Consider the following 57,671-nt stretch of genomic DNA (forward strand, 5'->3'; position numbering starts at 1 on the left):
TGACAAACTTAAATAGTCAGGAAGGAGATGCACTCTCTCAACTTACATCTTATAAGTTTATTAATTGTAATACTAATTCTTTTGAAGAACTGTATGAAATTATAAAAACTTTTCCAAAAGAGGACATTGCAGGAGTTATCTCTTTTTTAGATAGTAAATTAGAAATTTGCACTAAATTATGCAGCGCTTTAGATATAAAGGGAATTGATCCAAAAATTGAATTACTTAAGGATAAGGCTTATGTCAATGACATTATCCCAGAATTTACGCCGCTATCACTTTCTTTCACTACAGGGGCGATTCCTTATTCAGAGATAAAAAAAATGTTATCAGCTTCACAGAATGGATTGATACTAAAACCATCCTTTGCAGCCGGTGCTAAAGGTATAAGTGTATTAGAGGATGAAAATGATATCGAGAATATAGAAAAATTATTTGATAAAACCTTACCTAAGCATCTGCACCCTGACGAATATGTCGTTCAAGAAATAATAGACGGAGAACTTGTAAGCTTAGAGGGATACGTTTTAGAAAGTAAAGTAATTCAAATTGGAGTAACTGGCAGAAGGAAGACGGAAAATGCAGAATCGGTATTCATATTCCCTTATCATTCTATAGCTCAGAAAGAATTGTGCAAGATTGTTCAAACTCTAGTGGAGAGGAGCGGGTATAGCAGAGGATTTTTCCATACTGAATTTATTGTTTCAGAAAATCAAGTTAAACTAATAGATTGTAACTTTGGAAGGCCTGGCGGAGCAAATATTACTGAGATTATAGCTTGTTCATACGGAATTGAACCGCATAGTATTTACCGACAAGCAATGGAGTTAGTCCTAAATGAAAAAGAGATCATTCCTGCGGCCTTTTGGGGAGAAGAATGTAAGGAGAGCTTAGGGATAGCTTACGGAATTCCTAATCAAGATAGAGTACTTGAAATTAAGTATGCAGAAAATATGAAATCTAAGCATACACAGGCCCAAAATTTAGGGGACATCGTTTCCGCTATGGGAAGCAGTAATTGGAGTTGGCTGGGAATGCTTTCTGGACTAAAGGAAGACGTAATTAAAGATGTAGATTCTATAAGAGTAAAAACTCTACATAACGGATGGATAAAACCTGTGTACTATAATATGGAATTAAAGGAGCCTTTAGACTATCTTGAAAAAGTCTAATAGTATCTATACATCTAAATTGATTTGGTTCCTTGGGTGCAGGTTTGTATCAACAGTATCCGAACAACTTCTGCTATTTGCTATCCCTTTATTAATTTTTCAATACACCGGAGAAGCGTCCAAATCAGGATTAGCATTCCTTATAGAGTGGTTGCCGGCAGTATTATTACTCCCCTTCATAGGAGTGCTTGTAGATACTTATAAAGAAAAGAAACTTTATATTATTGGCGATAGCCTGCGAGCATTGGTTTCCATATCAGGCTTCTTATTATTAATCTATATGCCAAGCCAAACATTTATTATACTTTCAGTTGCAGCATCTTTGTTCGCTATTTTAAACTCATTAAACTTTGTCACATTAGAAACAACTATCGGGAGGAACTTTGATAATAACGATATTCCCCGCATCCAATCGTTAATCCAAGGATTGGAGCTTAGTTCTCAAGTGATAGGACCGGCTTTGGCAAGTATATTGGTTCTATTTATAAAAGAGATGGATTTTCTTATTATTACTGGTATTGCATTTGCAGTGACAGGTTTCGGAGTACTGGGTCTTCCCAATAAGGCTAAAAATCTGGTTGTTAGGGAAACGAAGTCCATTAAACGAGTTCTAGGAACAATTGGGGATGGGTTTAAGTTTATAGCTAAAAATTTCTTTCTTCGGCTGTTGGTACTGGCAACAATGCTTATTAATCTTGTGATGGGGACTGTAATGGCTTTAAATCCAGCTGTAGCCCAAGGGGTTCTTGGTGCAACATCTAGAGAGTATTCATTTTTGGCGATGTTTGGCGGGATCACGGGATCTATAGTGGTTTTGTTAATTCCTGTATTTTTGAAAAAAAGTAAGAGTATTAATAATATAGGCATAGCATCTATTGTGTTATTAACATTATCCGGCGTCATTTTGGGAATAGCCAATCAATTTTACATTTATGTTATCGGCTACGCCCTTTTGGTTTGTGGAATAGGGATTTTTAATGTATTTCTAAGAACAGAACGAGTTAAGTTAATACCGAAACATCAATTAGGTAAGAGTATGGGAACTATTGTTTTCTTTAATCGTCTAAGCCTGCCCCTTGCTGGATTAATAACTTCTACCTTTACTAAAATTACAGGACCTCAAGAAGTAATATTAGGAGTTTCGATTTTTTGGATTGTAGTCAACTCCACAATATTTACTTATTATTTTTATAATAAACGTCATGCTGCCCAAAAAGATGTTTTAGAATTATAATATGAAAATAAAGGGGACTAGTATAATGACTAAACACATATGTATTATTAATCGCTGGTCAGTAGGATGGGATTCTGAAAAACCTGATTATGAAAAGATAATGAATCATAACGAATATAAAGTAAGTTATATTGTTGACGCTGAAGGCAATAAAGGTTTATCTCAAAATATTTTAGAAAATTCTATCATAGAGCTTGTTGAGGATATTAACTCTTTGGATAACATTCGTACAGCATTTGAAAAGATTGAAAAAAAAGGAGGAAGTATAGATCGATTAATAGCTCTGAGTGAATGGGATATATTGAATTCAGGGAAATTAAGAGATGAAAAGGGATTAGAGGGTCTATCTTTTGAACAGGCACTAAATGCCAGAGATAAGGTAAAGATGAAAGAGATTGTCAGCCAATCCGGCTTAAGAACTCCTAAATTTAGTAAATGTGACAGTGTAGAAGAGTTAGAACAATTTATTAACAAAGCAGGCTTTCCTATTGTCATAAAGCCTAGGAGAATGGCTGCTAGTAAAGGAGTTCATATTCTTCATAATCAAGAGGAGTATGACGAAATATTGCCACACATAGAATTTAAGGACTTGGAATGCGAGGAATATTGTGAGGGAACAGTATTTCACGTTGATGGATTAGTAAAGGATAATCAATTAAAATTTTGTATTCCGTTTCGGTATATCAATCCACCAATAAAATTCTTTCAACAAAGTCCATTGGGAGCGGTTTCTGTAGATAAGAATGAGACTATGTTATATGAGGGGCTCATCGACTTTACCCAAAAGACCGTTAATGCCTTGGGAATAAACAATACGATGTTCCATCTTGAATTAATTGTAGATGAGAAAAGTGACAAGCCCGAACCTATTTTTATGGAAATTGGAGCCCGTATGGGAGGAGCAGATATACCAAGATGTGTAAGCCTATTGATTGGCAGAGATGCTGTAACTGATCAGTTAAAAGTTGAATTAGGGGAAGAAGTTTCAGATGTGCGGCTGGATGAAGGAGTATCTTCAGGCTATCTCTTAATTCCTTTTCCAGCAGAACTGCCTTGTTTAATGGAAAAAAACACTTCATTTAAAGGGAAATTGTCAACTTTAGTAGAAGAGTATTTACGGAGTAAAGGAGACGTACTGGATGGAAGCGGCGGATATTTGAAGATTCCGGCCAGATACATCTTTAAAGGGGAAACAAATCAAGTTTATAAAGATGTAATGAATGCTATCAAAGAACATCAGTATGAATATAAAAGCTTTGTAAAACAGTAATATTATAATAAAAAATAATTTTATAAGATTCATTAACTTGAGTTTTGGAAGGGGAAGATTAAATTGTCAACCTTGCTTACCGAAGGAAAAAGTTCGTCTCTAGGTATGAGTGAAGGTGTAGTTTTAGAAATATCACAGGCTGAAAAAGAACTAATTGAGAACTTAATAAAGGATATTAACTTCAATCCAAATGCTATTAATAATTCTGACCTAAATAGATTACAATTTGTTTCGCATAATCTTCCAGACAGAGTAAAGAGTGCTCTAATTAATTTTAAGCGAAATTCTAACAGAGAAGGAACGATTTTATTTAAAAACTTGCCTACAGACGATATTTTACCTCAGACTCCTGATGATGGCAATCCTTCTTTGGATAAGATCTCCTTTGTTAGTGAATTATGTCTAGTGCTATTCATGCTGTATATGGGTGAGCCGATTGGGTATGCCGATGAAAAAAATGGACAGCTCATTCATGATATTTGTCCGATTAAGGGGAAAGAAAGCGGTTTGGAAAACTCTGGTTCCAAAGTCTTTTTTACTTATCATACTGAAGACGCTATACATCCTTACAGACCTGATCACCTTGCTTTATATTGCTTACGATCAGACCATAAAAACGAAGCACAAACAGAAACTGCTTCTATAGTTAATGCTTTAGAATTACTGCCAAGTTCAGTAGTATTAACATTAAGGGAGCCTCTGTATAAATTAAGCCCGCCTGCTTCATTTAATTCGGATGACTTATCAAAGATCATACCCGTGCTTTCAGGCAGCATTCAAGCACCAGAAATGGTTATACATTGTTCCTTAATGGAAGGAATAACTGAAGAAGCAAAATGGGCATTGGAATTATTAAAAGAAGCATTAAGTAAGGTTTCTATAAAAGTACCTCTCTGTCCTGGGGACCTTATTATTATCGACAACAGATTAGCAGCGCACGCTCGCTCATCCTTTACCCCACAATACGATGGGAATGATCGTTGGCTTCAAAGAATGTTTACGGTGAATGATCTAGGCCGATCTAGTTTTAGCAGAAGCCCTGGCAGTCATGTTTGCATACCTCTAAAATATGAACTTAAACTAAAGTAAATGATAGTCGTTTTATGCAGTTAGCTTAATATAAATTTCTTAAATCATACACTTAGAATAAATTTTATCGTTTAACTAAGTGTATGGTTTATTTTAATTGTTAACCTCTAAGATATTAACAAGGAGAGAACCAGAATGAATAATAGTGAGGTTTATAAAATTGGAATTCTTGCAGGGATGGGACCAAGATCAACAGGTCCATTTTTAGAATCTGTTCTGGACTGCTGTGAAAATTTATATGGAGCAAAGTTCGATAATGATTTTCCCCACATGATAATATATTCGCTGCCAACACCTTTTCATCCTAAAAAAGCGATTGATGACAGCGAGATGTTAAAGGCATTAAAAGTCGGAATTGACTCACTAAACAATTCTAATTGTTCGATTATAGCAATACCTTGTAACGTGGTTCATTCATATTATAAAGAATTGTGCCAAATGACACATATACCTATATTAAATATAATTGATGAAACAGTAAACGAATTAGAAAATGAAGGAAATGAAGTTGGCTTACTTGCTACAAGAGGGACTGTGGAAAGCAATTTATATCAAGAAAAACTAAAGTTAAAAGGTAAAAATGTATTTTGGAACGATGAGTATCAAAAAAGAGTTGATGAATTAATTTTAAAAACTAAAACATTAGGAGTTTGTTCAAAAGTAACGGATGAATGGAAAACGATAGAAGATATTCTTTTAACAGAAGGGATAAATGAAGTAGTTTGTGCTTGTACTGATTTATTTTTTTGTACGAATCATACTAAACTCAAGATATATGATTCTTCTCAGATACTAGCGAGAAGACTAGTAGAAAGATATATAAAAGAGGGCTTGGAGAGTGGGAAGAATGAATAGTACCTTGAAAGTTGGGGTTTCGGCTATTTCTAAAAATATCTCTCCTTTTAATATTTATTCATGTGATTATGAAATATGCAGAGCTCTTTTTCCTCCATTATTTAAGATGTCCAAAGAAGGGCATTTATTGCCTAACATTATTGAACAATGGGAAATTAATGATTGTGATAATGAATACCTCCTTGTACTTAGAAAAGATATTTACTTTCACAATGGCAGAAAGGCTTTAGCGCGAGATATTGAGTTTTCTTTATGCAGAGGAATGATGAAGGGGGCAAGATCCACCTTTTCAGAATTACTATCCGATATAGAAGGTTATGAAGAGGTAAGTCAGACAAATAGATATGTTCCGAATATGTGTTCCGGCATAGAGGTTTTTGATGATTACAGACTAAAAATAAAATTGAAACATCTAAATTTGCTTTTTTTAAAATACTTTACTCGAAGTGCCTTAAGTATTGTTCCGCGAGAAGAGTTTTTAGAAAATGATCTCTGGGTGTGGAAAGACAACCCTATAGGAGTAGGAGCTTACTGCTATGAAAGCCTAAGTGAAGACTCTAAGGTTTTGACTTTAAAAAAGAACGAGGATTACTTTGAGGAAAGAATCGATTCTTTTGAAAAATTACAGTTTGTGGTATATACAGACGTAAGTCAAGTTGATTTATTATCCGAAGCAGAAAATCAAACAGAAAACGAGTTTGAAATTTTGAAAAGCCCTATAAGCGTCACAATAGCTATAGAATATTTTGTGTTACATGATGAAGATAAAATGTGGAAGGAATTAAGAAGTTTAATTAACTTAGCAATAAACAAAGAAGATCTATTATCCAGCATACCGAAATCAGAGAGGTCAATATATTCGCCTGCACATAGTTTTTTACCTGAAACTATATTAGATATGCCTAATAATGAGGAAGAATTAACAAATTTTAATTTTCAAGCTGCTAAGGAAAATTATCTTTTGAAATGGGGGTATATTCCTCAATTAAGTATCATTGTTTACAATAACTATAGTGAACATTCTCATCTGCGTGAAATGCAGAACAAGCTATATCAATTATTGAGTGCCAAAGGCTTCGACGTAGTTAAAACAGAACTTTCTTCCTTACATGAAAGCCTTTTAGATACTCAGCAGCATATATTAGTCAGTTCCTCAAGTTTTAACTATAATGATCCGGAAGATTTATCTTTATTTTTCAGCAGTGATAAAGAAATCTATCGTGCGAATACAGAAACTCTTATTCATATTAGAGGTCTCCTCAAAGATGCGAAAAAAGAAATTAATATTAATAAGAGAAATAACATGTATAGAAAAGTAGAAGAATTAGTTATAGAAAACAGCTTAGTGTTTCCTATAGCTTTAACCTATGAATCTTATCTATTTCGTAAATCCAAAATGGATGGAAAAAGTTTTTTTGATCAATTTTATCAGCCTGCATATGAATACATAAAACCATTAACATTGGAAACGATGTAATCCTAAGGTGAACTTAACCATTGAGTTGCAAATCTGCCTTGCTTGGATTGATACAGTCACGGCGTGTGATCGGTCTCCTTATTTTGAAAAGAATCCTCCCACTCTTTGACAGATGGCTTCGATGTAACGGACATTTCAGCTTATAAACAGACGATCGAAACATCTTGGCGTCAGCCGTTTAAAAGATATTAAAGCGAAATATCTTGGCAGCTCCGTTCATATTGATGTCGTCATTGAAGTGCCGTCTGATCTGAATATTAAAGTGAGCCATGATATCGCAAATGAGGTAGAACGCAGGATGAAAGAGGAACACGCCATCGACCATTCACACGTTCATATGGAGCCTCTCCAGCTGAAATAAAGCTTCCTTTCTAAAGGGGGCTTTTTTGCCTTTTCGGACTGAACACAATTCGCTGAAACGTTTTTTTATACTAATTATATTTTGTGGTAAAGTTAGGTTACAATAATTGAAATTTGAGAGATGACTAGGGGGAGAAGAATGGCTTATAAAGAAGAGCTGCATCCGTTGCTGGAGAAAGCCGTTGAGCATATTGAAAACATCATCATAGGAAAACGGGACATCGCCATACTCAGCCTGGCCGCTATTCTCGCAAAAGGGCATGTGCTGCTGGAAGACGTGCCGGGAGTCGGAAAAACGATGATGGTCCGCGCTTTGGCCAAGCTGATCGGAGCTGACTTTAAGAGGATTCAATTCACGCCGGATCTTCTGCCGTCAGATGTGACGGGTGTCTCTATTTATAATACGAAAACGATGGAATTTGAGTACCGCCCCGGACCGATTATGGGGAACATCGTGCTGGCCGATGAAATTAACAGAACCTCGCCGAAAACGCAGTCTTCTTTGCTTGAGGCGATGGAAGAGGGAAATGTCACGATTGACGGAAAGACAATGCGGCTGGCTGAGCCGTTTTTCGTCATGGCGACACAAAACCCGGTTGAATATGAAGGAACGTATCCGCTTCCTGAAGCGCAGCTTGACCGGTTTTTATTTAAACTGCGCATGGGCTATCCGACTGCCGAGGAGGAGCTTCGGGTTCTGTCTTTGCAGGAAGGGCGCAATCCGCTCGAAACCCTCGAGCCCGTCATTTCTAAAGAACAGTTCATCACCCTCCAGCAACAACTGGAGCAGGTGCGGGTGGATGATGGAATTAAAGCGTATATCGTCGGCATCACTCAGCATACCCGCCGGCATCCGTCCGTACATTTGGGCGTAAGTCCGCGCGGTTCGATCTCATTAATGAAAGCCGCGCAGGCGTACGCGCTGCTTCATGACCGTGATTACGTCATTCCTGATGATGTCCAGTATTTGGCTCCGTATACGCTGCCGCACAGAATGATCTTGACTGCCGATGCGAAATTTAATGATGTCACGCCGGAAGCGGTTATCGAAGACATCATGCAAACGGAAAAAGTTCCCGTTCAAAGGATGTCGGTCCGCTAATGAGAAAGAAAGTGCATTGGCTGTTATACGGCTGGAAGCTGCTTATTTTGGCCGTGCTGACGGCGGCGGTCTTTTCTTATGCCATGTTTCAGGGCGGATTTGTGAGCTGGTTTTTATTTTATGCGTTTTTGCCGTTTATCGTTTACGCCGGGCTGGTCGCCGTGTATCCGCTGCGGGCGTTTCAGGCGGCGCGTGAGATTTCTTCCGCCCGGTTAACTTCTGGTGACAGACTGTCTGTCACCATCAGGCTGACGAGGCGCCTGCCGTTCCCGCTGACATATATGGTCATTGAAGATGTGATGCCGGAAACACTCGGCGAGAGGCGCAGTGCGAAACAGCTCGTGTTTCCGTGGTTTCAAAAGAAGCTGACGTTACAATATGAGCTGCCGCAGGCGCCGCGCGGGGAGCATCATTTCCATACGATAAGAGTGCGGACGGGAGATGTTCTCGGGCTCTTGGACAAGACGGCTTCATTTTCCGTAACGGATACGGTCTTAGTATTCCCGGCGTACGGGTCTGTTCATGATAAGCAGCAGGCTGTATCAGGCGAAGAGGGTGCGGGTGCCGGCACGCCGTTTCAGGTTCACCGCTCCGCAATAGCCGCGGGCGTCAGAAATTATCAGCCGGGCGACCGGTTTTCCGCTCTCGACTGGAAAACGTCCGCGCGGCGCAATGAACTGATGACGAAGGAATTTGACCCGCTGCAGAGCACGGATATGATTTTCCTTTTGGACTGCAGGCCGTCTCCTTCATTTGAAGCCGCGGTGTCAGCCTCAGCATCCCTGCTTTACACGGCGCTTGTGAAGGGCTCTCCCGCAGGATTTATTTCATTAGGGAGCGACCGGACTGTTTTTCCCGTCCGGGAGGGAGAAGAGCATTTCAGAAATGTGCTGCGTTACCTGGCATCAGCTTCTGAATCGGAAGAAGCTGGTGCAGGGGGTCGCTTAGGAAAAGAGCTGGCGGTTCCGCGCGTCCGCAAAGCTTTTATTGCCGTCGTGACGGGCAGTCTCACAGAAGATCTCCTCAAACAGGCTGAGTCCGTCCGCACTGACATGACGGTGTTTTTGGCGAAAGAAACGAATGCCGTGCTTTCGGAAAAAGAACGGAATCTCGCTCTCATCTTCGCTCAAAAGAATATCAAGGTGCAAATGATCAGGGACAAACGGGTGTCCCATGTTGTTTAGAAAGAGAGGTGGCGCGCCATGCCGCATGACGAGAACCAGGGAAGCAGGCTGAGTCTGCTGCTGTTTTATTTTCTCGCTTTTTTATTGTTGTGGGAATGGCTCAGGCCGCTGCACAATTTTACGGATACAAAGCATACCGGTTTTTTCATCGTCTTTATCGGTTTGGCATTTCTGCTGTCATTCTTCCGGATGAGGTGGTACGTCACCGTGCCGTCCTGCATTCTGTTTACGTTGATCAGTATTCACATGCTGTTTTATAAAGGGGCGGTTTTTCAGCCGGAATGGCTTGCTTCTTTTTTGCGGGACGTGATGCTGAATGTCCGGCACATCGGAACCGGAAGATGGAATGATATGAACCCGTCATTCCGCACACTGCTGTTTTTTGTGCTTTTATGGCTGCTTGTGTATTTGCTGCATTATTGGGTGATCTATCAGCGGAAAATCTTATTCTTTTTTATCATGACGGTGGCGTATATTACCGTACTTGATACATTTACTCCTTATGATGCCGCATACGCCGTCATCCGGATCGTCTTTATCGGCTTTTTGATGATGGGGCTTTTGTATATGGAGCGCATCCGCCTGACAGAACACATAGCATTTAAAAAAAGATTGATTTTCAAATGGTTTCTGCCGCTGGCGCTGTTTATCTGCGCTTCCGTCGTGTTCGGTCTGGCGGCTCCGAAATCAGATCCGAATTGGCCGGACCCCGTGCCGTTTCTGAAAAAAATAACACATCACAAAGAAGTGCCCGCCGCTGAAAGCAAAATCGGCTACGGCAATCATGATGAAACATTGGGCGGCCCTTTTCAGCAGGACGATACGCCGGTTTTTACATGGAAGGGAAAAGAGCGGTCGTACTTCCGGGTGGAAACGAAAGATACATATACGGGAAAAGGCTGGGTGGAGACCGACCAGGGCATGTCCTATAAGCTGAACGGCGGCAATGTGGAAGACATATGGTTTGACCGGAGTGTGCAGACGAGACGCTATACGGCACAGGTGTCCATTGATGAAAGTTATCTTTATAATCACGTCATGTATCCGATCGGCCTCTCCAATATTAAACCGAAGCACTCGATTCAGCTTGAAATGAACGGAAACACCGAGCAAATCACGCCGATCAGTGAACAAGTGGGCAACATCCGCAATATGGGACGGTACACGGTGACTTTTCACGCGCCCGTCTTTAAGCTGAATGATCTCAGAAAAGTGAAAGTGAAACGATACCGTGAGCAGAACCAATTCAATGATCGGTATTTACAGCTTCCGGACAGCGTTCCGGAAAGAGTGAGACAGCTTGCGGACAGGCTGACGCGGGATCATCATAATATGTTTGATAAAGCGAAGGCTGTCGAGGACTATCTGGGATCTTCCGCATTTTCGTATGATACGCAGGATGTCGCCATTCCGGAGCACAATCAGGATTATGTGGATCAATTTCTGTTTGAAACGAAAAGAGGTTATTGTGATAACTTTTCATCGGCTATGGCTGTGCTGCTCCGATCTTCGGGTATTCCCGCCCGCTGGGTGAAGGGTTATACATCCGGCGAGTATAAAGGCGCAGGCGACCATAACGGCCAGATTTATGAAGTCACAAACAACAACGCCCATTCATGGGTTGAAGTGTATTTTCCCGATCAGGGCTGGGTGACGTTTGAGCCGACGAAAGGCTTCACCAATCCGACGGAGTTTACGTCAGAGCAGAATCAAACAGCGGGAAAAGACAGCGGGGGCTCAGCGGGGAATTCGGATACACCGTCTGACAAGCAGCGTCAGGAAACAAAGCCCGGAAAAGAAGAAGCACCGAAAAAGCGGGAGCACAGTGCGGCACCGCATCCTGTGATCCGCAACAAAACCGCGGCACAGCTGTGGCCGTATGCAGCCGTCATCATCGTGATTTCAGCCGCGGCGGTGCTCGCCTGGCTGCTCCGCGCGCGCTGGATTCCGTACGCTGCAGCAGCCAGACTGAAGCGGCGCACGGATGAAGACGTCTTTTTCGACGCATATGCCGCGCTGCTCCGCCAGCTGAAACGAAAAGGATTCAGCAGAGGAGACGGAGAAACGCTGCGCGATTTTGCCGCGAGGATTGACGAGGCATACGGTACAAACGACATGTCCGAGCTGACGCTGCGCTATGAGCGGGCCTTATACCGCAGGGATAATGCCGCGGAGCTTTGGAATGAATCGGGACAGTTGTGGGAAAATATAATTAAAACAAGATAGTCTTGACCGCATATCGTCCTGTTGTTAGAATAAATGAATGTTAAATGGGAGCCCGGGAGCGTTAAAAAGCCGGGCTTCCGTACAAGTCTTGCGCGACAGAGGGCTGAACGTTTGTCCTCCGTTTTTTCTGTGTCAAAAACTTAGAGGAGATTAGGTGACAACCATGACGAAGTTAGTGAATGAAATGATTCTTGTTCTTGATTTCGGCAGTCAGTATAACCAGCTGATTACCCGCCGGATCCGTGAATTTGGCGTATATAGCGAGCTGCATCCCCATACGTTGACAGCTGAGGAAATCAAAGAAATGAATCCAAAAGGAATTATCCTTTCAGGCGGACCGAACAGTGTATATGATGAAGGATCTTTCCGCTGTGACGAAAAAATCTTTGAACTCGATATTCCTGTATTGGGCATCTGCTACGGCATGCAGCTGATGACTCATTATCTCGGAGGAAAAGTCGAGGCGGCAAGCCAGCGCGAATACGGAAAAGCGAACATTCAGATTCAAGGAACTCCTGACTTGTTCAAAGATCTTCCGGAAGAACAGGTTGTGTGGATGAGCCACGGCGATTTGGTTGTAGAAGTTCCTGAAGGCTTCACTGTTGACGCAACAAGCCATCACTGTCCGAATTCAGCGATGAGCAAAGCGGACAAGAATTGGTACGGCGTTCAGTTCCACCCGGAAGTGCGCCACTCTGAATACGGCAATGATCTTCTGAAAAACTTTGTCTTCGGCGTTTGTGATTGTGAAGGCAAATGGTCAATGGAAAACTTTATCGAAATCGAAATGCAAAAAATCCGCGAAACAGTCGGAGACAAGCAGGTTCTTTGCGCGCTAAGCGGCGGCGTTGATTCCTCTGTTGTGGCTGCTTTGATTCATAAAGCGATCGGCGACCAGCTGACTTGTATTTTCGTCGATCACGGCCTGCTCCGTAAAGGCGAAGCGGAAGGCGTCATGAAAACGTTCAGCGAAGGCTTTAATATGAATGTCATTAAAGTTGATGCGAAAGACAGATTCTTAAACAAGCTGAAAGGTGTTTCTGATCCTGAGCAAAAACGCAAAATCATCGGCAACGAATTCATTTACGTGTTTGATGATGAAGCGGACAAGCTTAAAGGCATCGATTATCTTGCGCAAGGAACGCTTTACACGGATATTATCGAGAGCGGTACTGCAACGGCGCAAACGATCAAATCTCACCACAATGTCGGCGGACTTCCTGAAGATATGCAGTTTGAACTGATCGAGCCGTTAAACACGCTCTTCAAAGATGAAGTGCGCGCGCTTGGCACAGAGCTCGGCCTTCCGGATGATATCGTATGGCGTCAGCCGTTCCCTGGCCCTGGCCTTGGCATCCGCGTACTTGGCGAAGTAACGGAAGAAAAACTTGAAATCGTTCGTGAATCAGACGCGATTCTGCGTGAAGAAGTGGCAAACCACGGCCTAGAGCGCGACATTTGGCAGTACTTCACGGTTCTTCCTGACATCCGCAGCGTCGGCGTCATGGGAGATGCGAGAACGTATGATTACACAATCGGTATCCGTGCCGTAACATCAATCGACGGCATGACATCTGACTGGGCGCGTATCCCTTGGGATGTGCTTGAAGTGATTTCAACACGGATCGTCAACGAAGTGAAACACATCAACCGCGTCGTGTATGACATTACGAGCAAGCCGCCTGCAACGATTGAGTGGGAATAGTCAAAAGAAGCTTAGAATCCTTGGTTTATAAGGGTTCTAAGCTCTTTTTTTCTTTTATAGCAACAATTGATCCAATATTATTAATTGAACCGTGAATTTTAAAAACTCTCTTGGAACAAGTATTCCTTAATGAGATAATAATTAATGTTGTTTTAGAATAAGGTTTGTTCAAATTAAGCAAATTAAAGGAACCTCCTTATTCAAATACAACCATTTCACCGACATCTGTAAATCCAAATCGCTTATAGATATTTTTTCCATCATCTGAAGCCTGTAATACCACTGGTTTTTGTTTATCCTTTGTTTGATTTAGAAGAAATTGAAACATTTCACTGCCAATTCCTTTACCTCTAAATGTTTCTTTTGTCATCACATCATAAATACCATAGCTATCTTTGGTTTCTATTAATAAACCAGTAGTTACAGGCATTTCATCTATGCATCCAATAAACATTTGAACTTCTGAACCTAATTTTACTTGTGAAAACCTATTAAAATAACTTTCTAATGCATCTTTTTCTGGTGTTCCCTCAAATAAGCTCATGAATACGTCTATATATTTTAAAAGTTCTTCATCATTTTTCACAGCAGTAATCATAAGCTGATGGGAAATTCTTTGCCCGGCATTAAGAGTATTTTCAAGTTTCATCATTACATTACGTTCCGCTTCTTTTAGATCATATTCTTGTATAAGTTTAGTCCAATCCTCAGTTAAATACTGAGCATCAATCCAAATACTAAAGGGATATTTTTTATATGAAAAATTATCGATTCCATGTCTGATCTTAACTGTATTTTTGATATTTGGAGATTTCGGCAATATTACATTGAATGTATCAGTAGGAATTTTTGTATTTGCTATGATGAAATCTTCTTCCTTTGTAAGCTCTCCGCTAACTGTATGAGTAAATGATTTTAATTTTTCTTCCAAATTGTTTATGACTAATTGTTGATTTGTAATCATGTTTTTGCACCTTTCAATTTGATTTAGTGCGCTTTATAAGGTCAACTAAAACACTAAAAATACAGTGTTCACAGTATTTCCCCCCTCCCATAATATTCAGAACACGGGGGGAGCAATATTTTTATGGTAACTTCTAAATGAAGGAACTGCAAACACCCCAAAAGGCTTGATATTCAATAAATTAATTCTTATAATGTTTAGAAAGCATTGAGTGGGAATAAATCAATAAAAAAACGCCTCTTTTTAAAAAAGAGGCGTTTTTTTTCATCTTTTTGAAACCGTTTTGCCCTGATTCATATCTAACAGCATAGGAGGTGGATAAGGTGAAGGAAGAACGATTGATCAAAAAGGCGAAAAAAGGTGATGCCTCAGCCTTTGAAAAACTGATCACAACCCATCAGGATACTTTATATAAAACAGCTTATCTCTATTTGCATCACAAAGAAGATACGCTGGACGCAGTGCAGGAAACGGCTTACAAGGCTTTTCTTCATATCGCGCAGCTGAAGGAGCCGAAATATTTTAAAACGTGGCTGATCCGGATTTTGCTTAATACGATTTTCGCGATGAGGAAAAAGAACGGAGACGTTATCCCGTTTGAGCCGCAACATGATACATGCGCGGAGAATAAGAACATTGAAGAATACATAGATCTTCGGAATGCCCTGGAAACGCTTGACGAACATATACAGCTGACCATTCAGCTTTATTATTTTCAAGATTTCTCGATTGCCATGATCGCTGAACAGACCGGTATGGCGGAAGGCACTGTAAAAACGCATCTCCACAGGGCGAGAAAAGCATTGAAGCAGGAGCTGGAAAAGGAGGATAAACAAATATGGAAAAGCATCAAATGAAGCAATTGTATCAGGACATTGACGTGCCGAAAGCTGAATTGAGAAACGTGATACATAGCGCCGCTGTCCGTGCCGGAAAAGAAGGCGCCGTCAGACGGAGATGGGGACGAAAAGTGATAAACGGCCTCGCGGTTGCTGCTGCTTTGTTTATTCTGTATCTGTCCTCAGGCTTGTTCATGCCCTCCGTTAATACGGCTATGGGAAACATCCCTGTTGCCGGGCAGATTTACAGGGTATTTCAGGATAAGGCAGGTTCTGCGCTGTTTAAAAGCAATTTGGTGACAAAACTGAACGAGAAAGCGGAATCGCGCGGGATTACGGTTACAGTGAAAAGTGTGTATTACGACAGCGGACAGCTCGTTTACAATTTTACCGTTGACAATTTGAAATCTGATGAGGAGAGTATTCCTTTTCAAGTTGATTATAAAGATACCCGGAATATATTATCTGAGGATTATGACAGTCAGGACATGAAAAAAATGAAAGACGGGCAGTACGGGGGGCAGTTTCGCTTGTTCACGGACGGCTCAAAGCTGAAAGACGGTGATAAGCTTCCGCTTGTCATTACAAAAATCAAGGATATCCCCGGAAACTGGCGCTTTACACTTCCGGTCAAAAAACAAAAGTCCGTTTCTCTTGAAGGAACGAAAGCTGTGAATGTAAATCACGGACTATACCGCTTTTTCGATATCCGGGCGGAAAACGGAACGATGGGATCGGCTCTCCTGTATTCAGTCGACTTTCAAGATGCAGCTAAAAATGATGCCATCTCGATTGACGAAGCAACGGATGATGCAGGAAACCATTATGAAATGACGTTGGCGGCTATTGAACTTGGCAGCAGGAAGAACCTTCCCGGCGGAGGGAAAAGAGTACGCGGCCAAACTCAATTCAGCAAACCGATAGACCCGAAAGCGAAAACACTTTTCATAACGGGTGATGTAAAATCAGAATCAGAGCCTGGAGAAATCGTCCCTCTGAAAACAAAACTGCCCGCCAGCTATGAAACGAAACATCATCATGTCGGTATCACCATCAAAAAGATTAAACAGCAAGTCAGACGGGTAATTGTCGATTATCAATTCAGCGGAATTAATCTAAGCAAGGCGGATGAAGATCAGCTGATGAATATCGGTGAGACTATCGGTCTCGGCAATACGAAAAAAATGAAAACATGGCCATCGATTAATGAGTATGAAAAAGGCTATTATCTGAAAGGGAATAAGGCGAAAGTCACGAATCTTAAAACGGGTGAAATGGAATCCGTTTTTGAATTAGATGATTCATCCGATAAAGAATATTCATTGCGCGATTTCTCATTCGAATCATACGCTTTGTATGTCAATCAAACGGCCATGAACATTTTAGCAGGTGACGGCAAGATTACATTCTCGGTGCCGGTGCGGACTGCGGATGGGAAATGATGTCAGGAAGGCGGCTTTTGCCGTCTTCCATTATTGGTCAATTGACGAATAAACTAATTTTTTTAAACAAGATTGTTCGTTTTTTTATTGAGTTTTCAAAATTGAATTGATACAATAGACTCAGAAATCAAATATGCAGATATCGTATAATGGCGGGGATATGGCCCGCAAGTTTCTACCAAGCTACCGTAAATGGCTTGACTACGGATCAATCTCAATCGTTTGATATAAATAATCCATTCTTATTTATTCAGACTGAACGTATGTAGTCAAGCGTCCCAAATGTATTTGGGGCGTTTTTTATTTGGCGGATAACGGGCAGAATAAATGGGAGAGAATGAAGGAGGCAATTGGCTTGAAGCAATTTTTTCAGTTTGATGAGCTGGGGACAAGCTATCGTAATGAAATCATCGGCGGTTTAACGACCTTTTTGTCAATGGCGTACATTCTGTTCGTCAATCCGCTCACATTGTCTTTAAACGGTGTGAAAGGATTTCCGGAAGCATTAAAAATTGATCAGGGCGCGGTGTTCACCGCTACAGCTCTTGCATCTGCGGCCGGGTGTATTTTAATGGGGCTCATTGCAAAGTATCCGATCGCGATTGCGCCGGGTATGGGATTAAACGCGTTTTTTGCTTTCTCTGTCGTCCTCGGCATGGGGATTTCATGGCAGGCTGCGCTTTCCGGCGTCTTAATTTCCGGAATTATCTTCGTAGCGCTTTCGCTGACGGGATTGCGGGAAAAAATCATTAATGCGATTCCGCCTGAGCTGAAATTGGCGGTCGGCGCGGGTATCGGTTTATTCATTACATTTGTCGGTTTGCAGGGTTCGGGCATTATTGAAGCAAACTCATCGACTTTGGTATCTATCGGCAATATTCACAGCGGGCCTGTGCTGCTGACGGTTTTCGGTGTTATTGTGACGGTCATTCTGATGGTGCTTCGCGTAAACGGCGGCGTATTTATCGGAATGCTTCTGACGGCGGTTGCCGGTATGATCTGCGGGCTGATTCCGGTTCCGACACACATTGTCGGCAGCGTGCCGAGTCTTGCGCCGACTTTCGGACAGGCGTGGATGCACCTTCCGGATATCTTTTCCGTACAAATGCTGATTGTCATTTTAACTTTCCTGTTCGTCGGATTTTTCGATACGGCAGGTACGCTGGTAGCTGTAGCGACACAGGCAGGACTGATGAAGGAAAACAAACTTCCGCGCGCGGGAAGAGCGCTTTTGGCAGATTCAACTTCAATCGTTATCGGAGCCGTGCTCGGTACGTCTACAACGACTTCTTATGTGGAATCAAGCTCAGGCGTTGCGGCGGGAGCGCGCTCCGGCTTCGCTGCTGTTGTGACAGGCATTCTCTTTTTGCTGGCGATGTTTTTCTCGCCGCTTCTGTCAGTAGTCACCACGAATGTGACGGCTCCGGCTTTAATTATCGTCGGCGCGCTGATGGTGGCGCCGCTCGGTAAGATCGCCTGGGATAAATTCGAGGTGGCTGTGCCGGCATTTTTAACGATGATTATGATGCCGCTGACGTACAGCATTGCGACGGGGATTGCGATCGGTTTTATTTTCTACCCGATTACAATGATCTGCAAAGGAAAAGGAAAAAGCGTCCACCCGATTATGTACGGGCTGTTCGTCATCTTTATCCTGTATTTCATCTTCTTGAAATAACGGAAAAACCGGCTGAGGACAGCCGGTTTTTTGTTTTTGTCCTATTCCGTAAAACCAATACATAATATAAAACGTCATGTGGGTGTCCGGGTGAAGAAAACCGCTTGACTGATGAAGGACGCTTCGGTACCTTATATAAGTGTTTTATTTTCTTGCTTAACAAATTCCGCCGTATTTTTTTGATAGGAGTTGCTGACATGACGGAAGAAAGAAAAGAAACGTTGGAAGAAGAAAAACAGCATCAGGGAACTGATGAAGAACCGCTCTCGAGAATGTCCAGAAAAGCGGGACGTTATCAAAAGCAAAAGAAGAAAGAAAAGGAACGGCGCCCGGCTCCGGCTTTTACGGAAAAACTCGCTTCTGTATGGGCCGCGGTCAAACGTTATTGCCGTTTCGCATTGCGCATTTTGACATCACCGGTGAAGGTCGTTGGAGAAGACGGCTTTTCCCGCTTTAAATATGCTCTTATTTCAATGCTTGTATTCAGTATTTTTTTCTCAATCGGAAATTGGTTTCAGCTGAGGGCGAGCCAGCAGAGACCGCTCGGATACGGGGAACGGCATCACACGTTTTTTGACGGCTTTACCGTCGTTCTCGTGTATTCGCTCGTCTTTTTTGCAGCTGCGGCCGGCGCGGTCTGGCTTGTATCACGCTATCTGCTGAAACAGAAAATTACGATGCGGGATGCGGCCGCGGGAGTCGGTTCACTTCTTGTTCCGGCTGTCGTCTGCTCTATCGTGTGGATGATTTTCGCGATATTGAATCTGCCGGTTATCACCGTGGTGTTTACGGCGCTGACCTTATTTCTGGCTGCATCGGCGATGGTGCAGTTTGTGCAGATTCTGTACAAATCGGCTGAGAATCCTGCCGTCGACGTGATGTACTGTATTTCTGCGGCGGTCATCATCATGCTCGTCTTTACAGCTGTGACATGGCCGCTTATTTCAGAGTACTTTACTGCCTCGCTGATCCCTTTATAAGTCGAAATTTGTCTTTCACAATGTTTACAAATATTTCTAATAAAGCGTGTTGTTTTGAAAAGCCGTCCGATATATGATGGGAGCAACAGAAATTGGAAAGCGGCATTAATCTTTATGATTCGGAAAGGATGATGAGGATGGCCCCGTTGTTGCGAGAAGCCATTAATCGGAAAAAACAGCATCTGAGGACCAAGCTGATCCGCTCAGGGTTTTACCAAAACCATGTTCAGGAACTGTCCGGATACACGCTGAGCGAGCTTGAAAAGGAATATGAAGCGGTCAAACGATTGAAGAAAGCTGAGCTTCACTGAAAAGAGTTTGAAAGTCTGCCTTGGGGCGGGCTTTTTTTTCTTTTGAAAATGATCAAAAGAGGGTAAACTATCCTTAATTGAAAGATTGGCTTTTCAAAGTCAGAGGAGGGGGAATCAATGATGCAGACGATTTTATCCAACAGTATAGGTATGGTTCTCATTATTCTCATCATTAATATTATATATGTCTCTTTCTTTACGATCAGGATGATCCTTACATTAAAGGGACAGCGCTATTTCGCAGCAGGCATCAGTACGGTTGAAATCCTTGTGTATGTGACCGGCTTGAGTCTCGTGCTCGGCAATCTGAATCAGATTCAAAACGTCATTGCCTACGCGCTCGGCTACGGCCTTGGCGTCATAGTGGGAATGAAAATTGAAGAAAAACTGGCGCTCGGCTACATAACAGTCAACGTCATTACGAAAGAGCTTGATCTGGACCTGCCGAAACAGCTTCGGGAAAAAGGATACGGAGTCACAAGCTGGGTCGCGGGCGGCCTTGAAGGGGACCGGACCGCCATGCAGATTCTGACGCCGCGCAAATATGAGCTTCAGCTGTATGATACGATTAAAACGCTCGATGAAAAAGCGTTTATCATCGCTTTTGAGCCGAAAGCGATCCACGGCGGATTCTGGGTGAAAGCAGTGAAGAAGAGGAGAATTAAGGAATGACAAAGCCAAAGAAAAAACGGTTTGAAGTAACGGAACACGAAACGATCGACACCATTCTTACTTTAATGAAGGAAGAGGGCTATATGCCCGTCCGGCGGATGGAAGAGCCGATCTTTACAGAAAAGAAAGAAAATGGATCAATTCAAGTTATTCCTTGCGGGAAAAAAATCGTATTTGAAGGGAAATTGATCTAAACACGAACATTAAAAGAAAGAATTTTTATATCGTTCGATAATGTCGTTGACATTATCCAAGTCCGTTGTTAAGATAAACATGAAATCAAAACACGACCTCATATAATCTTGGGAATATGGCCCATAAGTTTCTACCCGGCTGCCGTAAACGGCCGGACTATGCAGGAAAGTGATAAACAGCTGACATGGATATCGCAGAAGCGAACGACTGACGATACGCGCGCCATGCCCGGTTTGTATTGCTTCCTCATAGTTGCAATATAAGCCGGGCTTTTTTTTCTGAAAAACAAAGCATGAGAAGGTGGGAACAGAATGCAGCCGCTAGCAGGAATCATCATGGGAAGCACCTCCGATTGGGAGACAATGAAACATGCATGCGACATACTTGACGAACTTCACATTCCTTATGAAAAACAGGTAGTATCCGCGCATCGGACGCCTGATTTGATGTTTGAATATGCAGAAAGCGCAAGAGACAGGGGTTTAAAAGTCATTATTGCCGGAGCCGGGGGAGCGGCGCATCTGCCGGGAATGACGGCGGCCAAAACGACGCTGCCGGTAATCGGCGTACCGGTTCAGACGAAATCGCTTAACGGGCTTGATTCTCTTCTGTCTATCGTACAGATGCCCGGCGGCGTGCCGGTCGCGACGACGGCGATCGGGAAAGCGGGCGCAGTGAACGCGGGTCTGTTAGCCGCGCAAATTTTGTCGGCATTTGACGGTGATATTGCGGATAAACTAGAGGCGAGAAGAAATGCGACAAAACAAACGGTGCTGGAAAGCAGTGATCAGCTTGTCTGATAAAAAAACGATTTTTCCCGGCGCTGTCATCGGCATTATCGGAGGCGGACAGCTCGGAAAAATGATGGCTGTCGCCGCAAAACAGATGGGCTATAAAGTCGCAGTCGTCGATCCCGTGAAAGACTCGCCATGCGGACAGATCGCCGATATTGAGATTACCGCCCAGTATAATGACCGTGAAGCGATTCAAAAATTGGCTGGAGTCAGCGACATCATTACGTACGAATTTGAAAATATCGATTACGAGGCGCTCAATTGGCTCAAAGAACATGCATACCTTCCCCAAGGAAGCGAGCTGCTGCTTATCACCCAAAACAGGGAAACGGAAAAAAAGGCGATCCAGTCAGCCGGATGTCAGGTCGCTCCTTATCGGATCGTAAACAGCAGACGGGAGCTTGAGGAAGCTGTTCAGTCATTGGGGCTTCCGGCGGTGCTGAAAACATGCCGCGGCGGATATGACGGCAAAGGCCAATTTGTCATTAAGGAAGAAGGACAGACAGATGAAGCGGCCGCGCTGCTAGAAAACGGCACGTGCATACTGGAAAGCTGGGTGTCATTCCGGATGGAGCTTTCCGTTATCGTGACAAGATCGGTGCACGGAGAGATTTCAACCTTTCCGGCTGCTGAAAATATCCACAAAAATAATATTCTGTTCCAAAGCATCGTGCCCGCGAGAGCGGAGGAAACGGTTCAAAAGCGGGCAGAGGCGCTTGCCGTTCAGCTCGCGGAGAAATTGGAGCTTGTCGGGCCGCTTGCGGTAGAAATGTTCGTCACAGAAGACGGAGACCTTTTGATCAATGAACTGGCGCCGCGTCCTCACAATTCGGGGCATTATACGCTCGACCTTTGTGAAACGAGCCAGTTCGAACAGCACATCAGAGCGGTCTGCGGACTTCCTCTCGGCCGAACTGATCTGCTCAAACCGGGAATGATGGTGAATCTTCTCGGTGATGAAGTGAAGCTGGCGGAGGAGCATACGGAGCTTTTAAGAGAAGCCAAACTGTATTTGTACGGAAAACATGAAATTAAAAAAGGCCGCAAAATGGGGCATATAACGTTTTTGCGGGAGCCTGATGAAAAATGGATTCAGGACATCACGAACATATGGATGAAAAGAGACGGAGGACGAGCATAATGATCGAACGTTATTCAAGACCTGAAATGTCCGCGATCTGGACGGACGAAAACAGATACCAGGCATGGCTGGAAGTCGAGATTTTAGCCTGTGAAGCCTGGGCTGAGCTTGGCGTCATTCCGAAAGAAGATGTTAAAGTCATGCGCGAAAACGCGTCTTTCGACATTAACCGCATTTTGGAAATCGAGCAGGATACGCGCCATGACGTCGTGGCATTCACCCGCGCGGTTTCAGAATCATTAGGCGAAGAAAGAAAATGGGTTCACTACGGCCTGACGTCAACAGATGTCGTGGATACCGCTCTTTCCTATCTATTAAAACAGGCGAATGAGATTTTGCTCAAGGACATTGAGAGATTTGTTGACATTATAAAAGAAAAAGCGAAAGAACATAAATACACGGTCATGATGGGCCGCACGCACGGCGTACACGCGGAACCGACGACATTCGGCCTGAAGCTCGCGCTTTGGCACGAAGAAATGAAACGCAACCTTGAACGTTTCAAGCAGGCAAAAGAAGGGATCGAAGTCGGGAAGCTTTCCGGCGCGGTCGGCACGTATGCAAATATTGATCCGTTCGTAGAGCAGTATGTCTGTGAAAAACTCGGCCTGAAAGCGGCGCCGATTTCCACTCAGACATTGCAGCGGGACCGTCATGCGGATTATATGGCGTCACTGGCTTTGATTGCGACGAGCATTGAAAAATTCGCAGTGGAAATCCGCGGTCTTCAAAAGAGTGAAACACGTGAAGTGGAAGAGTTTTTTGCAAAAGGACAAAAAGGTTCATCGGCTATGCCGCATAAACGGAATCCGATCGGCTCGGAAAATATGACGGGCATGGCGCGTGTGATCCGCGGGTACATGCTGACGGCATACGAAAATGTTCCGTTATGGCATGAGCGTGACATTTCTCATTCATCAGCTGAACGCATCATTCTTCCTGACGCGACAATCGCGCTGAATTACATGCTGAACCGTTTCAGCAATATCGTCAAAAACTTAACGGTATTCCCGGAAAATATGAAACGCAACATGGACCGCACACTCGGTTTAATCTATTCTCAGCGCGTGCTGCTCGCTTTAATCGACACGGGTCTGCCTCGTGAAGAAGCATATGACACGGTTCAGCCGAAGGCGATGGAAGCGTGGGAAAAACAAGTTCCGTTCCGCCAGCTTGTCGAAGCGGAGGAAAAAATCACCTCCCGTCTTACACCGGAACAGATTGCTGATTGCTTTGACTACAATTATCATTTGAAAAACGTCGACTTGATCTTTGAGCGTTTAGGTTTATAGAAGAAGCCAGCCGGAGGCGGCTTCTTCAGCCGCCATAGATTGAATATTCCCAAGATTCGGGTTAGGAGGCCTTCCGTGAATATTAAGAACAATAATCTTCTTTATGAAGGAAAAGCGAAACGAATTTATCAAACAGAAGACGAACAGATTCTCCGCGTGGTCTACAAGGATTCCGCAACAGCCTTTAACGGTGAGAAGAAAGCGGAGATCAGCGGAAAGGGCCGTCTGAACAATGAAATTTCAAGCCTGATTTTCAAACATCTGCATGCTAAAGGAATTGACAATCACTTTGTAGAGCGCCTTTCAGAATCAGAGCAGCTTATCAAAAAGGTAAGCATCATTCCAATTGAAGTCGTGGTCAGAAACTTTGCCGCCGGAAGCATGTCGAAACGCCTCGGCATCCCTGAAGGAACTGAGCTTCCGCAGCCGATTATCGAATTTTACTATAAAGACGACGCACTCGGTGATCCGCTCATTACCGAAGATCATATCTGGCTCTTGAAAGCGGCGGTTCCGGAGCAGGTCGAAACGATCAAATCAATTACAAATCAAGTGAATCCAGAACTTCAGCATATTTTTGAAGACTGCGGTGTCAGATTAATAGATTTTAAGCTGGAATTCGGCTTAGACGCAGAGGGACGGGTGCTTTTAGCAGATGAAATTTCTCCTGACACGTGCCGTCTGTGGGATAAAGACACGAACGAAAAGCTTGATAAAGATTTGTTCAGACAGAACCTGGGAAGCTTAACCGACGGATATGAAGAGATTTTCAAAAGACTGGGAGGCATTTCATAATGTATAAAGTGAAAGTTTATGTCAGCTTAAAAGAAAGTGTGCTCGATCCTCAAGGAAGCGCGGTGCAGCATGCATTGCACAGCATGACCTACAATGAAGTGCAGGATGTGCGAATCGGAAAATACATGGAGCTGACGATCGAAAAATCTGACCGTGATCTTGACGCGCTCGTGAAAGAAATGTGTGAGAAGCTCCTAGCCAATACAGTCATTGAAGACTACCGATATGAAGTTGAGGAGGTTGTCGCACAGTGAAATTTGCGGTGATTGTGTTACCCGGCTCCAACTGTGATATTGATATGTTTCACGCCGTGAAGGACGAACTCGGCGAAGAAGTCGAGTATGTCTGGCACGAGGAAACAAGCCTTGACGGATTTGACGGCGTGCTCATCCCCGGCGGCTTCTCTTACGGCGATTACCTGAGATGCGGCGCCATTGCCAGATTCGCAAACATCATGCCGGCGGTGAAAAAAGCGGCTGCTGAAGGCAAACCGGTTCTCGGCGTCTGCAACGGATTCCAGATTTTGCAGGAGCTCGGACTTCTGCCCGGCGCCATGAGACGCAACAAAGATTTAAAATTCATCTGCCGCCCGGTTGAATTAATCGTGCAGAACGGCGAAACAATGTTCACATCTTCTTATAAAGAGGGACAATCGATTACGATTCCGGTTGCCCACGGCGAAGGCAATTTCTACTGTGATGACGAAACGCTTGAAAGATTAAAAGAAAACAATCAAATCGCCTTCACATACGGCAGCGATATTAACGGAAGCGTAAGCGGCATTGCCGGCGTCGTGAATGAGAAAGGCAACGTATTAGGCATGATGCCTCACCCGGAGCGTGCGGTCGATGAACTGCTCGGCAGCGCAGACGGTCTTGCATTGTTCCAGTCTATTGTGAAAAATTGGAGGGAAACTCATGTCGCTACTGCTTGAACCAAGTAAAGAACAAATAAAAGAAGAGAAACTCTATCAGCAAATGGGTGTCAGTGATGACGAGTTCGCACTCATTGAATCGATTATCGGAAGATTGCCGAACTATACGGAAATCGGGATTTTTTCCGTGATGTGGTCAGAGCACTGCAGCTATAAAAACTCAAAACCGGTTTTACGCAAATTCCCGACTAGCGGCGAACGCGTGCTGCAGGGTCCCGGAGAAGGCGCGGGAATCGTTGACATCGGTGACAATCAGGCGGTCGTGTTCAAAATTGAATCGCATAACCACCCGTCAGCGCTTGAGCCATACCAAGGTGCTGCGACGGGAGTGGGCGGCATCATCCGTGACGTTTTCTCAATGGGCGCCCGTCCGATAGCTGTATTAAACTCTCTTCGATTTGGTGAACTCACTTCACCTCGAGTGAAGTACTTGTTTGAAGAAGTAGTGGCGGGAATCGCGGGATACGGAAACTGTATCGGCATTCCGACCGTCGGCGGAGAAGTGCAGTTTGACGCAAGCTATGAGGGCAACCCGCTTGTCAATGCAATGTGCGTCGGCTTAATCGATCATAAGGATATTAAAAAAGGCCAGGCGAAAGGTGTCGGCAACACGGTCATGTACGTCGGCGCTAAGACGGGGCGCGACGGCATCCACGGCGCTACTTTCGCATCAGAAGAAATGTCTGATTCGTCTGAGGAAAAACGATCCGCGGTGCAGGTCGGCGATCCTTTCATGGAAAAACTTCTCTTGGAAGCCTGCCTTGAAGTCATTCAGTGCGACGCGTTAGTCGGCATTCAAGATATGGGGGCGGCCGGTCTGACCAGTTCAAGTGCGGAAATGGCAAGCAAAGCCGGCTCCGGCATTGAAATGAACCTTGATCTCATTCCGCAGCGGGAAACGGGTATGACCGCTTACGAAATGATGCTTTCCGAGTCTCAGGAACGCATGCTTCTCGTCATTGAACGCGGACGTGAACAGGAAATTGTCGATATTTTTAATAAATATGATCTTGAAGCAGTTTCCGTGGGTCATGTTACGGATGATAAAATGCTCCGCCTCCGCCATAACGGAGAGGTTGTATGCGAACTTCCGGTCGACGCACTGGCGGAAGAAGCACCTGTATACCACAAGCCGTCAGCGGAACCCGCGTACTACCGCGAATTTCAGGAAACTGAAGTCCCCGCGCCAGAAGTGAAAGATGCGACAGAGACGCTTTTTGCCCTGCTGCAGCAGCCGACAATCGCCAGCAAAGAGTGGGTGTACGATCAATATGACTACATGGTGCGTACAAACACGGTGGTCGCTCCGGGATCTGATGCGGGAGTGCTCAGAATCCGCGGCACAAAAAAAGCGCTGGCGATGACGACGGATTGCAACGCCCGCTATTTATATCTTGATCCGGAAGAAGGCGGAAAAATCGCTGTTGCCGAAGCGGCGCGCAACATCATTTGCTCAGGTGCAGAACCGCTTGCGGTCACAGACAACCTTAACTTCGGAAATCCGGAGAAACCGGAAATCTTCTGGCAGATTGAAAAAGCGGCTGACGGCATCAGCGAGGCGTGTAATGTGCTCAGCACTCCGGTCATCGGCGGTAACGTATCACTTTATAATGAATCGAACGGAACGGCTATCTATCCGACGCCTGTTATCGGCATGGTCGGCTTAATTGAAGATACAGCACATATTACGACACAGCATGTCAAAGCGGCCGGAGACTTGATTTACGTCATCGGTGAAACGAAGCCTGAGTATGCAGGCAGTGAACTTCAGAAAATGACTGAAGGAAAAATCTATGGCCGAGCGCCTGAAATTGATCTGGACGTTGAAAAAGCCCGCCAAACATCACTTCTTAACGCCATTAAACAAGGTCTGATCCAATCCGCGCATGACGTGTCAGAAGGCGGCTTGGGCGTGGCGATAGCAGAAATCGTCATGACGACGGAACACCTTGGCGCGAACGTGACTGTAGAAGGGGAAGCGGCGTTATTATTCTCTGAGTCTCAATCCCGCTTTGTCGTTTCCGTGAAGAAAGAAAACAAGGCGGCGTTTGAAGCGGCTGCGGCAGGTGCCGTTCATATTGGTGAAGTGACAGGAGACGGACAGCTGACGATCCGAAGTCAAGAAGGACAACAATTGGTTCACGCGCAAACGAAAGAACTTGAGCGCGCGTGGAAAGGAGCTATTCCATGCTTGCTGAAATCAAAGGCCTGAATGAAGAATGCGGTGTGTTTGGCATCTGGGGTCACGAAGAGGCTCCGCAGATTACGTATTACGGCCTGCACAGTCTGCAGCACAGAGGACAGGAAGGCGCCGGCATCGTGGCGACCGACGGCGAAAAACTGACGGCGCATAAGGGGCAGGGGCTTATTACCGAGGTTTTTCAAAACGGCGAACTGAGCAAAGTGAAGGGAAAAGGCGCGATCGGCCACGTCCGCTATGCGACGGCCGGCGGAGGCGGATATGAAAATGTCCAGCCGCTCCTGTTCCATTCGCAAAACAACGGCAGCCTCGCGCTTGCCCATAACGGCAACTTGGTCAACGCCACTCAGCTGAAGCAGCAGCTTGAAAACCAAGGGAGCATCTTTCAGACTTCCTCCGATACGGAAGTGCTGGCTCATCTGATTAAACGCAGCGGCCACTTTTCGCTGAAGGATCAGATCAAAAATTCGCTGTCCATGCTGAAAGGCGCTTACGCCTTTTTAATCATGACAGAAACAGAGATGATTGCAGCGCTTGATCCGAACGGACTCAGACCGCTCTCGCTCGGCATGCTCGGCGACGCTTACGTCGTGGCATCAGAAACATGCGCATTTGATGTGGTCGGCGCGACATACCTTCGCGAGGTAGAGCCGGGCGAAATGCTGATCATCAATGATGAAGGCATGAAATCAGAGCGTTTCTCCATGAATATCAATCGTTCCATCTGCAGCATGGAGTATATTTATTTCTCAAGACCTGACAGCAATATCGACGGCATTAACGTGCACAGCGCCCGGAAAAACCTCGGGAAAATGCTTGCCCAGGAGTCCGCGGTTGAAGCGGATGTCGTCACAGGCGTGCCTGATTCCAGTATTTCTGCCGCCATCGGCTATGCCGAGGCAACGGGCATTCCGTACGAACTCGGTCTCATTAAAAACCGTTATGTCGGCAGAACGTTTATCCAGCCGTCACAGGCTCTCCGTGAGCAAGGCGTGAGAATGAAGCTGTCGGCCGTACGCGGTGTTGTTGAAGGAAAACGGGTCGTCATGGTTGATGATTCTATCGTGCGCGGAACGACAAGCCGCCGGATTGTTACAATGCTAAGAGAAGCGGGAGCGACAGAGGTGCACGTCAAGATCAGTTCACCGCCGATCGCCCATCCGTGCTTCTACGGCATTGACACATCAACCCATGAGGAGCTGATCGCTTCCTCCCATTCCGTGGAAGAAATCCGCCAGATCATCGGTGCCGACACGCTGTCTTTTTTAAGTGTAGACGGATTATTAAAAGGAGTCGGCCGAAAATTTGAAGACACCAATTGCGGACAATGCCTCGCTTGTTTTACAGGCAAATATCCGACGGAAATTTATCAGGATACAGTGCTTCCTCACGTAAAAGAAGCGGTGCTGACAAAATAAAGTTTGAAAATGATATAAAGGCAGCGCGAGTTCAGGCTGCCTTTCTCTTTCTGCCTTTAAGGAGAAACGAATTAACAAGGAGTGATAGGGATGTCTGATGCTTATAAAAATGCCGGAGTCGACATCGAAGCCGGATATGAAGCCGTCAAACGAATGAAAAAACACGTGGAGCGCACGAAAAGGCTCGGCGTTATGGGAAGCTTGGGCGGTTTTGGCGGAATGTTTGATCTGTCAGAGCTCCCGTATCAAAAGCCTGTTTTAATTTCAGGAACAGACGGTGTCGGCACCAAGCTGAAACTCGCATTTTCAATGGATAAGCATGACACGATCGGCGTCGATGCGGTTGCGATGTGTGTAAACGATGTGCTCGCCCAAGGAGCGGAGCCGTTGTTTTTCCTTGATTATTTGGCAGTCGGCAAGGCCGATCCGGTGAAAATTGAGCAGATCGTTCAAGGTGTGGCAGACGGCTGCGAGCAGTCAGGATCAGCGCTTATCGGCGGTGAGACGGCGGAAATGCCGGGGCTGTATACAGCTGATGAATACGATATTGCCGGATTTTCAGTCGGTGTCGCGGAAAAAGACGAAATCGTCACCGGTGAACATATAGAAGAAGGGCATCTCTTAATCGGACTTACTTCAAGCGGCCTTCACAGCAACGGGTTTTCCCTTGTGAGAAAAGTGCTTCTTGATGATGGCGGACTTGATTTGGATACTGTCTATGAACCGTTTGCGCGGCCTCTCGGAGAAGAATTGCTGGAACCGACAAGAATATATGTGAAACCGGTGCTTGAGGCAGTGAAAAGCGGTAAGGTGGACGGCATGGCGCATGTGACAGGCGGAGGATTCATCGAGAACATCCCGCGGATGCTGCCGGACGGATTGAGCGCGGAAATTGATCACGGATCATGGCCGATCCCGCCGATTTTTCCGTTTTTACAGGAGCACGGCAAGCTGAAAGAAGAAGACATGTTCAATGTCTTTAACATGGGCATCGGTTTTGTCCTTGCCGTTAAAGAAGAGGACCTGACAGACGTTATCGAAACGCTTGAAGCTCAAGGCGAAAAGGCTTATTTGATCGGACGGGTCAAACGCGGCGAAGGCATTTCTTTCGGCGGTGCAGCTCTTTCATGAAGAAATTTGCGGTATTTGCTTCAGGAAACGGATCGAACTTTGAGGCCATTGCCAAACGTATGAGAGAAGAGAAGTGGGACGCGGAGCTCTCCCTTCTCGTGACGGATAAGCCCCAGGCAAAGGCTGCGGAAAGGGCGGAGGCTTTACATATCCCGTCATTCGCCTTTGAGCCGTCAGCTTTTGCAAACAAGGCTGCCTTTGAACGGGCCATTATTGAACAGCTTCGTCTGCACGGAGCGGAACTAATCGTTCTCGCCGGCTATATGAGACTGATCGGAAATACGCTTCTTGAAGCTTACGGGGGCCGCATTGTTAATATACATCCTTCGCTTCTGCCGGCATTTCCGGGAATTGACGCTGTCGGACAGGCGTATCGGGCCGGTGTGAAAGTGGCCGGCATTACCGTTCATTACGTCGACGAAGGCATGGACACCGGACCGATTATCGCGCAAAAAGCATTCGAGATACAGGAAAACGATACGCTTGAAGATATAGAACATACGATACACGAGCTTGAGCACAAATGGTATCCAAGCGTTGTGAAACAGCTGCTGGGACTAAATAACAGAGGTGAAAAGGCATGACAATCAAACGCGCACTAATCAGTGTTTCTGATAAAACAAATCTCGTACCTTTCGTAAAGGAACTGACAGAGCTCGGCGTCGAAGTCATTTCGACCGGAGGAACAAAAAAACTTCTCCAGGAAAACGGTGTGGATGTCATCGGCATTTCGGAAGTGACCGGATTTCCTGAAATCATGGACGGACGGTTAAAAACGCTCCATCCTAATATTCACGGCGGACTGCTTGCCGTAAGAGACAATGAAGAGCATATGGCGCAGATCAATGAGCACGGCATTGCCCCCATTGATCTTGTGGTCGTCAACCTTTATCCGTTTAAAGAAACGATTTCAAAAGAAGACGTAACATATGATGAAGCGATAGAAAACATTGATATCGGAGGCCCCGGTATGCTGCGCGCCGCATCGAAAAACCATCAGGATGTGACGGTCATCACAGATCCGGCCGATTACAGCTCAGTGCTCAATGAGATCAAAGAACACGGCGGCGTTTCGCTTAAAAGAAAACGCGAGCTTGCGGCCAAAGTATTCCGCCACACCGCGGCATACGACGCATTAATCGCTGATTACTTAACACGCGAGGCCGGTGAGAAAGACCCTGAGCAATTCACCGTTACATTTGAAAAAAAACAATCGCTCCGCTACGGCGAAAACCCTCACCAAGAGGCTGTTTTCTATCAAAGCGCACTGCCTGTCTCCGGTTCCATCGCGGCGGCAAAACAGCTTCACGGCAAAGAGCTTTCTTACAATAATATTAAGGACGCGGATGCGGCCGTTCAAATCGTCCGGGAGTTTGCAGAACCCGCGGCTGTTGCCGTTAAACATATGAACCCGTGCGGAGTCGGTACGGGAGCTTCAATTGAGGAAGCATTCAATAAAGCGTATGAAGCTGATAAAACGTCCATTTTCGGCGGCATCATCGCGCTGAACCGTGAAGTTGATCAGGCAACGGCTGAAGCTCTTCACGGCATCTTTTTAGAAATCATTATCGCCCCTTCTTTCAGTGAAGAAGCGCTGAACGTACTGACGGCGAAGAAAAACCTTCGTCTGCTCACGCTTGATGTGACCGCATCAGGAAAGAAAGAAAAACAGCTGACTTCCGTACAGGGCGGCCTTTTGATTCAAGATTTAGACGTGCACGGATTTGATGACGCCGACATCAGCATTCCGACAAAAAGAGAGCCGAACGAGCAGGAGTGGGAAGATTTGAAGCTCGCCTGGAAAGTCGTTAAACATGTGAAATCCAACGCAATCGTTCTTGCAAAAGACCATATGACGGTCGGTGTGGGCGCAGGACAGATGAATCGCGTCGGTTCAGCCAAAATCGCCATTGAGCAGGCCGGAGAAAAAGCAAAAGGCAGCGCGCTCGGATCAGACGCGTTTTTCCCGATGCCGGATACAGTCGAAGAAGCCGCAAAAGCGGGCGTCACGGCAATTATCCAGCCGGGCGGATCGGTCCGCGACGAAGAGTCAATTAAAAAAGCGGATGAATACGGCATCGCCATGGTATTCACCGGCATCAGACATTTCAAACATTAAGGGGAGGAACGAAGCGTGAATGTATTGATTATCGGTAAAGGCGGCAGAGAGCACACACTGGCTTGGAAAGCGGCGCAAAGCCCGCTTGTTGACACGGTGTACGCCGCGCCCGGAAATGACGGTATGGCGGATTGCGCGACGCTGGTCAGCATCGAAGAAAGCGATCATGCCGCACTCATCGCCTTTGCGAAAGAACATCATGTCGGCCTGACGATTATCGGCCCCGAAGTTCCTCTGATCGAAGGGATAGCGGATGAGTTTGAAAAAGCCGGACTGCTTGTTTTCGGACCGTCCGAAAAAGCGGCAATCATTGAGGGAAGCAAACAGTTTGCCAAGGATTTAATGAAAAAATACAGCATTCCGACGGCGGAGTATGAGACATTTACTTCATTTGAAGAGGCGAAAGCTTATGTGCGGCAAAAAGGTGCGCCGATTGTCATTAAAGCTGACGGGCTTGCGGCCGGAAAAGGTGTAACGGTCGCGATGACGGAAGAAGAAGCGATTGAATGCCTGCACGATTTTCTTGAGGATGAGAAATTCGGCGAGGCGAGCGCATCTGTTGTCATTGAAGAGTTCCTCGCCGGCGAAGAATTTTCCTTAATGGCGTTTGTGAAGGGGGAGACCGTCTATCCGATGGTGATCGCCCAAGACCATAAGCGCGCCTTCGACGGAGACAAAGGGCCGAACACGGGCGGAATGGGCGCCTATTCACCGGTGCCGCACATTTCCGATGATATCGTCAAAAGCGCCGTCGAAACGATTGTGAAGCCGGCGGCAAAAGCAATGGTGAAGGAGGGACGCTCCTTCATGGGCGTGCTGTACGCGGGGCTGATTCTGACGGAAAACGGATCCAAAGTCATTGAATTCAACGCGCGCTTCGGAGATCCGGAAACACAGGTCGTCGTGCCGAGAATGGAATCAGACCTTATTCAGGTGCTTTTGGATCTGCTGCATGAGAAAGATGTTGACCTAAGATGGAAGGATACGGCCGCCGTCAGCGTTGTGCTGGCTTCTGAGGGCTATCCTGAAAGCTATGCGAAAGGCACACCGATCGGCGGTTTGACGGCCGCTGAAGACGGGATCGCCGTTTTTCATGCCGGAACGAAAAAAGCCGGCGGCCAATTTGTCACAAACGGCGGCCGGGTCGCCAATGTCACGGCATTTGCTGAAACATTTGAAGCGGCGAGGGATAAAGTGTACAGCGCCGTTTCAGGGCTGACAAACCCCGGACTGTTTTACAGAAGCGACATCGGCGCTCGTGCGCTGAAAGCTTCGCAGCGATAAAGAGGGAAACCCGCGTCATGTAAGACGCGGGTTTTCTTCTGAAAGGACGACTAAGTTTGTCGATTTACTGTGAGAGATGATTCTTCTCGGAATAACAAGCCGTTGCGGCTTGTTATTTTTCTTGCTGATGGCTGTCATCCTGATTCATTCCGGCCTGGAACATATATGTCACCGGACAGAAGCGGAGGATGCCGGACGCCGCTTTCATCGCGCCCATCATCATACAGAAGAGATGCATCTTGCACCAAGGTTTCCTCGTATATTTCGCTGACGCAGCAGATAAAATGGTGAGGCCGCAAGTGATGCGCATAACGGCGTTCAATAAACTGATATTCGGTTTCATCATTTCAGCTCCCTTAGAAAAAGTTTTTTCATTCATCTTCAATAATTTGTAACGTTTCAGCCGTGCGATAATTGTGCGGATGTGATACGATGGGTCTAATATAAGCGAAGGAGAGTATGTGAATGTCCGAACGTACCTTTAACTGGAAAAATAAAGACATCAGATCACAGGCGGATGTTGTAGACTCAAAGCTGCTTCCAACGCTGCTTTTACGGGATGCTCTCGTATTAAATCCTTTTTTAAAACAATGGCTGAAAAAGAACGTCTGGATTTACGGAGACCGAATTGTATATGTTGGTGATGAGATTCCTGATGCAGCAGAGCACATTCATACCATAAATTGTGAAGGAAAATACATTGTGCCAGGTTACATTGAACCGCATACACATCCTTTTCAAATATATAATCCCCAAACGCTCGCCGAATATGTGTCTCAATTCGGAACAACGACGTTTGTTAATGATAACTTGTTTTTTCTTTTGAACAGCGGTAAAAAGAAAGCGCTTACTATATTAGAGGAACTGAAAAAACAGCCGGTGCAATATTTCTGGTGGTCCAGATACGACCTGCAGACAGAAGTGCTGAATGAGGATCAGCTGCTTTCTTATGATGTCCGCAAACAATGGATTGAGCACCCGGATGTCATTCAAGGCGGAGAATTGACCGGGTGGCCGCGCCTGATGGACGGCGATGACTTAATGCTTCATTGCATGCAGGCGACGAAAAAACTGCGCAAGCGGATTGAAGGGCATTTTCCCGGCGCTTCTGAGAAAACATTGACGAAGATGAAACTGTTCGGAGCTGATTCCGACCACGAGGCCATGAATGGTGACGAGGTGATGAGACGGCTTGAATTGGGCTACTATGTTTCACTCAGACATTCATCCATCCGCCCTGATTTGAGAACGATATTGCAGGATCTCCATCAAAAAGGCTTCCGGCATTATGATCATTTCTTTTACACGACGGATGGGGCGGCGCCGCATTTTTATAAAGGCGGCATGACGAATGAATTGATCAAAATCGCTTTGGAGGAAGGGGTTCCGGCGATTGACGCCTACAATATGGCGTCTTTTAATATCGCGAAGTATTATCAGATGGATGACTTTCTCGGTGTGGTCGGTCCGGGACGGCTTGCCTCATTGAACATTCTTGACGACCCGATGAATCCGGACCCGGTCACGGTGATCTCTAAAGGCATCCTGCTGAAAGAAGACGGCCGAAATATGAAGGCGTTTACAAAAACGGATTGGAAAAGAGGCGGTCTTGTCCCTCTTGAGCTTTCATATGATATGACGATGGATGATTTACAGTTTTCAATGCCGATGGGTGTGAAAATGCGCAACGCGGTCATTATGGAGCCGTATATGATTGCGATTGATAATTCTGTTGACCAGCTTTCTTTTGATCATGATGAAAGTTACCTCACGCTTCTCGATAAGCATGGAAAATGGAGGGTCAATACAATGCTGAAAGGTTTTGCCGAGCGGGTGCAGGGCTTTGTCAGTTCTTACACGACAACCGGAGATATTATCGCTGCCGGAAAGAATAAGGAAGATATCCTGCTTGCTTTCTCACGGATGAAAGAAATCGGCGGCGGAATCGTGCTTGCCGAAAACGGGAAGATTCTTCATGAAATTCCCCTTGCCTTGAACGGTTCTGCATCTGCGGAGAGTTTTGAAGACGTGCTTGAAAAAGAACAAAAGCTGAGGACTTTGCTTGAGGAGCGGGGCTACCGATTCTGCGATCCGATCTATACGCTGCTCTTTTTGCAGAGCACACACCTGCCTTATATTCGCATTACGCCGAGAGGAATATTCGACGTGATGAAAAAAACTGTACTCTTTCCATCGATAATGCGTTAAAATATAAAAGCAGGGAGCCGACATATGAAAAGATGGAAAACCGTTTGTATGCTTTGTTTTGCGTTTTTGCTGCTTGCCGCCTGCCGGCAGAATGATGCCGATCAGGTGAAGCCGAAAGAGGCGGAAGCTCCTTTAACGGGGTTGAAAACTGAGCGGAAGCTTGCAGAACGCCGTCCGATTGCAGTTATAGTGAACAATCATCCGAAGGCGAGGCCCCAATCCGGGCTGTCAAAGGCGGATGTTGTCATCGAAGCGCTCGCGGAAGGCAGGATTACGCGGTTTCTCGCGATTTTTCAGAGTGAGATGCCGGAAACGGTCGGGCCTGTGCGGAGCGCGAGGGAATACTTTGTCACCCTCAGCAGCGGGTTTAACAGCATATTTATCCATCATGGCTGGAGTCCCGGCGCTAAAAAGCAGCTGGAGTCCGGTGCTTACGATTATATAAACGGTTTGGATTTTGACGGAAGCCTGTTTTGGCGGGCCGATTTCAGCAAGCCGCCCCACAATTCCTACACGTCTTATGACAATATCAGAAAGGCGGCGGAACAAAAAGGATACAAGCTGAACGGAAAAACAAAACCGCTTCCATTTCAGACATCAGAAGCAAAACCCGGAAACGAAACCTACAATATTCGGATAGATTATGGAACACAAAACGTTACAAATCTTGTCGAATACGATTATGATAAAAAAGCTGATACTTATACAAGAAGCTCTGATGGTGTGAAAGCGACAGACCGGGAGACCGGAAAGCCTTTAGCCATGCGCAACATTTTTATTGTTGAAGCCGGCCATCGCATGACAGACAAAGATGGAAGGCGGGCCATCGATATTCAATCAGGAGGGAAAGGCCTCCTGCTTCAGCACGGCGATGTTATTGAGTCAGACTGGGAATACAAAGACGGCCGTATTCTGCCCGTTAAAGGCGGTGAGATTCTTCCGTTTGTGCCGGGAAAGACATGGATTAATATCGTTCCTGATCTCGATGCAGCTTCCATTAGTAAAGGAGAAGTGTTTGACGATGCAAATCGATAAATTACGCGGAAAAGAACTGGACCAGTTATTTTTATCTATTTTATCGCTGAAAGATCTGGAGGAATGCTATCGTTTCTTTGACGATCTTTGTACGATTAATGAAATTCAATCGCTGGCGCAGCGTTTGGAAGTGGCAAGAATGCTCCGCGAAGGAAATACGTATCACAAAATTGAAAGTGAAACGGGTGCTTCCACAGCGACGATTTCCCGAGTGAAGCGCTGCTTAAATTACGGAAATGACGCCTATGAAATGGCGCTTGACCGTGTAAACAAAGGGGAATCTTCCTCAGCAACGTAAAAAACCGACCTGCCGGTGACGGCAGGCGGTTTTTTTATGCGTGCTGATCCATAAGGCCGGGAAGTTCCCTCAGGCTTCCGTCTTTCTCCCGGTATACGATGTGTTCAGCTGAGAAATGAATCGGCGAGCTGATGCCCGCCGCGGCGGCAAGGTGAAACAGCCCTTCACGCAAGGAAAGCACGTAGTTGCAGACGCGGTGCTGTTTGTCTTCGATACTGAGCGCGCGCTGAAGTTTTGGATCGGTTGTCGCCACTCCGACAGGACAATGATTGGTGTGGCATACTTGAGCACGGATACAGCCGACTGAAAACATCATTCCCCGGGCAATATTGACAAAATCCGCGCCTAGCGCGAGGGCGACGGCAATCTTATCCGGAGTGAGCAGCTTTCCGGATGCGAAAATTTTCAGCTTATCCCTTATACCGTATGTCTTCAAAAGGCCGTCAACAAGGGGGAGGCCGGTCAGAATCGGCAGGCCGACGGAATCCGCCAGCTCATGGAAAGAAGCACCGGTTCCCCCTTCACTGCCGTCAATCGTAATAAAGTCGGGATGTTTGCCTGATGAACTCATGCAGGAAATAAGATCTTCAAGGTCTTTGCGGCTGCCGGGGACAATTTTAATGCCGACCGGTTTTTCACCGACAGTCCTTAATTTCTCAATGAAATCAAGCATGTCCGGTACATTTGAAAATTCGTTGAAGCGGTTGGGACTGTCAATGGATTGTCCGGGCTGCACATTCCTGATGGCGGCAATTTCTTCGGTCACCTTTGAGCCGTCAATATGCCCGCCTCTTGCTTTCGCCCCTTGCGCAAGCTTTAATTCAAAGGCTTTAATCTGCTCGAGACGGCTTTTTTTCTTAAATTCTTCCCAGGAAAATTCTCCTTCTTCGGTGCGGACGCCGAACAGCCCCGGGCCGATTTGGCAGATAATATCCGCGCCGCCTTTCAGATGATACTCTGACAGGCCGCCTTCGCCTGTATTCATCCATGTGCCTCCGGCTTGGTGCAGCCCTTTTGACAGGGCGGTAATTGCCCGGTCGCCAAGTGAGCCGTAGCTCATCGCTGATTGTCCGATTAATCCTTTTACATAAAACGGCTTCTTGCATGTGTCACGGCCGATTACTTGCACATCGTCCGGATGCAGGTAATAAGGGTCTGCTTTCGCTTTTTCACGGTGCTCGCTGCGCTTCAGCAGATTGTCTTTGTCAATCTTGTATACCATCGTCTCGATCTTCGGCGTCTGATCTGTGCGCAGTTCCTCCCTTTGTTTCGGGAAGAGGGCGTTACGGATATAATAGCCCGGCTGATCGAAATCCCGTTCCGATCCGAAGCCCATCATTCTGCTTTTATACTTTCCCGACATGACTGTCTGTTCATATTCTCTCCGGGAAAACGGCTGTTCTTCGTTATCATTGCTGAACAAATACTGCCGCAGCTCAGGCCCGATTTTTTCAAATATATAACGCAGCTTTCCCGTTACGGGATAATTGCGCAGCACTGAATGCTCTTCCTGCTTTTCGTCTCTTATGTATATCCAAAGAAACAATGCGGCGGGAACTAAAATAATCAAAATTAATATACAAATCAGTATGATAATGGCTTGTTCCATTGAAATCAGACTCCTTGCCTTTTTTCTCTTTGACATTCCACATTTTGTCTTTTTTGAAACATAGCCGTATCCCTGCAGGCGGAGCGCAATCTTTTTTTGTGAATCAGGTGAATGACGTCTTTTTCCGTTTTTCCGGGCCAAATGAATTTGTTATAATGTTTAAATGGCAAGAAACGAATGGAGGAACGAAAACGCATGTACGATGTTAACGAGTGGAAGCACGTTTTTAAACTCGATCCGAATAAAGATTTACCGGATGAACAGCTGGAACGGCTTTGTGAATCAGGGACTGACGCCATTGTGATCGGAGGAAGCGACAATGTCACCGAGGACAATGTGCTGAGGCTGATGTCAAAGGTGCGGCGGTTTTTAGTGCCGTGCGTACTTGAAGTGTCAACGATTGATTCCATTGTGCCCGGGTTTGATCTTTATTTCATTCCGAGTGTGCTTAACAGCAAAAATGCGGACTGGATTGTCGGCATGCACCACCAGGCGATGAAAGAATACGGCGAGCTCATGTCAATGGAGGAAATCGTGACGGAGGGCTATTGCATCGTCAACCCCGATTGTAAGGCGGCCGCTTTGACGGAGGCGGATACACATATAGAAACAGAAGATATTCTCGCCTATGCGCGGGTCGCGGAGAATTTGCTTCATCTCCCGATTTTTTATCTGGAATACAGCGGGATGCTGGCGGACATAGAAACAGTAGAGAAAACGAAGGCTGTGCTGGACAAGTCCGTCCTGTTTTACGGCGGCGGCATTAAAGACGCGGAAACGGCGGAACGGTTCAGCCGTCATGCCGATGTCATCGTTGTGGGAAATGCCGTATATGAAGATTTTGATCAGGCGCTCAAAACGGTGGCGGCTGTAAAGACAAAGTAGCCAAGCGGACGAATTTGATTTATGATAGAACATATGTTTGATAGGCGGTGAACGGATATGAATTACATTAGCAATCAATTATTAAGCGGATTAAATCCCGTTCAGCAGGAAGCGGTCAAGACGACGGACGGTCCGCTGCTTCTGATGGCAGGTGCGGGAAGCGGAAAAACACGGGTGCTGACGCACAGAATCGCGTACTTAATGGCGGAAAAACACGTGGCGCCGTGGAATATTCTGGCGATTACATTTACAAATAAAGCCGCCAGAGAAATGAAGGAGCGGGTGGAGAGCATTCTCGGCCCAGGCGCGGATGAAATCTGGATATCCACCTTCCACAGCATGTGCGTGCGGATTCTGCGCAGGGACATTGACAGAATCGGCATCAACCGAAACTTCTCCATTCTTGATACGGCTGATCAGCTTTCCGTTATTAAAGGGATTCTGAAAGAGCGGAATATTGACCCGAAAAAGTTTGATCCGAGAAGTATTTTAGGCTCGATCAGCAGCGCCAAAAACGAGCTGATCGAACCTGAGGAATTCGCAAAAACGGCCGGCGGCTACTACGATCAGGTCACGAGTGACGTGTATACCGATTATCAGAAAAAACTGCTGAAAAACCAATCGCTCGATTTTGATGATTTAATCATGACGACGATCAAGCTTTTCGAGCGTGTGCCGGAAGTGCTTGAGTTTTATCAGCGCAAATTCCAGTACATTCACGTAGACGAGTATCAGGATACGAACAGAGCGCAATACCTGCTCGTTAAGCAGCTTGCGGCCCGTCTTGAAAATATCTGCGTCGTCGGTGATTCCGACCAGTCCATTTACAGATGGCGCGGGGCGGATATCGCAAATATCCTTTCCTTTGAAAAAGATTATCCAAGCGCAAACGTGATTCTGCTCGAACAAAACTACCGCTCGACAAAGCGGATTCTGCAGGCGGCCAACGAAGTGATCAAAAACAACTCAAACCGCAAGCCGAAAAATCTTTGGACGGAGAATGACGAAGGCGTCAAGCTTGCTTATTACAGCGGCGACAATGAATTCGGCGAAGGCCAATTCGTCGCGGGCAAAATTTATGAGCTGAACAGCTCAGGCCGGCGGAAGCTTTCCGATATCGCGATTTTATACCGGACAAACGCCCAGTCGCGCGTTATCGAGGAAACCCTTTTAAAAGCCGGTCTGAACTACAATATCGTCGGCGGAACCAAGTTCTACGACAGGAAAGAAATTAAAGACATTCTCGCGTATCTGCGCCTTGTGTCAAACCCGGACGATGACATCAGTTTTACACGGATCGTCAATGTGCCGAAACGGGGCGTCGGCGCCACTTCGCTTGAAAAAATCGCTTCATACGCGGCGATGAACGGCATGTCAATGTTCCAGGCGATCAAACAGATTGATTTCATCGGCGTCAGCGCGAAAGCGGCAAACGCGCTTGACGGCTTTGGTGCGATGATTGAAAATCTGACGAATATGCAGGATTACCTGTCCATTACAGAACTCACGGAAGAAATTCTCGATAAAACGGAATACAGAGAAATGCTGAAGGCTGAAAAGTCTATTGAGGCCCAGAGCCGTCTTGAAAATATCGACGAGTTTCTTTCTGTCACGAAAAACTTCGAACAAAAAAGCGAAGACAAGTCTCTCGTCGCGTTTCTCACCGATCTGGCGCTGATTGCGGATATTGACCAGCTCGACCAGAAGGAAGAGGAATCGGGCGGAAAGGATGCCGTCACGTTAATGACGCTGCACGCCGCTAAGGGGCTTGAATTTCCTGTCGTGTTCTTAATGGGCATGGAGGAAGGCGTATTCCCGCACAGCCGCTCCCTGATGGAAGAAGCCGAGATGGAAGAAGAGCGCAGGCTCGCATATGTAGGCATTACGAGGGCGGAAGAAGAACTGTACTTAACGAATGCCAAAATGCGCACCTTGTTCGGGCGCACCAATATGAATCCGGAATCCCGCTTTATCAGGGAAATACCTGACGATTTATTGGAGAACCTAAATGAGAAGAAAACCCCGCGCATGCAGCCGGGAAGAAAAGTACAGCCGAAACGCGGGCCCGTATCCCGTCCTGTTTCCTACGCGAACAAAACAGGCGGCGACTCGCTCAGCTGGGCGGTCGGCGATAAAGCGGGCCATAAAAAATGGGGCACCGGAACGGTTGTCAGCGTAAAAGGAGAAGGCGAAAGCACAGAGCTTGATATCGCATTCCCGAGCCCAGTCGGCGTGAAACGTCTGCTTGCCGCTTTTGCGCCGATTGAAAAGCAGTAACCTGAAGAGGAAAGGAAGAACATGATGGACAAAGAAACAGCGAAACACCGGGCAGAAGAATTGCGCCGCACCATCGATCAGTACAGTTATGAATACTACACCCTAGATGAACCGAGCGTGCCGGATTCTGAGTACGACAGACTGATGCAGGAGCTGATGGCCATAGAAGAAGAGCACCCGGAGCTCAGAACGCCTGATTCGCCCACACAGCGGGTCGGAGGAGCGGTGCTTGAGTCGTTTCAAAAGGTGCAGCACGGCACGCCGATGCTCAGTCTCGGCAACGCATTTAACGATGACGATCTTCGCGATTTTGACCGCCGCGTCCGTCAGGCTGTCGGTGACAGCGTCGCTTACAATGTGGAGCTGAAAATAGACGGTCTTGCTGTTTCTCTCCGTTATGAAGACGGCTATTTCGTCAGAGGCGCGACAAGAGGAGACGGAACGACGGGCGAAGATATTACGGAAAACTTAAAAACGATCCGAAACATTCCGCTGAAAATGAAACGGAACCTCTCCATAGAAGTGCGCGGAGAGGCGTACATGCCGAAACAGTCATTCGAAGCACTCAACGAAGAACGGCTGAAACATGAAGAAGAGCCGTTTGCCAATCCCCGGAATGCGGCTGCGGGCTCACTCCGGCAGCTCGATCCGAAAATTGCAGCGAAACGAAATCTTGACATTTTCGTCTACAGTATAGCGGAGCTTGACGAAATGGGTGTGGAAACACAGAGTCAAGGCCTGGATTTTCTGGATGAGCTCGGTTTTAAAACAAACCAGGAACGGAAAAAATGCGCCACGATAGATGAAGTGATTGAAATGATCGAAGAGCTGCAGGCGAAGCGGGCCGATCTCCCGTATGAAATTGACGGAATCGTCATCAAGGTGGATTCGCTCGATCAGCAGGAAGAGCTCGGGTATACGGCAAAAAGCCCGCGCTGGGCGATTGCTTATAAATTCCCGGCAGAAGAAGTCGTGACAAAACTGCTCGATATCGAACTGAATGTCGGAAGAACGGGCGTCATTACGCCGACAGCCGTCCTGGAGCCGGTAAAAGTCGCGGGGACGACGGTCTCAAGAGCATCCCTTCATAACGAAGATTTAATTAAAGAGAAGGATATCCGCATTCTCGATAAAGTGGTCGTCAAAAAAGCGGGCGATATCATCCCTGAGGTCGTCAATGTCTTAGTTGAACAGCGGACCGGAGAAGAAAAAGAATTCAATATGCCGACCAGCTGCCCTGAGTGCGGAAGCGAACTTGTCCGCATTGAAGGAGAGGTCGCGCTGCGCTGTATCAACCCGGAATGCCCGGCGCAAATCAGAGAAGGCCTGATTCATTTTGTCTCACGCAACGCGATGAATATTGACGGCCTCGGAGAACGTGTCATCACACAGCTTTTCCGTGAACATCTCGTCCGTAATGTCGCTGATTTATATAAGCTGACAAAAGAACAGGTCATCCGGCTTGAGCGGATGGGGGAAAAATCAACTGACAATCTGATCAGCTCCATCCAAAAGTCGAAAGAGAATTCGCTGGAACGGCTGCTGTTCGGTCTCGGCATCCGTTTTATCGGCTCAAAAGCGGCCAAAACACTGGCCATGCATTTTGAAAGCCTGGAAAATCTGAAACAAGCCACAGAGGAAGAGCTGCTTGCAGTAGACGAAATCGGTGAAAAGATGGCTGATGCCGTCATCACCTACTTCCGAAAAGAAGAAATGCTTGAGCTTTTGAATGAACTGGAAGAGCTCGGTGTGAACACACTCTATAAAGGCCCGAAAAAAGTAAAAGCGGAGGACAGCGACTCTTATTTTGCCGGAAAAACCATCGTGTTAACCGGAAAGCTTGAAGAGCTGTCCAGAAATGAAGCCAAAGCGCAGATCGAAGCGCTCGGCGGAAAGCTGACGGGATCTGTCAGCAAAAAAACAGACTTGGTGATCGCCGGAGAAGCAGCCGGAAGCAAGCTGGAAAAAGCGCAGGAATTAAACATTGAAGTATGGAATGAAGCACAGCTATTGGGAGAGCTAAAGAAATAAGAGGAGTGTTTTCTATTGAAAAAGATGTTGGCATTGGCGGCGACGGCGACCGCGGCAGTATTGATGCTGTCAGCCTGTTCGCCGAGTTTCGGAGGAAAAAAAGAGGAAGAGATCACGCAGAAAACCGCAAAGTCTTCTGAAAAAGCGATCATACCGAAATATAATATCTCTGATTCCTACTATAAGATGGTGCTTCCGTTTAAGGCCGGAAAAGCGCGCGGCCTGACCGCGGACCGGCTGAATACGAGGCTGGACATCGATGAATTCGAGACGGGGCTGATGCGGCTCGCCCAAGACACGTTCCCGACAGATGATTATTTGTATCAGGAAGGCCAGTATTTAGATGAGGATACGGTACTCAGCTGGCTTGACCGCAAAAAAGAAGGCAGTGATCTGAAAAAGGCGAAAAAGGCAGACGCCAATTTCCAGAATCTCGGATTAAACCCGGTGCTGCCAAGTTCGGGATCGGCAAAAGAGAAAAACGAAAACAGCCCGATTTACTTAGCGTCTATGCTTGAACAGGATTACTTAGTAAGAAAAGATAAAAATTCCATCCAGCTTGGCGGTGTCATGATCGGTCTCGCTCTCAACTCTGTTTACTATTACCGCGAAAAAACCGGTGATCCGCAGCAGGAAGTAGAGCTCAGCGACAAAACGATCCGCAGCCACGGGGAAGAAATCGCCCAGGAAGTCGTTAACCGTCTCCGGAAAATGGATAACCTGAAAAATGTGCCGATTACCGTCGCCCTTTATAAACAAGCGCCGAAAACATCAATCGTACCGGGAAATTACATTGCAAAAACAGAAGTCAAAGCCGGCTCATCCACCATTTCAAACTGGGATGATGTCAAAGAAAAATACGTGTTCTATCCGGCGGATACAGACACGGCAAAGAAATACCCTGACGATTCCGAAGTGTTTAAACGCTTCAAAAACGCGATCGACAGCTACTTCCCGAACTACACCGGAGTAGTCGGAACGGCGATGTACGAAAATGATGAAATGAGAAAAATGAAAATAGAAATCCCGATGCAATTTTACGGTAAAAGCGAAGTCATCGCCTTTACCCAATACTTAACGGGTGAGCTTATGGATTATTATTCAAAAGGCTCAGTCGATGTTGAAATCAATATCACCTCGTCAGACGGCCAGGAAGCGCTGATCGTCCGAAATGCGGGTGACAAAGAACCGACCGTCCATATTTACGATTAATTAAGCGCCCTTGTTCATTTCTTTATGAGCAAGGGTTTTTCTTGTATATATCGTTGGTGAGAGCAGTGACGTATGTTAAGATATTTGTATAAATAAGGATTAACAGGAAAAACTTTTTTGTTTATAGGCGGAAGTTACTAATCTGTTAGGAACAAAAAGAAGGGCGGGATGTTGATGAATGACTTATGCTGAGTACACATATCACTGCCAAAAGATATGAAGAGGGTGAATCAGCATGCATAAAGATATTAAAGCGGTTTTTGAGGAAGATAAGGTGCTCGCTAAAGCCGGTGAAATATACGGCTTTACCAAATTTCAATTTATCGCAGACGCAGAGAACTACGTATATGAAATTGTGAAAGATAACGAACCTTATATTTTAAAAATTACGCATACGATCCGCAGAACACCGGAATATATTCTGGGAGAAATAGAATGGCTTCATCATCTCACAAAGGGAGGGCTTTCAGCAGCAAAACCGATTCCTTCATTAAATGGCAGAGATGTCGAAGAAGTGCCGGATGGAAAAGGCGGAGCGTTTTTATTAAGAGTCTACGAAAAAGCGCCGGGCCATAAAGTAGATGAATCAGACTGGAACGGAACTCTGTTTTATGAGCTTGGCAAGTATACGGGGAACATGCATCGGCTGACGAAAAGCTACCGTCCGAGCGACCCGAAATATAAAAGGCAGGAATGGGACGAAGAGGAGCAGCTGAAGCTGAGAAAATACGTGCCCGCAGATCAGCATCTTGTATTCGAGCGGGCGGATGCTTTAATGGAGGAACTGCGGAAATTGCCGAAGAACCCGGAAAGCTACGGTTTGGTGCACGCCGATTTGCATCATGGCAATTTCAACTGGGACAACGGAAAAATTACTGCCTTTGATTTTGATGATATCGGCTACAATTGGTTTGTGAATGATATCAGTATTTTGCTGTACAACATGTTGTGGTATCCGGTCATCCCGTATGAAGACAAGGCCGCGTTTACGGGTGAATTCATGACACACTTTATGAAAGGCTACAGGGAAGAAAATGACCTTGATCCCGCCTGGCTTGAAAAAATCCCGGATTTCCTCCGGCTGCGCCATATGCTGATCTACGGATTATTGCATCAGGCGTTTGACCTAGACTCACTCGGAGATGAAGAGCTTGAGATGCTGAAAGGCTTCAGACGCGATATTGAAAACGAAACACCGATTACTGAATATCATTTTTCTGCATTCGTATAAATAGAAAAACGCCGGCTGACATCAGTCCGGCGTTTTTTTATAACGTATCGCATTTCACTCCGACGACACCCTGAATTTCTTTAATATCATAATACACGTCCGTGGTGTAGCGGTTTTTATGAACGCTGATTTTTACTTCCATAATCGGAAATTCCTTTTCATGCAGATCATCTATCCGGACGGAGTGAATGCGGAGCTGTTTGCTTTTCATTTCCTTTAAAATCTCGGTCATTTTGTCTTTGTCGGAAAGAGACATCCTCACGCGGATATCTTTCTCCTTCAAGCGGTTGGGGCCGATTTTTCTGATCAGCCATGGAAGAAACTCGACGCTGATCAGGATAAACAAGAGGCTTGCGAACGCCTCCTTATAAAAGCCGGCGCCTGTGGCCAGACCCAGTCCGGCTGCACCCCAGATGATAGCCGATGTCGTCAGGCCGGAAATGACGTCATTGCTTTTACGCAGAATCACGCCCGCACCGATAAAGCCGACGCCGGAAATGATTTGGGCGGGGAGACGGAGCGGATCCATCATGATACGGTAATATTTCGGAAAATGATAGGCCGCATTAATGCTGACGATCGTCAGCATACAGGAGCTGACGGCGATGACGATACAGGTTTTCAGTCCGAGCGGTTTATTTTTCAGCTCGCGCTCAAGACCGATGATCATCCCGATCAGCGTGGCAATGCCCAGTTTTAATAAAATGTCCGGATCGATAGGCCAGCTCAATTTGCACAGCACCTCCGCAGTTTTCTTATAGTAAATTGATATGATTTTCTCACAGTATTTATAGCAGGACAAGTGCGGAAGAAAAAAGCCGTCAGGGATAAAATCTGACGGCTTTTTGTCTATTTCTTCTTTTTCAAAAGAGCTTCCATCCGGCTGAACAGCTGATAAGAAGCATCGGCCGGTTTTTTGGTCAGCAGGCTGACGGCAATACCGGCAATCAGACTGAGGAAGAACCCCGGAATGATTTCGTATATGCCGGTTGAAGCGGCAAGCCCCGTCGTAATCCAGATTAGAACGGCCGCAGCTCCGGTAATCATCGCCGCAAGCGCTCCCCATTCATTCATCCGTTTCCAGTACAGACTGAGAAGGAGCGCCGGACCGATGGCCGAACCGAAGCCTGCCCACGCATATCCGACCAGATCAAGAATGGTGCTGTTCGGATTCATGGAAAGCAGGATGGCGATCACGGCCACGATTAATACTGACAGGCGTCCGGTCATGACCAATTCTTTATCGCTCGCTTCCCGTCTGAAAAAGGCGCGGTATAAATCTTCCGTAATGGCGCTTGCTGTTACGAGAAGCTGTGAGGAGATGGAACTCATAATCGCCGCTAAAATCGCGGACAGCAGGAAGCCCGTAATCAGCGGATGGAACAAGATTTTAGAAAAAATAATGAAAATCGTTTCCGGATCTTTTACGGAGACCCCGAAGTGATGAGAATACGCAACCCCGATAATCCCGGTAAGCAGTGAACCGACAACTGAAATAACCATCCAGCTCATCCCGATTCTGCGGGCGGGTTTTAAATCCTTCACTTCTTTAATCGCCATAAATCGTACGATGATATGAGGCTGGCCGTAATAGCCGAGTCCCCATGCCAAGTAAGAAATAATGCTAATGACGCTCGCGCCTTTAAAGATATCCAATAGTTTCGGGTTAACGGCGTTGATCGAATCAATCGTCGTTGACACGCTCCCGAGCTGGGTAAAAGCAACGATCGGCACAAGCACTAATGCCGCAAACATGATCGCTCCCTGTACGAAGTCAGTCAGACTGACAGCAAGGAAACCGCCAAACAGCGTGTAAAGCACAACAACACCGGCCGTTAAAAACAAACCGAATTTGTAGTCGGCGCCGAATGCCGATTCAAATAACCTGCCTCCGGATACCATTCCGGACGATGTGTACAGTGTGAAAAAGATCATAATAATCACGGCGGAAACGATTTTCAGCAATGATGACGAATGGCGGAACCGTTTATCGAAGAAATCGGGAATCGTAATCGCATCATCCGCAACTTCCGTATAGGCGCGCAGCCTCGGAGCAAGCAGCAGATAATTTGAATATGCGCCGATCGTCAAACCGAGCGCCAGCCATAAGGTCGATAATCCCGTTGCGAACATTGCGCCGGGAACCCCCATCAGCATCCATGCGCTCATGTCCGCCGCACCTGCGGACAGCGCCGTTACGAACGGGCCGAGTCCTCTTCCGCCCAGCATGTAATCATTAATATTCGTTGTCTTTCTGAATGCGTACCAGCCGATTAACAGCATGGCAGCAAAGTAAATGCCAAGAGATATAATTAATTCAATACTCACGTTTCTGGACCCTCTCTTCTTTTAAGTAAATGTTGCATCACCTCTGCAGATTAGTAGTGCCGGACTTTTGCGCCGGCGGCAAGCCTTTAGTCATCATGACATGCCGAATGCATGATTTTGTGCAGGCTATGGTTACTAAACCTAACAAAGTATCCCCGATCAATCAACTCTCGAAACCTGGCCCATTCAAGGAAAAAATCCCCGGCAACATAGAACAGCTTAAAGATGAAAACGCTACCAATAAATTATAAAAGTAAAAATTTTCTGACATATAATTCGTTTCTCTTTCTCCCCGATTTAGGATAAAATAGAGAGGGTTTCATCATGCCTCAGGAGGCGGCGTTTTGTTGCTTTAGAGGGCTCGTTTTTGATATGATCTGTATTATATGACGAAACGGAGAATTATGCGGAGGTGGATCTTATGTCACGAATTTCTATAGAAGAAGTAAAACATGTCGCTCATTTGGCGAGACTTGCCATTACGGATGAAGAAGCTGAAATGTTCACAGAACAGCTTGACAGCATCATCTCGTTTGCCGAGGAGCTTAATGAAGTAGACACGGATAACGTGGAACCGACAACACACGTACTGAAAATGAAAAACGTAATGAGAGAAGATGAAGCGGGTAAAGGCCTTCCGGTCGAGGATGTCATGAAGAATGCTCCCGATCATAAAGACGGCTATGTCCGTGTGCCATCTATTCTGGATTAAAGGAGGGAGACAGTATGTCATTATTTGATCACAAAATCACAGAACTGAAACAAATGATACATAATAAAGACATCAAGATTTCCGATCTTGTTGACGAATCTTACAAACGGATCGCATCCGTGGATGATAAGGTGCAGGCGTTTTTGCAGCTTGACGAAGAAAGAGCCCGCGCTTACGCGAAAGAGCTTGACGAAGCGGTTGACGGCCGGTCTGAACACGGTCTTCTTTTCGGAATGCCGATCGGCGTCAAAGACAACATCGTGACAAAAGGGCTTCGCACAACATGCTCAAGCAAAATCCTCGAAAACTTCGATCCGATTTACGATGCGACGGTAGTGGAGCGCCTTCAGGCCGCTGAAGCCGTCACGATCGGAAAGCTGAATATGGACGAGTTCGCGATGGGTTCTTCTACTGAAAACTCCGCGTATAAAGCGACGAAAAACCCTTGGAATCTTGATACGGTTCCCGGCGGATCAAGCGGCGGTTCCGCAGCTGCGGTTGCAGCCGGCGAAGTGCCGTTCTCACTCGGATCTGATACGGGCGGCTCCATCCGTCAGCCGGCTTCTTTCTGCGGCGTCGTCGGATTAAAGCCTACATACGGACGCGTGTCGCGTTACGGTTTGGTCGCTTTTGCGTCTTCATTAGACCAGATCGGACCAATCACAAGAAACGTAGAAGATAACGCATTCCTGCTTCAGGCGATTTCAGGCGCGGACAAAATGGACTCTACGAGCGCCAATGTCGAAGTGCCGGACTTTCTTTCTTCATTAACTGGCGACATTAAAGGCTTAAAAATCGCCGTACCGAAAGAATATCTCGGAGAAGGAGTCGGCAAAGAAGCGAAAGAATCGGTTTTAGCCGCTTTAAAAGTGCTTGAAGACCTTGGAGCGACATGGGAAGAAGTATCTCTGCCGCACAGTAAGTACGCGCTTGCGACGTATTATCTGCTGTCATCTTCCGAAGCGTCTGCGAACCTTGCGCGCTTTGACGGCATCCGCTACGGCTACCGCTCAGACAATGCGGACAACCTGATCGACCTTTATAAACAGACACGCTCAGAAGGCTTCGGCAACGAAGTGAAGCGCCGCATTATGCTCGGCACCTTCGCGCTCAGCTCAGGCTACTATGACGCGTATTACAAAAAAGCGCAAAAAGTGCGCACGCTCATTAAAAAAGATTTTGAAGACGTCTTTGAGAAATACGATGTCATCGTCGGACCGACAACGCCGACACCGGCTTTCAAAATCGGCGAAAAAACCAGCGATCCGCTCACAATGTACGCCAACGATATTTTAACAATCCCTGTCAATCTCGCGGGTGTGCCGGGAATCAGCGTGCCATGCGGATTTGCAAACGGACTGCCGCTCGGACTGCAAATCATCGGAAAGCACTTCGATGAAGGCACTGTATACCGCGTCGCTCATGCTTTTGAGCAGGCAACAGATCATCATAAAGCGAAACCTGAACTGTAAGGGGTGAAATGAAGTGAACTTTGAAACGGTAATCGGACTTGAAGTCCATGTGGAATTAAAAACAAAATCTAAAATTTTCTCAAGCTCACCGACGCCATTCGGAGCGGAAGCGAATACCCAAACGAGCGTCATTGACCTTGGGTATCCCGGCGTGCTGCCCGTTTTAAACAAAGAAGCGGTCGAATTCGCGATGAAAGCTGCAATGGCTTTGAACTGCGAAATCGCAACGGATACGAAGTTTGACCGGAAAAACTATTTCTACCCGGACAACCCGAAGGCATATCAAATTTCTCAATTTGACAAGCCGATCGGCGAAAATGGCTGGATTGAAATCGAAGTCGGCGGAAAAACGAAAAAAATCGGCATTACCCGTCTTCACCTTGAAGAAGATGCGGGAAAACTGACGCATACGGGCGACGGCTATTCCCTCGTTGACTTCAACCGCCAGGGCACGCCGCTTGTCGAGATTGTATCTGAGCCGGATATCCGCACACCGGAGGAAGCTTACGCATATCTCGAAAAGCTGAAATCAATTATCCAATACACAGGCGTGTCTGACTGTAAAATGGAAGAAGGTTCACTGCGCTGTGACGCCAACATTTCCCTCCGTCCGATCGGCCAGGAAAAATTCGGCACAAAAACGGAGCTGAAAAACCTGAACTCCTTCGCATTCGTGCAAAAAGGCCTTGAGCATGAAGAAAAACGCCAGGAGCAGGTGCTTCTGTCAGGCGGCGTCATTCAGCAGGAGACGCGCCGCTACGATGAAGCGACGAAAAAAACCATTTTGATGCGTATCAAAGAAGGTTCGGATGACTATCGTTATTTCCCAGAGCCTGACCTTGTCGAGCTCTACATTGATGACGAATGGAAAGAACGCGTAAGAGCAACCATTCCTGAGCTTCCGGATGAGCGCCGCAAACGTTATATCGAAGAGCTCGGCCTGCCGGCTTATGACGCAATGGTTCTGACGCTGACGAAAGAAATGGCTGATTTCTTCGAAGAAACGGTCAATAAAGGCGCAGAAGCCAAGCAGGCATCAAACTGGCTGATGGGTGAAGTGTCAGCTTACCTGAACGCCGAACAAAAAGAGCTTGAGGATGTCGCATTGACTCCTGAAGGCCTTGCCGGCATGATTAAGCTGATTGAAAAAGGGACCATTTCGTCTAAAATCGCGAAGAAAGTCTTCAAAGAATTAATTGAAAAAGGCGGAGACGCTGAAAAAATCGTCAAAGAAAAAGGCCTCGTGCAGATTTCTGACGAAAGCGTGCTTCTGAAGCTGGTGACAGATGCGCTTGACAGCAACCCGCAGTCAATTGAAGACTTCAAAAACGGAAAAGACCGCGCGATCGGCTTCCTTGTCGGGCAGATTATGAAAGCCTCAAAAGGACAGGCCAACCCGCCGATGGTCAACAAAATCTTACTTGAAGAAATCAAAAAACGATAAAAAAAGCAGCCGCCTGTAAGGGCGCTGCTGACACGGAGACCGGTATGCGCCGGTCTCTTTTTTTATAAGCTGAAATAGGTTTCAATGGAAGCACGCAGCGTTTCAATCTGTTTATTTCCGCTGCCTGCCAAATTGGACAGCATTCCTTTAATAATCGGTTTGCGCGGCTCTTCCTTTGCGCTTTCCTCTTCAATGACTTCCAGCGAAACGAGAACGTCCTCAGGCAGCCCCTGCTGAGCTTTTGCCATTTGAATATCCGCGAGCAGTCTCTTTCTGTCCGCCGCAGGCTGAGTGAAAATATCCTCAGGCAAAAGCGGATCGGGATTGTCTTTTATCAGTCCGGTAATCAGATCATCGATCCTGGCAATCAGAAAGGGGGCCACGTTTTCCGTCCGGAATGCGGTATTTTCATTGAAAATCAAGAAATGGATATAAGAGCTCACAATTCCTTGGGCCATAACAGATGCGTCCGCTAAAAACGGCATGACGGCATCTCCATAAACGGACAGCAAAGAATCCCGGTACAGCATGTTAAATTGAATATTCGCCTCATGAAAGTATTGTTTCACCTTTTGATTTTCTGGGATGACCTTTTCGCTCAGCAAGAGAATGATAAAGTCCTTATGCTCCATAAATTCCTGGAATTGATATGCGATTTGTTTTTGAAATACGTCCTTAGGCGGTTTATGCTGATGTTCTGTTTTGATCTTCTTTATTTCTTCCATAGACATGCCGATGTAATACTCACATGCGGACAGCAAAAGGTCTTCTTTTGATTTGAAATGGAGATAGAAGGCGCCTTTTGAAATTCCGCACTCACCGGCGATTTCCTGAATGGTTGTTGAAGAAAATCCTTTTTTAGCAAATAAATGGATGCCTGTTTTTATGATTTTCTCTTTTTTTTCGTTCATGACGTGCTTCCCCTTAATCCTTGAAAAATTTAGAAAAATTTACTGCCTTATTGGTTGACGATGTTGAGTTATACCGTTTAGTATTATATAGAATGACCAGTCAGTCAATAAAAAATAACGGAGGACATGATGAACCACATTATTAACTTTGTACTGAAGAACAAATTCGCAGTTTGGCTGATGACGATTATCGTTACTGTAGCAGGGCTGTATGCCGGTCTGAATATGAAACAGGAATCCATACCGGACGTCAACATGCCTTACCTCTCAGTAAATACGACTTATCCCGGAGCTGCTCCGAGTCAAGTTGCGGATGACGTAACGAAACCAATTGAGCAGGCGGTGCAGAATTTAGAAGGAGTGAGCGTCGTATCGTCCACATCCTCTGAAAACGTCTCATCGGTTACGATTGAATATGATTACAGCAAGGATATGGACAAGGCGAAAACTGAAGTCGCTGAAGCGCTGGACAGTGTCAGCCTTCCTGACGACGCGAAAAAACCTGACATTTCCCGTTACAGCCTCAACTCTTTCCCGATTTTGACGCTCAGTGTGACAAGCGGCAAAAGCTCGCTTGAAGATCTGACCAAAAATGTGGAAAACACTCTCGTTCCTAAGCTCAAAGGCATCCAGGGCGTTGCGTCCGTGCAAGTTTCCGGACAGCAGGAAGAGCAGGTGGAATTCTCTTTCAAAGACAAAAAAATGAAAGAGTACGGACTTGATGAAGATACCGTCAAGAAAGTGATCCAAGGCTCTGACGTCAATACGCCGCTTGGATTGTACACGTTCGGCAACAAAGAAAAATCAGTTGTCGTTAACGGAAATATTACGTCAATTAAAGATCTGAAAGATATGAGAATTCCGGTCACATCTTCTTCTGCCGCTCAAGGTCAAGCGGGCGGAGCTGGTGCGGCATCCGCGGCGGACGCTCAGGCTGCGCAGCAGGCACAGCAAAGCGCATCAGCAGGGGTGCCGACAGTCAAGCTTTCTGACATTGCCGACATTAAAGATGTGAAAAAAGCAGAATCCATTTCCCGCACGAACGGAAAGGACAGCATCGGAATTAATATCGTAAAGGCCAATGACGCCAACACGGTGGAAGTGGCCGATGCGATTAAAGATGAACTGAATCAATACAAAAAAGACCACAAAGGGTTCAAGTACAGCTCGACTCTTGATATGGCAAAGCCGATTACAGAGTCAGTGGAGACGATGTTAAGCAAAGCGATTTTCGGCGCGATTTTTGCGGTCGTGATTATTCTCTTATTCTTAAGAGATATTAAATCAACGATGATTTCTATCGTTTCCATCCCGCTGTCACTGCTGATTGCGCTTCTGGTGCTGAATCAGCTCGATGTCACATTGAACATTATGACACTCGGCGCGATGACGGTCGCCATCGGACGGGTAGTCGATGATTCCATTGTCGTTATCGAAAACATTTACCGCCGCATGAGGCTGAAAGATGAGCCTTTACGCGGGAAGCAATTGGTGCGTGAAGCGACAAAAGAAATGTTTAAACCGATCATGTCATCAACGATCGTAACCATTGCCGTATTCCTGCCGCTTGCCATGGTCGGCGGACAGATCGGCGAACTGTTTATGCCGTTTGCCTTAACAATCGTTTTCGCGCTTGCCGCATCATTGTTGATTTCCATCACACTGGTGCCGATGCTTGCGCACAGTTTATTCAAAAAATCGCTCACAGGCGCGCCTGTTAAAGCGAAAGAGCATAAGCCGGGCAGATTGGCCGATTTTTATAAAAAAGTGCTGAATTGGTCATTAAGCCATAAATGGATTACATCTATTATCGCGGTTCTGATGCTTGCCGGCAGTTTGTTCCTCGTACCTCTGATCGGCGCGAGCTACCTGCCTGCGCAAGCGGACAAAACAATGCAGCTCACATACACGCCTGAACCGGGCGAAACAAAAAGCGAAGCTGAAAAAGCTGCGCAAAAAGCGGAAGACATGCTGCTTAAACGCAAACATGTCGATACCGTCCAGTATTCATTAGGCTCGCAAAGCCCGCTCGGCGGAAGCTCAAACGGGGCATTGTTCTACGTGAAATACGAGGAGGACACGCCTGATTTTGACAAAGAAAAAGACAATGTCTTAAAAGAAGTCAAAAAAACATCCAGCCGCGGCGAATGGAAATCACAAAATTTCAGCTCGTCAGGCAACAACAACGAATTAACGTACTATGTGTACGGAGATTCAGAGTCTGATATTAAAGGCACGGTCAAAGATATCGAAGGCATCATGAAAAAGCAGAAGGATCTGAAAGACGTCAACTCAGGCCTTTCAAGCACATATGATGAGTACACGTTCACCGCTGACCAGGAGAAGCTCAGCAAGCTGGGCCTGACGGCTTCGCAAATCTCCCAAGCCTTGATGCCGCAAACGTCACAGTCTCCTTTGACAACGGTGAAAAAAGACGGCAAAGAGCTTGACGTAAACATCAAAACAGAAAAAGACCAGTATAAGAGTGTAAAAGAATTAGAGGATAAAACCATCACATCGCCTACAGGCCAAGAAGTAAAAATCGGCGATGTGGCGAAAGTGAAAAACGGCACGACATCTGATACTATTTCCAGACGCGACGGCAAAGTGTACGCTGACGTAACGGCAACCGTCACTTCTGACAACATCACGAAGGTGTCATCAGCCGTTCAAAAGAAAGTAGACAAACTGGATAAGCCGGACAATGTATCTATTGATACCGGCGGTGTATCAGCCGATATTGCTGATTCCTTTACGAAACTCGGTTTAGCGATGCTTGCCGCAATCGCCATCGTATACCTCGTGCTTGTGATTACGTTCGGCGGAGCATTAGCGCCGTTTGCGATTCTGTTCTCGCTGCCGTTTACAATCATCGGCGCATTAGCCGGACTGTATGTATCCGGAGAGACGATCAGTCTGAATGCCATGATCGGTATGCTGATGCTGATCGGAATCGTCGTTACAAACGCGATTGTCTTAATTGACCGCGTCATTCATAAAGAAGCGGAAGGCTTATCGACGAGAGAAGCGCTCCTTGAAGCCGGCTCTACGAGATTGCGTCCGATTCTGATGACGGCGATCGCGACAATCGGCGCCCTGCTTCCATTGGCATTGGGCTTCGAAGGCGGAAGCCAGGTCATTTCTAAAGGACTCGGTGTCACCGTTATCGGCGGTTTAATCAGTTCGACTCTGCTTACCCTTCTGATTGTGCCGATCGTATATGAAGTATTGGCGAAATTCCGTAAGAAAAAACCAGGAACAGAAGAAGAGTAAGACAGCGGGCCTTGGCTCCTTAAAAGGAGCCGGGGCCTTTTTTCTTCTGGCAATTCCTGTACATATTGTTGCGATTTTCTCAAGTCATAGTATAATTAAAGGTTGTTAGTGTTAATAATGGATCGGATACTCTTAAGTAGGATGATGAGATAATGAAACGTGCACGCATAATATACAATCCGACTTCAGGACGGGAGCTTTTTAAGAAAAATCTTGCCCAGGTCCTGCAAAAATTTGAACAAGCCGGTTATGAAACCTCCACCCATGCCACCACATGCGCGGGGGATGCCACTCAAGCCGCAAAAGAAGCCGCTTTGCGGGAGTTTGACCTGATTATCGCAGCCGGCGGAGACGGAACGATTAATGAAGTCGTCAACGGCCTTGCGCCGTTAGACAACCGCCCGACACTCGGCATCATTCCGGTCGGCACGACAAATGACTTCGCCAGAGCGCTGGGCATTCCGAGAGAGAGTATACTGAATGCCGCTGATACCGTCATTAACGGCGCAGCCCGCCCGATCGACATCGGTCAGGTGAACGGTCAGTACTTCATCAACATCGCCGGCGGAGGCCGTCTGACGGAGCTGACGTATGATGTGCCGAGCAAACTGAAAACGATGCTCGGCCAGCTTGCTTATTATTTAAAGGGAATGGAAATGCTGCCTTCACTTCGACCGACAGAAGTCGAGATTGAATATGACGGCAAGCTGTTTCAAGGCGAAATTATGCTGTTTTTAGTGACGCTGACCAACTCGGTCGGCGGATTCGAGAAGCTGGCCCCTGATTCCAGCCTGAATGACGGCATGTTTGATTTAATTATTTTGAAAAAAGCCAATCTCGCGGAGTTTATCAGAGTCGCGAGCATGGCGCTCAGAGGCGATC

At 46.2% G+C, this 57,671-nt stretch carries 48 protein-coding genes, 1 pseudogene and 2 riboswitches (2 of these 51 cut by a window edge); of the genes and pseudogenes, 43 read left to right on the forward strand and 6 right to left on the reverse strand.

The genetic code is table 11. From position 1 onward, the window contains the following. From AD710_RS11080 to guaA, 11 genes and pseudogenes are all read left to right on the forward strand, one after another. Positions 1-1,172: the 3' portion of an ATP-grasp domain-containing protein gene (locus AD710_RS11080; RefSeq protein WP_049628010.1), read on the forward strand. It extends 91 nt beyond the left edge of the window; 1,172 of the gene's 1,263 nt are visible here — the last part of the coding sequence; the start codon falls outside the window, past its left edge; its stop codon occupies positions 1,170-1,172. After that, positions 1,159-2,406: an MFS transporter gene (locus tag AD710_RS11085; RefSeq protein WP_016937036.1), complete on the forward strand. Its 1,248-nt coding sequence runs from the start codon at positions 1,159-1,161 to the stop codon at positions 2,404-2,406. The genes AD710_RS11080 and AD710_RS11085 overlap by 14 nt, the downstream gene beginning before the upstream one ends. A gap of 25 nt (positions 2,407-2,431) precedes the next feature. Further along, positions 2,432-3,676: an ATP-grasp domain-containing protein gene (locus AD710_RS11090; protein WP_049628011.1), complete on the forward strand. Its 1,245-nt coding sequence runs from the start codon at positions 2,432-2,434 to the stop codon at positions 3,674-3,676. A gap of 63 nt (positions 3,677-3,739) precedes the next feature. Continuing rightward, positions 3,740-4,765 carry a TauD/TfdA family dioxygenase gene (locus AD710_RS11095; protein ID WP_049628012.1) on the forward strand — a complete coding sequence of 342 codons (1,026 nt, stop codon included), beginning with the start codon at positions 3,740-3,742 and terminating at the stop codon, positions 4,763-4,765. Between the two features lie 135 nt (positions 4,766-4,900). After that, the gene (locus AD710_RS11100; protein WP_049628013.1) at positions 4,901-5,620 is read left to right on the forward strand and encodes an aspartate/glutamate racemase family protein; all 720 of its coding nucleotides are present in this window, start codon (positions 4,901-4,903) and stop codon (positions 5,618-5,620) included. Beyond that, positions 5,613-7,097: an ABC transporter substrate-binding protein gene (locus AD710_RS11105; protein WP_049628014.1), complete on the forward strand. Its 1,485-nt coding sequence runs from the start codon at positions 5,613-5,615 to the stop codon at positions 7,095-7,097. The genes AD710_RS11100 and AD710_RS11105 overlap by 8 nt, the downstream gene beginning before the upstream one ends. A gap of 28 nt (positions 7,098-7,125) precedes the next feature. Further along, positions 7,126-7,458: pseudogene (locus AD710_RS19140) on the forward strand (cation transporter dimerization domain-containing protein); the annotation flags it as partial. 138 nt (positions 7,459-7,596) lie between these two features. Then, entirely contained in the window at positions 7,597-8,559 is a 963-nt protein-coding gene (locus AD710_RS11110; RefSeq protein WP_049628015.1) for an AAA family ATPase, read from the forward strand. After that, on the forward strand, positions 8,559-9,743 hold the full coding sequence (locus AD710_RS11115; protein WP_049628016.1) for a DUF58 domain-containing protein: 1,185 nt from the start codon (positions 8,559-8,561) through the stop codon (positions 9,741-9,743). The genes AD710_RS11110 and AD710_RS11115 overlap by 1 nt, the downstream gene beginning before the upstream one ends. An 18-nt stretch (positions 9,744-9,761) precedes the next feature. Next, a complete protein-coding gene (locus AD710_RS11120) occupies positions 9,762-11,969 on the forward strand; it encodes a DUF4129 domain-containing transglutaminase family protein (protein WP_049628017.1) in 2,208 nt (735 codons plus the stop codon). Between the two features lie 163 nt (positions 11,970-12,132). Next, complete coding sequence (guaA, locus tag AD710_RS11125) at positions 12,133-13,674, forward strand: glutamine-hydrolyzing GMP synthase (protein WP_007408887.1); 1,542 nt, start codon at positions 12,133-12,135, stop codon at positions 13,672-13,674. 196 nt (positions 13,675-13,870) lie between these two features. Here the strand turns inward: guaA and AD710_RS11130 are convergent, their stop codons facing one another. Then, entirely contained in the window at positions 13,871-14,638 is a 768-nt protein-coding gene (locus tag AD710_RS11130; RefSeq protein WP_049628018.1) for a GNAT family N-acetyltransferase, read from the reverse strand. 323 nt (positions 14,639-14,961) lie between these two features. Between AD710_RS11130 and AD710_RS11135 the strand changes: the two genes are divergently transcribed. The 19 genes from AD710_RS11135 (at position 14,962) to purD (ending at position 33,863) form a co-directional block, all read left to right on the forward strand. After that, on the forward strand, positions 14,962-15,495 hold the full coding sequence (locus AD710_RS11135) for a sigma-70 family RNA polymerase sigma factor (RefSeq protein WP_049628019.1): 534 nt from the start codon (positions 14,962-14,964) through the stop codon (positions 15,493-15,495). Further along, entirely contained in the window at positions 15,477-16,919 is a 1,443-nt protein-coding gene (locus AD710_RS11140; protein WP_049628020.1) for a DUF4179 domain-containing protein, read from the forward strand. Before AD710_RS11135 ends, AD710_RS11140 begins: the two co-directional genes overlap by 19 nt. Before the next feature lie 122 nt (positions 16,920-17,041). Next, positions 17,042-17,143, forward strand: a riboswitch (purine riboswitch). A 131-nt stretch (positions 17,144-17,274) separates the two neighbouring features. Further along, on the forward strand, positions 17,275-18,597 hold the full coding sequence (locus AD710_RS11145) for an NCS2 family permease (protein WP_003155780.1): 1,323 nt from the start codon (positions 17,275-17,277) through the stop codon (positions 18,595-18,597). A 197-nt stretch (positions 18,598-18,794) separates the two neighbouring features. Further along, positions 18,795-19,577 carry a hypothetical protein gene (locus tag AD710_RS11150; RefSeq protein ID WP_045926631.1) on the forward strand — a complete coding sequence of 261 codons (783 nt, stop codon included), beginning with the start codon at positions 18,795-18,797 and terminating at the stop codon, positions 19,575-19,577. Between the two features lie 137 nt (positions 19,578-19,714). Beyond that, entirely contained in the window at positions 19,715-19,888 is a 174-nt protein-coding gene (locus tag AD710_RS11155; RefSeq protein WP_012116994.1) for a Fur-regulated basic protein FbpA, read from the forward strand. A 117-nt stretch (positions 19,889-20,005) separates the two neighbouring features. After that, entirely contained in the window at positions 20,006-20,560 is a 555-nt protein-coding gene (locus tag AD710_RS11160) for a DUF2179 domain-containing protein (RefSeq protein WP_016937019.1), read from the forward strand. Next, on the forward strand, positions 20,557-20,754 hold the full coding sequence (locus tag AD710_RS11165; protein WP_049628021.1) for an NETI motif-containing protein: 198 nt from the start codon (positions 20,557-20,559) through the stop codon (positions 20,752-20,754). The genes AD710_RS11160 and AD710_RS11165 overlap by 4 nt, the downstream gene beginning before the upstream one ends. 78 nt (positions 20,755-20,832) lie before the next feature. Then, positions 20,833-20,934: riboswitch (purine riboswitch) on the forward strand. A 132-nt stretch (positions 20,935-21,066) separates the two neighbouring features. Continuing rightward, on the forward strand, positions 21,067-21,555 hold the full coding sequence (gene purE / locus AD710_RS11175; protein ID WP_003155768.1) for a 5-(carboxyamino)imidazole ribonucleotide mutase: 489 nt from the start codon (positions 21,067-21,069) through the stop codon (positions 21,553-21,555). Continuing rightward, positions 21,509-22,690: a 5-(carboxyamino)imidazole ribonucleotide synthase gene (gene purK, locus AD710_RS11180; RefSeq protein WP_049628022.1), complete on the forward strand. Its 1,182-nt coding sequence runs from the start codon at positions 21,509-21,511 to the stop codon at positions 22,688-22,690. The genes purE and purK overlap by 47 nt, the downstream gene beginning before the upstream one ends. Then, a complete protein-coding gene (purB, locus tag AD710_RS11185) occupies positions 22,690-23,982 on the forward strand; it encodes an adenylosuccinate lyase (protein ID WP_049628023.1) in 1,293 nt (430 codons plus the stop codon). The genes purK and purB overlap by 1 nt, the downstream gene beginning before the upstream one ends. Positions 23,983-24,057: 75 nt before the next feature. Beyond that, positions 24,058-24,777, forward strand: a complete 720-nt coding sequence (purC, locus tag AD710_RS11190) for a phosphoribosylaminoimidazolesuccinocarboxamide synthase (protein WP_049628024.1) — start codon at positions 24,058-24,060, stop codon at positions 24,775-24,777. Beyond that, positions 24,777-25,031, forward strand: coding sequence for a phosphoribosylformylglycinamidine synthase subunit PurS (purS, locus tag AD710_RS11195; protein ID WP_003155758.1), 255 nt, complete (start codon positions 24,777-24,779; stop codon positions 25,029-25,031). Before purC ends, purS begins: the two co-directional genes overlap by 1 nt. Next, positions 25,028-25,711, forward strand: coding sequence for a phosphoribosylformylglycinamidine synthase subunit PurQ (gene purQ / locus AD710_RS11200; RefSeq protein ID WP_016937015.1), 684 nt, complete (start codon positions 25,028-25,030; stop codon positions 25,709-25,711). Before purS ends, purQ begins: the two co-directional genes overlap by 4 nt. Beyond that, positions 25,695-27,923 carry a phosphoribosylformylglycinamidine synthase subunit PurL gene (gene purL, locus AD710_RS11205; RefSeq protein WP_049628025.1) on the forward strand — a complete coding sequence of 743 codons (2,229 nt, stop codon included), beginning with the start codon at positions 25,695-25,697 and terminating at the stop codon, positions 27,921-27,923. The genes purQ and purL overlap by 17 nt, the downstream gene beginning before the upstream one ends. Beyond that, positions 27,899-29,329 (forward strand): amidophosphoribosyltransferase, encoded by a 1,431-nt coding sequence (gene purF, locus AD710_RS11210; protein ID WP_016937013.1) that lies wholly within the window; start codon positions 27,899-27,901, stop codon positions 29,327-29,329. The genes purL and purF overlap by 25 nt, the downstream gene beginning before the upstream one ends. A gap of 90 nt (positions 29,330-29,419) precedes the next feature. After that, complete coding sequence (purM, locus tag AD710_RS11215; protein WP_047476378.1) at positions 29,420-30,460, forward strand: phosphoribosylformylglycinamidine cyclo-ligase; 1,041 nt, start codon at positions 29,420-29,422, stop codon at positions 30,458-30,460. Beyond that, positions 30,457-31,044 (forward strand): phosphoribosylglycinamide formyltransferase, encoded by a 588-nt coding sequence (gene purN / locus AD710_RS11220; RefSeq protein WP_049628026.1) that lies wholly within the window; start codon positions 30,457-30,459, stop codon positions 31,042-31,044. Before purM ends, purN begins: the two co-directional genes overlap by 4 nt. Then, the gene (gene purH / locus AD710_RS11225; protein WP_049628027.1) at positions 31,041-32,579 is read left to right on the forward strand and encodes a bifunctional phosphoribosylaminoimidazolecarboxamide formyltransferase/IMP cyclohydrolase; all 1,539 of its coding nucleotides are present in this window, start codon (positions 31,041-31,043) and stop codon (positions 32,577-32,579) included. Before purN ends, purH begins: the two co-directional genes overlap by 4 nt. Before the next feature lie 15 nt (positions 32,580-32,594). Further along, complete coding sequence (gene purD, locus AD710_RS11230) at positions 32,595-33,863, forward strand: phosphoribosylamine--glycine ligase (protein ID WP_049628028.1); 1,269 nt, start codon at positions 32,595-32,597, stop codon at positions 33,861-33,863. 112 nt (positions 33,864-33,975) lie between these two features. On the opposite strand, the gene AD710_RS11235 is transcribed toward purD, so the two are convergent. Beyond that, a complete protein-coding gene (locus AD710_RS11235; protein WP_003155749.1) occupies positions 33,976-34,206 on the reverse strand; it encodes a YgaP family membrane protein in 231 nt (76 codons plus the stop codon). A gap of 122 nt (positions 34,207-34,328) precedes the next feature. Between AD710_RS11235 and AD710_RS11240 the strand changes: the two genes are divergently transcribed. The 3 genes from AD710_RS11240 to AD710_RS11250 are packed head-to-tail and all read left to right on the forward strand — an operon-like array spanning position 34,329 to position 37,404. Next, the gene (locus AD710_RS11240) at positions 34,329-36,071 is read left to right on the forward strand and encodes an adenine deaminase (RefSeq protein ID WP_049628029.1); all 1,743 of its coding nucleotides are present in this window, start codon (positions 34,329-34,331) and stop codon (positions 36,069-36,071) included. A 24-nt stretch (positions 36,072-36,095) separates the two neighbouring features. Beyond that, positions 36,096-37,106 (forward strand): DUF3048 domain-containing protein, encoded by a 1,011-nt coding sequence (locus AD710_RS11245; RefSeq protein ID WP_047476388.1) that lies wholly within the window; start codon positions 36,096-36,098, stop codon positions 37,104-37,106. Continuing rightward, positions 37,093-37,404, forward strand: coding sequence for a YerC/YecD family TrpR-related protein (locus AD710_RS11250; protein WP_003155745.1), 312 nt, complete (start codon positions 37,093-37,095; stop codon positions 37,402-37,404). The genes AD710_RS11245 and AD710_RS11250 overlap by 14 nt, the downstream gene beginning before the upstream one ends. Positions 37,405-37,438: 34 nt before the next feature. Here the strand turns inward: AD710_RS11250 and AD710_RS11255 are convergent, their stop codons facing one another. Then, positions 37,439-39,013 carry an FMN-binding glutamate synthase family protein gene (locus tag AD710_RS11255; RefSeq protein ID WP_049628030.1) on the reverse strand — a complete coding sequence of 525 codons (1,575 nt, stop codon included), beginning with the start codon at positions 39,011-39,013 and terminating at the stop codon, positions 37,439-37,441. 195 nt (positions 39,014-39,208) lie between these two features. Here AD710_RS11255 and AD710_RS11260 point away from each other — a divergent pair, with 195 nt between their 5' ends. The 5 genes from AD710_RS11260 (at position 39,209) to AD710_RS11280 (ending at position 46,649) form a co-directional block, all read left to right on the forward strand. Next, a complete protein-coding gene (locus AD710_RS11260; RefSeq protein ID WP_045926641.1) occupies positions 39,209-39,898 on the forward strand; it encodes a heptaprenylglyceryl phosphate synthase in 690 nt (229 codons plus the stop codon). Positions 39,899-39,955: 57 nt separating this feature from the next. After that, positions 39,956-42,175, forward strand: coding sequence for a DNA helicase PcrA (gene pcrA / locus AD710_RS11265; RefSeq protein WP_049628031.1), 2,220 nt, complete (start codon positions 39,956-39,958; stop codon positions 42,173-42,175). 24 nt (positions 42,176-42,199) lie between these two features. Beyond that, positions 42,200-44,206: an NAD-dependent DNA ligase LigA gene (ligA, locus tag AD710_RS11270; RefSeq protein WP_049628032.1), complete on the forward strand. Its 2,007-nt coding sequence runs from the start codon at positions 42,200-42,202 to the stop codon at positions 44,204-44,206. A 15-nt stretch (positions 44,207-44,221) separates the two neighbouring features. Beyond that, entirely contained in the window at positions 44,222-45,418 is a 1,197-nt protein-coding gene (locus AD710_RS11275; protein WP_016937002.1) for a CamS family sex pheromone protein, read from the forward strand. Positions 45,419-45,653: 235 nt separating this feature from the next. Further along, entirely contained in the window at positions 45,654-46,649 is a 996-nt protein-coding gene (locus tag AD710_RS11280) for a phosphotransferase enzyme family protein (protein WP_049628033.1), read from the forward strand. Positions 46,650-46,686: 37 nt separating this feature from the next. Here AD710_RS11280 and AD710_RS11285 read toward each other — a convergent pair whose 3' ends face one another. Further along, the gene (locus AD710_RS11285) at positions 46,687-47,319 is read right to left on the reverse strand and encodes an MgtC/SapB family protein (protein ID WP_231595077.1); all 633 of its coding nucleotides are present in this window, start codon (positions 47,317-47,319) and stop codon (positions 46,687-46,689) included. Between the two features lie 179 nt (positions 47,320-47,498). Further along, a complete protein-coding gene (gene putP, locus AD710_RS11290) occupies positions 47,499-48,977 on the reverse strand; it encodes a sodium/proline symporter PutP (protein WP_049628034.1) in 1,479 nt (492 codons plus the stop codon). A 421-nt stretch (positions 48,978-49,398) separates the two neighbouring features. On the opposite strand from putP, the gene gatC reads away from it, so the two are divergent. Genes gatC through gatB form a run of 3 tightly spaced genes read left to right on the forward strand, consistent with a single transcriptional unit; the run spans position 49,399 to position 52,605 of the window. Further along, positions 49,399-49,689, forward strand: a complete 291-nt coding sequence (gatC, locus tag AD710_RS11295; RefSeq protein ID WP_003155732.1) for an Asp-tRNA(Asn)/Glu-tRNA(Gln) amidotransferase subunit GatC — start codon at positions 49,399-49,401, stop codon at positions 49,687-49,689. A 14-nt stretch (positions 49,690-49,703) separates the two neighbouring features. Next, positions 49,704-51,161: an Asp-tRNA(Asn)/Glu-tRNA(Gln) amidotransferase subunit GatA gene (gene gatA, locus AD710_RS11300; RefSeq protein ID WP_049628035.1), complete on the forward strand. Its 1,458-nt coding sequence runs from the start codon at positions 49,704-49,706 to the stop codon at positions 51,159-51,161. Positions 51,162-51,174: 13 nt separating this feature from the next. Further along, a complete protein-coding gene (gene gatB, locus AD710_RS11305) occupies positions 51,175-52,605 on the forward strand; it encodes an Asp-tRNA(Asn)/Glu-tRNA(Gln) amidotransferase subunit GatB (RefSeq protein ID WP_016936997.1) in 1,431 nt (476 codons plus the stop codon). A gap of 62 nt (positions 52,606-52,667) precedes the next feature. Here the strand turns inward: gatB and AD710_RS11310 are convergent, their stop codons facing one another. Next, positions 52,668-53,516: a TetR/AcrR family transcriptional regulator gene (locus tag AD710_RS11310; protein ID WP_049628036.1), complete on the reverse strand. Its 849-nt coding sequence runs from the start codon at positions 53,514-53,516 to the stop codon at positions 52,668-52,670. Positions 53,517-53,645: 129 nt separating this feature from the next. Here AD710_RS11310 and AD710_RS11315 point away from each other — a divergent pair, with 129 nt between their 5' ends. Then, positions 53,646-56,789, forward strand: a complete 3,144-nt coding sequence (locus tag AD710_RS11315; RefSeq protein WP_049628037.1) for an efflux RND transporter permease subunit — start codon at positions 53,646-53,648, stop codon at positions 56,787-56,789. A 152-nt stretch (positions 56,790-56,941) separates the two neighbouring features. After that, positions 56,942-57,671, forward strand: the 5' portion of a protein-coding gene (locus AD710_RS11320) for a diacylglycerol kinase (protein ID WP_049628038.1). 182 nt of this gene lie beyond the right edge of the window; only the first 730 of its 912 coding nucleotides appear in the window; the start codon lies at positions 56,942-56,944; its stop codon lies off the right edge, out of view.

Source organism: Bacillus sp. JFL15 (assembly GCF_001184225.1).
Taxonomy (GTDB): Bacteria; Bacillota; Bacilli; order Bacillales; family Bacillaceae; genus Bacillus; species Bacillus siamensis.

What these genes read in the sequence shown, in the direction of transcription:
- purH (WP_049628027.1), top strand. Translation starts at nt 31,041, where the DNA reads ATGACAATCAAACGCGCACTAATCAGTGTTTCTGATAAAACAAATCTC.
- purS (WP_003155758.1), top strand. Translation starts at nt 24,777, where the DNA reads ATGTATAAAGTGAAAGTTTATGTCAGCTTAAAAGAAAGTGTGCTCGAT.
- AD710_RS11130 (WP_049628018.1), bottom strand. Translation starts at nt 14,638, where the DNA reads ATGATTACAAATCAACAATTAGTCATAAACAATTTGGAAGAAAAATTA.
- AD710_RS11245 (WP_047476388.1), top strand. Translation starts at nt 36,096, where the DNA reads ATGAAAAGATGGAAAACCGTTTGTATGCTTTGTTTTGCGTTTTTGCTG.
- pcrA (WP_049628031.1), top strand. Translation starts at nt 39,956, where the DNA reads ATGAATTACATTAGCAATCAATTATTAAGCGGATTAAATCCCGTTCAG.
- AD710_RS11160 (WP_016937019.1), top strand. Translation starts at nt 20,006, where the DNA reads ATGATGCAGACGATTTTATCCAACAGTATAGGTATGGTTCTCATTATT.
- AD710_RS11260 (WP_045926641.1), top strand. Translation starts at nt 39,209, where the DNA reads ATGTACGATGTTAACGAGTGGAAGCACGTTTTTAAACTCGATCCGAAT.
- AD710_RS11165 (WP_049628021.1), top strand. Translation starts at nt 20,557, where the DNA reads ATGACAAAGCCAAAGAAAAAACGGTTTGAAGTAACGGAACACGAAACG.
- AD710_RS11310 (WP_049628036.1), bottom strand. Translation starts at nt 53,516, where the DNA reads ATGAACGAAAAAAAAGAGAAAATCATAAAAACAGGCATCCATTTATTT.
- AD710_RS11240 (WP_049628029.1), top strand. Translation starts at nt 34,329, where the DNA reads ATGTCCGAACGTACCTTTAACTGGAAAAATAAAGACATCAGATCACAG.
- AD710_RS11155 (WP_012116994.1), top strand. Translation starts at nt 19,715, where the DNA reads ATGGCCCCGTTGTTGCGAGAAGCCATTAATCGGAAAAAACAGCATCTG.
- AD710_RS11140 (WP_049628020.1), top strand. Translation starts at nt 15,477, where the DNA reads ATGGAAAAGCATCAAATGAAGCAATTGTATCAGGACATTGACGTGCCG.
- purB (WP_049628023.1), top strand. Translation starts at nt 22,690, where the DNA reads ATGATCGAACGTTATTCAAGACCTGAAATGTCCGCGATCTGGACGGAC.
- AD710_RS11100 (WP_049628013.1), top strand. Translation starts at nt 4,901, where the DNA reads ATGAATAATAGTGAGGTTTATAAAATTGGAATTCTTGCAGGGATGGGA.
- AD710_RS11110 (WP_049628015.1), top strand. Translation starts at nt 7,597, where the DNA reads ATGGCTTATAAAGAAGAGCTGCATCCGTTGCTGGAGAAAGCCGTTGAG.
- AD710_RS11120 (WP_049628017.1), top strand. Translation starts at nt 9,762, where the DNA reads ATGCCGCATGACGAGAACCAGGGAAGCAGGCTGAGTCTGCTGCTGTTT.
- AD710_RS11090 (WP_049628011.1), top strand. Translation starts at nt 2,432, where the DNA reads ATGACTAAACACATATGTATTATTAATCGCTGGTCAGTAGGATGGGAT.
- purL (WP_049628025.1), top strand. Translation starts at nt 25,695, where the DNA reads ATGTCGCTACTGCTTGAACCAAGTAAAGAACAAATAAAAGAAGAGAAA.
- purF (WP_016937013.1), top strand. Translation starts at nt 27,899, where the DNA reads ATGCTTGCTGAAATCAAAGGCCTGAATGAAGAATGCGGTGTGTTTGGC.
- purM (WP_047476378.1), top strand. Translation starts at nt 29,420, where the DNA reads ATGTCTGATGCTTATAAAAATGCCGGAGTCGACATCGAAGCCGGATAT.
- gatA (WP_049628035.1), top strand. Translation starts at nt 49,704, where the DNA reads ATGTCATTATTTGATCACAAAATCACAGAACTGAAACAAATGATACAT.
- AD710_RS11280 (WP_049628033.1), top strand. Translation starts at nt 45,654, where the DNA reads ATGCATAAAGATATTAAAGCGGTTTTTGAGGAAGATAAGGTGCTCGCT.
- AD710_RS11285 (WP_231595077.1), bottom strand. Translation starts at nt 47,319, where the DNA reads ATGATCATCGGTCTTGAGCGCGAGCTGAAAAATAAACCGCTCGGACTG.
- AD710_RS11150 (WP_045926631.1), top strand. Translation starts at nt 18,795, where the DNA reads ATGACGGAAGAAAGAAAAGAAACGTTGGAAGAAGAAAAACAGCATCAG.
- AD710_RS11115 (WP_049628016.1), top strand. Translation starts at nt 8,559, where the DNA reads ATGAGAAAGAAAGTGCATTGGCTGTTATACGGCTGGAAGCTGCTTATT.
- AD710_RS11255 (WP_049628030.1), bottom strand. Translation starts at nt 39,013, where the DNA reads ATGGAACAAGCCATTATCATACTGATTTGTATATTAATTTTGATTATT.
- AD710_RS11315 (WP_049628037.1), top strand. Translation starts at nt 53,646, where the DNA reads ATGAACCACATTATTAACTTTGTACTGAAGAACAAATTCGCAGTTTGG.
- purN (WP_049628026.1), top strand. Translation starts at nt 30,457, where the DNA reads ATGAAGAAATTTGCGGTATTTGCTTCAGGAAACGGATCGAACTTTGAG.
- AD710_RS11250 (WP_003155745.1), top strand. Translation starts at nt 37,093, where the DNA reads ATGCAAATCGATAAATTACGCGGAAAAGAACTGGACCAGTTATTTTTA.
- purK (WP_049628022.1), top strand. Translation starts at nt 21,509, where the DNA reads ATGCGACAAAACAAACGGTGCTGGAAAGCAGTGATCAGCTTGTCTGAT.
- guaA (WP_007408887.1), top strand. Translation starts at nt 12,133, where the DNA reads ATGACGAAGTTAGTGAATGAAATGATTCTTGTTCTTGATTTCGGCAGT.
- purE (WP_003155768.1), top strand. Translation starts at nt 21,067, where the DNA reads ATGCAGCCGCTAGCAGGAATCATCATGGGAAGCACCTCCGATTGGGAG.
- AD710_RS11105 (WP_049628014.1), top strand. Translation starts at nt 5,613, where the DNA reads ATGAATAGTACCTTGAAAGTTGGGGTTTCGGCTATTTCTAAAAATATC.
- ligA (WP_049628032.1), top strand. Translation starts at nt 42,200, where the DNA reads ATGGACAAAGAAACAGCGAAACACCGGGCAGAAGAATTGCGCCGCACC.
- gatC (WP_003155732.1), top strand. Translation starts at nt 49,399, where the DNA reads ATGTCACGAATTTCTATAGAAGAAGTAAAACATGTCGCTCATTTGGCG.
- AD710_RS11235 (WP_003155749.1), bottom strand. Translation starts at nt 34,206, where the DNA reads ATGAAACCGAATATCAGTTTATTGAACGCCGTTATGCGCATCACTTGC.